Origin of the sequence: Cohnella cellulosilytica (genome assembly GCF_042431195.1) — a bacterium.
Classification (GTDB): Bacteria; Bacillota; Bacilli; order Paenibacillales; family Paenibacillaceae; genus Cohnella; species Cohnella cellulosilytica.
In genome coordinates, this window is the sequence record NZ_JBHMDN010000004.1 from 57,672 (window position 1) to 115,342 (window position 57,671).

Consider the following 57,671-nt stretch of genomic DNA (forward strand, 5'->3'; position numbering starts at 1 on the left):
CCCCTTGACGGCTCCGCTAAAAGGAGTCTCCAGCCTGTCGAAGCCAACGATCGTCACCGAGGCGTCCTTCTCCGTCAACTGGCGGATCACTTCCAATTGCCTGGCATCCCCGCCCGCAAGCACGACTTGAACTCCCGTAAGTATCGCAGCCTCCCCCTCTCGGCATTGTTCGCATGACACATCGTATGCATGCGCCTATCCGAGGGTGCGGCCAATTTGCTCCCCTCTCAATTGCTCGCGGAAGTCCCGCGTTCCGTCTCCTTCCTCTCCCGTCACCCTATGACCGCTATCCCCTCCGCTCAGTCGCCGACTCCGCAGCAAAACCGCCGCCGCTTCTGCGGCCCCGATTGCTGCTCCTTTTTCTCCCTATGACCATTATCCCTTTCCCTCAGCCCACTCTCGCTCTCAGTTCCTGTCCGGGCCCGTCGACCGCACCGTTTCTGCCTCTCTAATTCCCTTATGGCCATTATCCCGTCGACTCAGAAATTTCGCTCCTTGCTCCCTTATATCGCCTTCTTTTTACATCCGCCTGCCCCGCTTCTACTCCTTCATTCCATCGTTCCGATTCCCCTGCATTCCATCGCTCCGATTCCCCCTGCATTCCATCGTTCCGATTCCCATACATTCCATCGCTTCAATTCCATGCATTCCATCGCTCCGATTCCCCTGCATTTCTTCTGCTTTTATCCCATTCACTCAGAGAATCGTCCCCTCAATCCCATTCACCATTATTTAGAAAAAAAGCTTTAAATACGAACATTTGTTTGGTATAATAAAAGTAGAAAATAACCTTGGAGGTCGCCCATGGATCAAGCCGAATTCCGCACGTTCTGCCTCTCCGGTTCCAATGAACAAGCCTGTATTCAGCTGTTTCAGCGTGCCCGATGGCCCGACGGATTCCGCTGCCCGCGATGCGGCGGATCGGACGCTTGCGCCATTCGTACCCGCAGACTGCCTCTTTACGAATGCAGATCCTGCGGAGTTCAGACTTCGCTTACAGCCGGCACGATTTTGGAAGGCAGCCGCACTCCGGTCAGGTTATGGCTGCTGGCCATGTCTCTTCATGCTGCGCCCAACGGAATCAGCGCGGTTCGCCTCTCATCCATTATTGGCACCACCTACAAAACCGCCTGGCTCATATGTCACAAAATCCGCCACGCGATGTCCCAAGGCGACCAGAAAGAACTGCTAACCGGTCTGGTACGGATCAATTTCGCTCAGTACGGCCGCCCTTACAATCCGACGGTTTTTCGCCATCCCCAGGAGCAGCCCTTGCTTATTGGCGCAACGATGAACGCCCAAGGAGATTTCACCTATATTAAAATCAAGCAAGCTGTCGAAGAATGCTCCTTCCCGCACCTGACCTGTCCCTTGAACAAACACCCGTTTCTAGAAAAACACGTCTCGCCGAACGCTGTCGAAGTCATTGCCGTCACCTTAAAATACAGCAAAGACAGAAACATCCGCCTCATCCAGCTCTGCCAGAAAGCCTCCAACTGGATTAACTATACATTTAACGGCATCGGCCCTAAGCATCTTCAAGCCTATATGGATCAATTTTGTTTTCAGTACAATCAAGCTGCCCAAGAGCACTCTCCATTCGACACCCTGCTGAAACTGTCATCATCGGCTCCCGCAATGACCTATCCCGAACTTATACGCAAACCGAACATTCAGCCCGAACTCCGCGTTCAATACAGCACTTTGCTGCGGGAAGCCTGTTAACGCTGCCCTCATACACTCGAATCCACAGCTCTCTGCATAGGATACAGCCGACTATTTATTGCTACTCTCGATCATCCGAGCAAAACGATCAATCATTGTGTTCCGAAACAGCCAGCCAACCAATCCACACAGACCACGCACGCTCATTTTCCCCGTCCACTGAACCAAGGGGATAATGGCCATAGCTCAAGCAAGCCAAGAATCAACTCAACAAACAACCGCACGCGCTCTCGACCCGTCCAACTGAACTAAGGGGATAGTAGCCATACAACTCCGATCATTCCAATGTTCCAACAAAGCCGACCATCCAACGCTCTCGCATCCACCCAACTGAACCAAAGGGATAATGGCTATACTGCTGGCCTTCCAGGGTTCCAGCGCCGCCGTAAGCAGCCCGCCTCGCGTCTGTTCGCGACGATCAGCTGAGCAAAGGGGATAATGACCATAGGGGGAAAATGGGGCAGCAATCCGGCCATAGAAACGGCGGTTTTGCTGCGGAGTCGACGTCTGAGTGGAGGGGATAATGGCCATAGGGAGACGGAAGAGGAAGGAGATACAGCGAGAGGAGCCTCCAGGGGCCTGAACGACGGGGATAATGGCCCTATGTACAAAAAAGAGCCGAACCGGAACCGCCCGAAAAGGGACGGAGCCGATTGGGCTCGGTGAAGTGAAAACTTTCGCGCTCTGTGCCGGGTGACAGCTTTCGTACGATATGTACAGATCAGATCGCCGGGCGCGAAGCGCAACCCGCTGCATGCAGAAGTCGGAAAAAGTCGATCGCACGCGTGGGTCGTGGGTTACTTGCCTGTGTGGCCGAAGCCGCCTTCGCCTCGGGAGGTGTCGGATAGCTCCTCTACTTCCTCGAGAATGACTTGCGGCACGCGCTGGAAAACGATCTGGGCGATCCGTTCTCCACGCTCGATCGCAAACGGCTCCTGGCCGAGATTCACGAGCAGCACCTTGACTTCGCCGCGATAATCGGCGTCGATCGTGCCCGGGGAATTTAAGCATGTGATGCCGTGCTTATAAGCGAGACCGCTGCGAGGGCGGACCTGCGCCTCCAGCTCTCTGGGCATCGCCATCGCGAACCCGGTAGGAATTAACGCTCTCGCTCCCGGCTCCAATACGACGGCCTTGTCTACCGCGGCATGCACGTCGAAGCCTGCGGCCCATTCGGACATTTGGCGGGGCAGCGGAACATCCTCATTCCCCGGAAGTCTCTTCAACTGAATTGGATACAATGAATTCCCTCCCGATTCCGGACAATACTTTTTGATCGGCTCCAACCAACGCAACAGCGCAAGGCTGCGCCATCATGGAGACCATAATCTCATGCAAATCGGACATCTGCACCTGATCGATGCGTGCCAGCATCTCGTCCAACGTATAATGGCGTCCGAGCATCAGCTCGTTTTTCCCCAATCGATTCATGCGGCTGCTGGTGCTCTCCAGGCTCAAAATCAGGTTGCCCTTGAGCTGTTCTTTGCCCCGGTGCAGCTCTACCTCGCTCAGCCCGTTGGCCGCGATTTCGCCAAGAAGCTCCATCGTAATGTCGTACACTTCTTTCGTCTGCTTGGGGGCCGTTCCCGCGTATACGGTAAACAAACCGCTATCCGCATAAGAGGTGTGGTAGGAATAGACCGAATAGGCCAGACCTCTCTTTTCGCGCACTTCCTGGAACAAACGCGAGCTCATGCCGCCGCCGATCGTATTGTTGAGCAGAATCATCGCATATAAATTCGGCGCTTTGCTCGAATACCCCGGAAACGTTAAGCAGAGATGATTTTGCTCGGTTTTCTTGCGGTGAAACAGCGCGCCCGAATGAAAGGTCGGCACAACCAGCTCCGAATCCTGCCCGGCGATGTCAAACCGTCCGAAATGCCGCTCCAGAAGCTCCAGCACTTCCTCTCCGACGTTGCCGGCGAGGCTGATGACCGTATTGTCGATGCGGTATCTCATCTTCATGTACTCACGCAAATGATCCGGTCCCATCGGATTGAGGCTCTCCGCCGTTCCCAGTATGGAATAGGCAAGCGGATGATCGCGATAGGCGGCGCGCGATGCCAGATCGTGCACCGTATCGTCCGGCGTATCCTCGTACATGGAAATTTCTTCGAGGATGACGTTCTTTTCCTTGACCAGCTCTTCCTCGGCCATCTGCGATTCGAAAAACATATCCGATAAAATATCGACTGCGATCGGCAAATGCTGATCGAGCACCTTGGCGTAATAGCACGTATACTCCTTGGAAGTAAAAGCGTTCACGTTGCCGCCAATGCCGTCGAAGCGGTCGGCGATATCTTTAGCGCTGTGGCGATTCGTTCCTTTGAACAGCATGTGTTCGATGAAATGGGATATGCCGTTCGTGTCCGAATCTTCGTAGCGGGAACCGGTCTTGACCCAAATTCCGAACGAAACCGAACGATAGGTCGGAATCGTCTCGATCATGACGCGCAGCCCGTTCTTCAGCGTATACTTGTTCATCCGACTTCCCCCCTTTGCTTCTCGATAAATGAACAGTGATACCACTATAACAAATTCCGACAATCGTCACAACCGATCCTCGAGCCTCTCGGTCGAAAGCGTCTGCGATACGGTTCCGGGGACGTAGCCTTTCGCTTTGATCGCGCGAATCATCCCTTTAAGCGCTCCGGCCGTAGTCGAGGTCGGGTGCATCAGAATTAAAGTGCCCGGTTCAACCTTCCCCTTCACCTTGGCGACAACCGAGCCCGGATCGGGTTTCTTCCAATCGATCGTATCCAGTGTCCACAGCACCGTTCGCAGCCCGTATTCCGAAGCTACCTTAATCGTCTGGTCATTGAAATATCCGGAAGGCGGGGCAAACCATACATTGTTGATGCCCAGCTTTTTAAGCAGCTGCTCCGTCCTGCCGATTTCCCGCCTTTGCCGCGCGGCCCCCATCTTGCTCATATCGGGATGGGAATACGCATGATTCGACGCCTCGTGTCCTTGACGAATAATCGCGCCGGCCGTATCCATGTTTTTGGACAGCCAGGTGCCATCGAAGAAAAACGTCGCATGGACGCCCTCCTCCTTCAAAATGCGAAGAATGCCGGGCAAATACTCGTCCCCCCACGCCACGTTGATCATTAATCCGACGGCCGGCTTGGCCGCATTTCCTCTGTAAATCGGATTCACGGGCAAGTCCTGAAGCGATACTTCCGGCGTCACCGTCCGGTAAACCCAAGGAAAACCGTCTCCCGAATTCGGGGAGGAGCCGATCAGCTTCGCCTTCAGATAAGTCGCCCGAACGTCCACCACCCGTCCGTCGTATCCGGGAATCGCCTTCCACACCCGGTCGATGACCGCGTTGATCGGCTGTTGGCTTCGTTTGGGCGCCTCCGATTGAATCCAGCTCAGCAGCTTGTCTTCCCGCTTATCGTCCGTCAGCGCCGCCATCGACGCCGCCTGCAGCTTTACGGTTTGAACGAACGGCCTGATCGGCCCGTACGTTCCGGCTAACAGCACCGCGGCCAAGCCTGCCGCCATTGCCGCCAGCAGCCCCGCCGGGATCTTTCTCGCCATGTTCCGCTCACCCCGTCTTGTCCGATTCCCTGCCTTCATCCTATGCCCGGGAAACGGTCTTTATGAGTGAGCATCCCATATTAAAGTCCGATTTATGCAAACAAAAAGAGACCTTCGCATAGGAGTCTCTTTTGTCCATCTTATGTCGTTGGAACTTCCGGTTATACCGATACTTGCTCGGAATTCAGCAAAGCTTTGCGCGACAGATTAATTCGGCCCATGTTGTCGATCTCGGTTACTTTAACTTCGATCTGGTCGCCGATGTTGACGACGTCCTCAACCTTCGCCACGCGTTCGTTGGCGAGCTGGCTGATGTGGATCAGGCCGTCCTTGTTCGGCAAAATCTCAACGAAGCAGCCGAACTTCTCGATACGCTTGACCGTACCGGTATACACTTCCCCGACCACGACTTCCTTGACGATGCCCTCGATAATGGCGCGGGCGCGCTGGTTCGCCGCTTCGTCCGCCGAAGCGATGTACACGGTGCCGTCCTGCTCGATATCGATTTTGACGCCGGTGTCTTCGATGATCTTGTTGATGATTTTACCGCCGGAACCGATGACGTCGCGAATTTTGTCCGGATTGATTTTGAGCGACAAAATTTTCGGAGCGTATTTGCTCAATTCCTTGCGCGGCTCGGTGATCGTCTCGAGCATCTTGCCCAGGATGAACATACGGCCTTCCTTGGCTTGCGCCAGCGCTTCGGTCAGAATTCCGCGGTCGATGCCGTCGATTTTAATATCCATCTGAATCGCCGTAATGCCCACCGACGTCCCGGCCACCTTGAAGTCCATATCGCCGAGATGGTCTTCCATGCCTTGGATATCCGTCAGAATCGACGTATGCTCGCCGTCCTTGACCAATCCCATCGCCACGCCGGCAACCGGGGCTTTGATCGGAACGCCCGCGTCCATCATCGCCAGCGTGCTGGCGCAAATGCTTGCCTGGGAGGTCGAGCCGTTGGATTCCAACACCTCCGACACGAGACGAATCGTGTACGGGAATTCCGCTTCCGAAGGAAGCACCTTGAGCAGGGCGCGTTCGCCCAGCGCTCCGTGGCCGATTTCGCGGCGTCCGGGCGGACGAAGCGGACGAGCTTCCCCGACGGAGAACGGCGGGAAGTTGTAGTGATGCATGAACCGCTTCGATTCTTGCGGGCTGATGCCGTCAAGAATTTGCACTTCTCCGAGCGGTCCGAGCGTGCATATGCTCAGCGCTTGCGTCTGTCCGCGTGTAAACAGGCCGGACCCGTGCGTGCGCGGCAGAATCGCGATGTCCGACGAGATCGGACGAATTTCCGACAATCCGCGGCCATCCGGACGCACTTTGTCGTGCGTGATCAAACGACGGACTTCGTTCTTGACGATGTCGTACAGCACTTCCTTCACGTCGTCGAGCTTCTCCGGCGTATCGGCATACGCGGCGGTAAAATGTTCGACCGTTTCGGCGTTGATCGCGTCGATCGCTTCTTGGCGCGCATGCTTCTCGGCGATGCGCACGGCTTCGACCAGTCGATCCTGCGCGTACGATTTGACGGCTGTCTCGACTTCGGAATCGACGCTGTGCAGCTTCACTTCCATCTTCGGCTGGCCGGCAATCGCCACAAGACGATCGATCGTATCGACGATCTTCCTGATCTCGTCGTGACCGAACATGATCGCTTCGAGCATATCCGTCTCGGACACCTCGTTCGCTTCCGCTTCCACCATCATGATCGCGTCGCGCGTACCCGCCACGACGACGTACATGTCGCTGATCACTTCCTGCTCCTGCGTCGGGTTCACGACGAATTGCCCGTCGATTCTGCCGACGATCACGCCTCCGACCGGTCCGCTGAACGGCACGTTGGAGATCGAGAGCGCCGCGGAAGTTCCGATCATCGCCGCGATTTCCGGAGAACAATCCTGATCCACGCTCAGTACGAGGTTCACGATCTGAACGTCGTTGCGGAATCCTTCCGGGAACAACGGACGAATCGGACGGTCCGTCAGACGGCTGGCCAGTATCGCTTTCTCGCTCGGGCGTCCTTCCCGCTTGATGAAGCCTCCGGGAATTTTGCCTACCGCGTACAACCGCTCTTCGTAGTTAACGGTCAGCGGGAAAAAATCAAGATCCTTCGGCTCGCTCGAAGCCGTAACGGTAGACAGTACTACCGTCTCACCATAGCGCACGACGACCGCGCCGCTCGCTTGCTTCGCCAATCTTCCGGTTTCCAGAGAAAACGGACGACCGCCAAGCTGCATATCCACGCTTTGTTCCAATCGATTTCCCTCCTCTAAGTGCGAGCTTGAGCTCGTCACCCCTTGCAACTTTATGTACTTTCGACACTGTTTCCATTATTTCCTGCCAAGCCGCAACTTAGGCATGCTCTTTTATCGTTTTCCCGGTCATAATAGGGAAAAAGCAACCTGAGCGCCTGCGAGGGCGATAAGCCCGTACGACGTGGCCAGGTTGCTTTCATGCGAATACGAATTAACGGCGCAGGCCCAATTTAGCAATCAGGGCGCTGTAGCGGCTAACGTCCTTCTCTTTCAAATACGCCAACAGCTTACGACGTTGACCAACCATCTTGAGCAGACCGCGACGGGAGTGATGATCTTTCTTGTGCTCCCTGAAGTGTGTCGTCAGATTGTTGATGTTCTGCGTAAGGATAGCGATCTGAACCTCCGGAGAGCCGGTGTCCGTTGCGTGCAGCTTATGCTCTTCGATCAATTCTTGTTTGCGTTCTTGCGTCAATGCCATCCTTGTTCACCTCCTTCTTCGAAATCGCCGTTAGCCGAGCTTGCGCCGGTGAGAGCGCTTCGCCAAGCTAAGGTTCGTATGTGCCGCTAGACAGGCGTCCAGCCTGACGATACGTCAGCCCAACGATAGGCGATTAGCCTCTTGCGACAACGTTATATAGTATAGCATAACTTGCGGGATAAGCACAATGGATTAATTCCGGGCTTGCACCGAGAAAATCTCGCGGGCGCGCGCGGCGTCGGAAGCAATCTGTGCGACCAACTGATCGATCGACTCGAATTTCTTCTCGGCGCGCAGAAAAGTATGGAACCGCAGCGCGAGCTGGCGGTCGTACAAATCCCCGTCGAAGTCGAACAGATGCGCCTCCAGCTTCAGCGCTCCGCCCGGCGCGTCAAACGTAGGCCGATAGCCGACGTTCAGCACCCCGTTATGGCGTCTCTCGACCGCCCCCGCCTCGGATAACACCTCGATCTCGATCGCGTATACGCCCGAGCGCGGGATGACGTACGGCTGAGCGAGCTGCAGATTGGCCGTCGGATAGCCGAGCAGACGTCCTCTCGCATCCCCGTGAACGACGAGTCCTTTCAATTGATAGGGTCTGCCGATCAACTGGGACGCCGCAAAGCAATCTCCTTCTTCCAGCAGCTCGCGAATCCGCGTGCTGCTGACCTTGCCGTCGTCCAGATAGACGGGAGGAACGACTTGGACTTGCAGAGCTCCGCCTCCGTACAGCTTCAACGCTTCGGCGTCGCCCTGGCCGCGATGGCCGAACGAGAAATCGAAGCCGACGGTCGTCGCTTTGACGCCGAGCGGAACGATAAGCGACTTCACGAACCGTTCGGCGGTCACTTGGGAAAATTCGAGGTCGAAGCGGATAATATAAGCGGCTTCCACGCCCAGCTCGGCGAACAGCAGCAGCTTGTCTTCCAGCGGGGTCAGCACGCCTTCGTACTGCGACCCGTGGCCGAGGACGACTCGCGGATGCGGGTCGAACGTCATCACCGCCGGAACCAGCCCTTGTTCTCTCGCCGCCGCGACGGCTTGACGGATCACTTCCTGGTGCCCCAGATGAACGCCGTCGAAGAAGCCGATCGCAAGCGAGATCCCGCTTTTGCCGGCGCCTTCCGGCAAACCGTCCGTCACATTCGCAACTGATAAATTAAACCGTTCCACCTGATGCCCTCCTGCTTAATCGGACTGACTGTCGTATGGCTCGTTTTCCGGAGGATGAAACACTTTGACGGGACGGACCCATTCCGCCGTGTCGTCCGCGGAGAACAAGCCGAGAAAAACGCCGTCCGATCGGTAGAGCTTCCACAACCCTTGGCGATCGGGAGCGGGACGCAATTTTGCGGCGCGAATCGCCTTGCCTTGAAGCACGCGCTTCGCTTCGTCATCGGCGGCGACAGCCGCGGGGAAATCGGCCAGCAGCTCGTCCGCCGCCAGCAGCTTGCCGCCCAGCTTCCCCTTCTCGAGCAGCTCGGGAATTTCCTCCAGCGTTACGCACTGCTCCCGCCGAATGCCCGCGCTCTCCAGCCGCACGAGCTCCGCCATCACAGCCGGTACGCCCAGCTTCCGTCCGATATCCACGCACAATGTGCGAATATAAGTGCCTTTGGAGCAGGCAACCGTGAACGTCAGCTCAGGCTCGTCAACGCCGGCCGTCACCTCGTCGACGTCCAAGCGATGAATCGTCACCCGCCGGGACTTGCGCTCGACGGTGACCCCCTGCCTGGCCAGCTCGTACAGGCGCTTGCCGTCAACCTTGACCGCCGACATCATCGGCGGAACCTGATCGATCTCGCCGACGAAGCTCAGCGCGGCTTCCCGGATCATCGTTTCCGTCAGGAACGAAGCGTCCTTCCGCTCGATCACCTCGCCGCTAAGATCTTCGCTGTCCGTCGCAAGTCCGAATTTCAGCTTGGCCCGGTACGTCTTCGGCGCTTCCTGCAAATATTCGACCAACCGGGTCGCGCGGCCGACGCACAGCGGCAGAACCCCGGTCACGGCCGGGTCCAGCGTCCCCGTATGGCCGATCCGGCGTTCGCGGAGCAGCCGTCTGGCCTTCGCCACGACGTCGTGCGACGTCCAGCCGGCGGGCTTCCATACGGCCAGCACGCCTTCCCAATTCCGCTTGCCGTCCGTCATAACGCGTCCAACGCTTTCCGCACCTCTTCGATCGTCTGCCGGATCGCTTCCGGCAGACGATCCGTGAACCGGCATCCCGCGGCGCGGATATGGCCGCCCCCGCCGAAACGCTGGGCCACCTCCGCCACGTTCACCTTGCCCGCCGATCTCATGCTGACTTTGACCGATTGCTGGCCGTTTTGCTTAAAGAGCAAGCCGACCTCGACGCCTTCGATATTGCGCGGATAGTTGACCAGCCCTTCCAGGTCCTCGTTCGTCGCGCCCGTTTCCTCGAGATCCTCCGAGGTGACCCAGAGCCAGGCGATCCGTTGATCCTCGCTGAGCTCAAGCCTGGACAAGCCGCGCTGCAAAATCCGCAGCTGTCCGGCCGTCATCCGTTCCAGCAGATGCTCGGCCAGCTCCGGACCGTTCACGCCGGCCTCCAGAAGTCGGGAGGCCATCGCCATGACAAGCGGAGACGTGCTCGAATAGCGGAAACCGCCCGTATCCGTAAGCAAACCGGTGTAGATCGCGGTCGCGACATCCGCGTCCGGCGCCAAGCCCAGCTCGTCCAGCAGCTCGAACAAAATTTCGGCCGTCGCGGCCGCGTGAAACTTCATCAGGTTCACGCGGCCAAAGCCGTTGTTGGTCGGATGATGGTCGATGTTGAGCAGCTCCGCGTCCGGCGCAAACCATTGCTCGGCGCGGCCGATCCGCCCGTAATCGGCGCAATCGACGCAGATGACGCTGCGATATCGCTTCGCCGGAGCGGAGTCCTCCCGACCGGCTTCGTCCATCGTGCGAATGTCCGAGCTTTTCCACAAAAACCCGAGCCGGGAAGGCACGGGACCTTCGTTCAGCATCGTGTATCGCTTGCCCAGCTTCTCCAATGCCCAGGCTACGGTCACCGTCGAACTAATCGCATCGCCGTCGGGCTGCACGTGAGAAACGATCAGGAAGTCGTCCCTGCCGCGGATAAAAGCGGCCGCTTCCTTTAATTGTTCGGTCCACATGCCGTTTCCTCCCCGCGAAATTTAAGGCTCCAAAGCTTGTTGATTGATTTGCTGCAGCAAATCCTCGATGTGGCTGCCATACGCGATGGAACTGTCGAAGCGGAATTCGATCGCCGGCGTATGGCGAAGCTTCACCCGACGACCCAATTCCGAGCGCAGGAAACCGTTCGCGCGGCCCAGCGCCTTAAGCGTCTCTTCCTTCTGCTCTTCGCTGCCGAGAATGCTCAAATAAACTCGGGCAAGGGAGAGATCGTTGGTCAGATCCACTCCCGTTACCGTTATAAAACCGATCCGCGGGTCCTTCAGTTCCGTCTGAATGACGTTGCTGATTTCTTTTTTGATTTGTTCTCCGACCCGTCCGACTCGAAATTTAGCCATTCAGATCCCACCTTCGCGTACTGCTGGGATTAGCGCTCGACCGTCTCCATGACGAAGGCTTCGATAATGTCGCCTTGTTGAAGATCGTTGTACTTGTCGAGCGTAATTCCGCATTCATAGCCTTCCGATACTTCCTTCGCGTCATCCTTAAACCGCTTGAGCGAATCGATCTTGCCCGTGTAGACGACGATGCCGCCGCGCGTCAGGCGAGCTTCCGCGTTCCGGACGATTTTGCCGTCGGTGATCATACAGCCGGCGATCGTGCCGATTCTCGTTACCTTGAACGTCTCGCGAACTTCCGCGTGGCCGATGACCTTCTCCTTGAATACCGGATCGAGCATGCCCTTCATCGCGTGCTCGATCTCTTCGATCACCTTGTAGATGATCGAGTGCAGACGAACGTCGACCTTCTCCTGCTCGGCGATCGATTGCGCGCGCGGCTCCGGACGTACGTTAAAGCCGATCACGATCGCGGAGGAAGCCGAGGCCAAAATAATGTCGGATTCCGTGATCGCGCCTACGCCGCTGTAAATCGTGCGGACGCGAACGCCTTCGATCTCGATTTTCTCCAGCGAGCCCTTGAGCGCCTCCAGCGAGCCTTGAACGTCCGCTTTGAGGATGACGTTCAGCTCCTTGATGTCGCCTTCCTTGATCTTGCTGAACAGATCTTCGAGCGTAACCGCCTGGTTCGCCTTCATCTGCGATTGACGCGTCTTGATCGAACGCTTGTCGGAAATTTCCCGCGCCTTGCGCTCGTCTTCGAACACCATGAACGGATCGCCCGCTTGCGGCACTTCCGTCAGACCGGTAATTTCCACCGGCGTCGACGGTCCCGCTTCCTTGATCCGGCGGCCGCGGTCGTTCGTCATCGCGCGAATCCGTCCGAAGCAGTCGCCCGCTACGAACGCGTCGCCGACCTTCAACGTACCGTTCTGCACGAGGATACGGGCAACCGGCCCCTTGCCCTTGTCGAGCTCGGCTTCCATAACGGTGCCGCGCGCCCGTTTGTCCGGGTTGGCCTTATAGTCGTTGACCTCGGCGACGAGCAGGATCATCTCCAGCAAGCCGTCCAGGTTCAGCCGCTGCTTGGCGGATACTTCGACGAAGATCGTGTCTCCGCCCCACTCTTCCTGGACGAGGCCGTGCTCGGTCAGCTCTTGCTTCACTTTATCCGCGTTCGCTCCCGGCTTGTCGATCTTGTTGACCGCCACGATAATCGGCACGTTGGCCGCTTTCGCATGGGCGATCGCTTCGACCGTCTGCGGCATGACGCCGTCATCCGCCGCGACGACGAGAATCGTAATATCGGTAACCTGCGCTCCGCGGGCACGCATCGTCGTGAACGCTTCGTGACCCGGGGTATCGAGGAACGTAATCTTTTTGCCGTTGATTTCAACCTGGTAAGCGCCGATATGCTGCGTGATGCCGCCGGCTTCTCCGCTGGCCACCTTCGTCTCGCGAATCGCGTCGAGCAGCGTCGTTTTACCGTGGTCGACGTGACCCATGATCGTGACGACCGGCGGACGCGCAACGAGATCGTCCGGATTGTCGTTCTCTTCGATCGTCTCGAACTGCGTATCCTCGACGACGATTTTCACTTCGACTTCGACGCCGTATTCGGAGATGACGAGCAGGACGGTGTCGAGATCCAGATCCTGGTTGATCGTGGCCATAACGCCCATCAGCAGCAGCTTCTTGATCACTTCGGAAGCGTCTTTGTGCAGCAACTTCGCCAATTCGCCAACCGTCATATTGCCGCGAACGATAACCTTCTTCGGCGTATTGTCGATTTTCTCGCGCGGAGGCTGGTTGCTCTTGCGGGCGTTCTTGCCGCCCCTGCCCTTGCCGCCTCTGAAGTTCGATCTGCCGTCGTCAAACCGGTTGTTCTCTTTGCGCTTGAAGTCGCTTTCCCCCGGACGGCCCTTGCCGTCGCGTCCTGCCGGACGTCCGCTTTCGCCCGGGCGGCCGCCTCTGGCTCCCGCCGCAGCTCCCGGAGCCGGGCTGCGCCCCGCGCCGAAGCCTTGGCCCGGACGGCTTGCCGCAGCGCCGCCTTGACCTCCGCCCTGCGGACGATTGCCGGCGTATCCGCCGCCACCCTGGCCTCCGCCTTGCGGACGATTGCCGCCGTATCCGCCGCCTTGGCCTCCGCCTTGCGGACGGTTGCCGCCGTATCCGCCGCCTTGGCCTCCGCCTTGCGGACGGTTGCCGCCGTATCCGCCGCCCTGGCCTCCGCCTTGCGGACGATTGCCGGCGTATCCTCCGCCGCCCTGGCCTCCGCCTTGCGGACGATTGCCGGCGTATCCGCCGCCACCCTGGCCTCCGCCTTGCGGACGGTTGCCGCCGTATCCGCCGCCACCCTGGCCTCCGCCTTGCGGACGGTTGCCGCCGTATCCGCCGCCTTGCGGACGGTTGCCGTCGCGATTGCCGCCGTATCCGCCGCCTTGGCCTCCGCCTTGCGGACGGTTGCCGTCACGGTTGCCGTACCCGCCCTGGCCTCCGCCTTGCGGACGATTGCCGTCGCGGTTGCTATAACCGCCCTGGCCTCCGCCCTGCGGGCGGCTGCCGTCGCGGTTGCCGCCTTCGCGCTGCCCTTGCGGACGCGGTGCCGCTTGCGGCTGCTGCTCGGAAGCGCCGGCAGACGGCGCAGGCGCGGAAGACACGCTTGCCGCCGGAGCGGATGGCGCGGACGCCTGGCTCGGCTGCGCCTGCTGCGCAGGAGCCGCCTGGCGCGCCTGCTGCTGGCCGCCCGAAGAAGCGCCCTGCCCGCCCGCTTGCGGACGGCGCTCGCGCTCCGGCGCGGGAGCCGCCGGCTTGGCGGAAGCTTGGGCCATTTTCGCGGCCGCGTTCGCTTTAATATCGCGGAAGAACTTCTCCACCGCGTTCGTCATGCCGTCTTCCATCACGCTCATGTGATTGTTGACCGGCATGTTCATCCTTTTGAGAATCGTAATGACTTCCTTGCTGCTCATGTTGAGCTGCTTGGCGTATTCGTAAACCCTTAGTTTATCCTTGTTGTCCGTTTGATCTTGCTTACTCAATATTCTCCACCTCCGAGTGTTGATTCCAACCGGCCGACAGCATGTCGGCGAATCCCCGATCCGTTACCGCGAACAGAACGCGCTCGGGCTTTCCGACTGCCGATCCCAGTTCGAATCGCGTAAAGCCGACTAACATGGGCACACCGTAACTGTTGCATTTATCTGTAATTTTCTTTCTCGTATTATCCGAAGCGTCACCGGCCAGCAGCACAAGCTTAGCTTCACCCGATCGGATCGCTTTGAGCACGATCTCTTCCCCGCTGATCAGCTTGCCCGCCCTTGTCGCCAGACCCAGTCGGGACAACGCTTTATTCGCCGTCTTCATCGTCCGCCAGCTCCTTGTTCGCCTGGAACTCCTCTTCCGCCTGAATGAATTCGGCTTCCAGACGGTCGTAGATGTCCGCGCCTACCGGCGTTTTCAACGCGCGCTCGAACGCTTTCGACTTCTTCGCCAGCTTGAAGCAGGCGACCTTGCCGCACAGATACGCGCCGCGGCCCGGCTTTTTGCCGGTCAGGTCGATATGAATCTCCCCTTCGGGAGAACGCACGATCCGAATCAGCTCTTTCTTCGGCATCATTTCCTGGCAGGCGACGCATTTGCGCTGCGGAATTTTCCTTGGTCTCACGGCGATCCTCCTCAGTCGATGGATACGCTGTCCTGATGCATCGTAGCTCCGGCGGATTTCGGCCGACCGTACTCCTGCTCCGCCTGCGTCTCGCTCTTGATGTCGATTTTCCAGCCGGTCAGCTTCGCAGCCAAACGAGCGTTCTGGCCCTTAATGCCGATCGCGAGGGAAAGCTGGTAATCCGGCACGATGACGCGCGCCATTTTCTCCGCTTCGAACACGATGACCTCCAGCACCTTGGACGGGCTGAGCGCGTTCGCCACATACTCGTCGATCGCTTCGGACCAGCGGACGATGTCGATTTTCTCGCCCTTCAGCTCGGTGACGATCGACTGCACGCGGGTGCCGCGCTGTCCGACGCAGGAGCCGACGGGATCGACCTCCTCGTTGCGGGAGTATACGGCGATCTTCGAACGGAAGCCCGCCTCTCTCGCGACCGAGCGGATCTCCACCGTGCCGTCGAAAATTTCGGGAACCTCGAGCTCGAACAGCCGTTTCAGAAGTCCGGGATGAGTGCGCGACAGAATGATCTGGGGCCCCTTGCTCGTATTTTCGACTTTCGTAATGAAAGATTTGACGCGGTCGCCCTGCTTGAACTTGTCGGTCGGCATCAGCTCGGTCAGAGGCAGCGCCGCTTCGACCTTGCCGAGATCGACGTACAGGTTGCGCAAGTCCATCCGCTGCACGATTCCCGTGACGATGTCCTGCTCCTTGTCTACGAACGCGTGGTAGATCAACCCCCGCTCCGCTTCGCGAATGCGCTGCGTGACGACCTGCTTCGCCGTCTGCGCCGCGATGCGCCCGAAATCGCGGGGCGTCACTTCGATCTCCGCGATATCGTCGATCTGATAATGCGGGTTGATCGCTCTGGCCGCTTCCAGCGAAATTTCCAGGCGAGGATCCAGCACCTCTTCGACGATCGTCTTGCGCGCATACACTTTAATCAAGCCCGTCGCCCGGTTGATATCTACGCGAACGTTCTGAGCCGTGTTAAAGTTGCGTTTGTAGCTGGAGATAAGTGCCGCTTCGATAGCTTCGATCAGGACGTCCTTGCTGATGCCCTTCTCGCGCTCGATTTCGGACAGCGCCTCGATAAACTCCATGCTCATGGCTACCCCATTCCTCCTCAATATACGCGGCCGCCGCGATTTTGGCCGCAGCCCGCGTCCTCGTTAATAGATTAGAAAACGATGGCCAGCCTTGCGGAAGCCACTTTATCGTAAGGGATCGGCTGCTTGCGGCGTCCGACCGTCACGACCAGCGTCGCGCCGTCGAAGGCCTCCAGCCGTCCTTCAAACTCCTTGGCTCCGTCGACTTTCTCGTAGGTCGTCACGAATACGTGCTTGCCGACCGCCTTGGCGACGTCCTGAGCCTTCTTGAGCGGACGTTCCGCGCCGGGCGAGCTGACCTCCAGGAAATACGCGTCTTGGATCGGGTCCAGCTCATCCAGCTTAACGCTGATGAATTCGGAGAAACGGCCGCAATCGTCGATGTCGATGCCGCCTTCCTTATCCACGTAAATACGCAAAAACCAGTTGATGCCCTCTTTCACGTATTCCACGTCCACCAGTTCCAACCCGTTTTCCTCCAAATAAGAGGCTGCGCAGTCTTCCACGATGGATTTGATTTGCGGTGAATTCAAAAAGGTATACCTCCCGATGTTCCAAATGGATGGCCGCAGCCTCCCGCGATGACTTCGCAGCCCTAAAGACCCGCAGACAAAACGGAAAGAGTGGGTTTCCCCACTCTTCTGCAGACAGTGTTATCCACATGATTACCAAAATTAATATAACATAACCTTACAGCCGCTGGCAACTACAACTTTCCTGACATGGCGCTTCGTCCCTAGAACAGCATGAGCTGGTTCGATTCCGGAAGCCCCCGGAACGCCCCTAGCCCCGCCAGCACCTCGACGATCGTCTTGCTCGCCCGCGACCGCTGCTGGAAGTCCTCGATGGACAGGAAATCTCCCTCTTCGCGTGAGGCGGCGATGTTGCGCGCCGCGTTCTCGCCGACGCCCGGAATGGCGCCGAACGGCGGGATCAGACTGTCTCCGTCGACGATGAAGCGGGTCGCTTCGGAGCGGTACAAGTCGACGGTTTTGAACTTGAAGCCCCGCGCCGTCATCTCCAGTCCCATCTCGAGAATCGAGATCATGTTCTTTTCCTTCGTCGTCGCCTGGAAGCCTTTCTCCTCGATTTCGAGCAGCATTTTCAAAATCGCGTCGTAGCCTTGGCAGAACAGCTCGACGTCGAAGTCGCCCGCGCGCACCGTAAAGTACGTCGCATAATATTCGATCGGATAATACAATTTGAAGAAGGCCGTTCTTACCGCGGAAATAACGTACGCGGCGGCGTGAGCTTTCGGGAACATGTACTCGATGCGCAGGCACGAGTCGATGTACCATTGCGGCACCTTGCAGCGCTTCATCTCCTCGATCCATTCCGGAGTCAGCCCCTTGCCCTTCCGCACGCTTTCCGTAATTTTGAACGCGAGCGACGCGTCCATGCCCGCCTTATAGATGAGAAACAGCATAATATCGTCGCGACAGCCGATTACCGTCTTGATCGTGCACGTATTGTTCTTGATCAGCTCCTGCGCGTTGCCGAGCCATACGCCCGTTCCGTGCGACAGCCCCGAAATCTGCAGCAGGTCGGCGAACGAGGACGGCCTCGTCTCCTCGAGCATCTGGCGCACGAAGCGCGTGCCCATCTCCGGCACCCCGAACGTCGCCACCGGAGAACGGATCTGCTGCGGCGAGACGCCGAGCGCTTCGACGGAATGAAACAGGCTCATGACTTTCGGATCGTTCATCGGGATCGTCGTCGGATCGATGCCGGTCAAGTCCTGCAGCATCCGCATCATCGTCGGATCGTCGTGTCCCAGAATATCGAGCTTGAGCAGGTTGGCGTCGAAGGCGTGATAATCGAAGTGGGTCGTTTTCCACTCCGCGCTCGTATCGTCGGCCGGATACTGCACCGGCGTAATGTCTTCCACTTCCATATAATCCGGAACGACGACGATGCCGCCCGGGTGCTGGCCGGTGCTTCGCTTGACGCCCGTGCAGCCGGCCGCGAGCCGGCCCACCTCGGCGCCGCGCCACGACTTGCCGTGCTCCTCCTCGTACTTCTTCGTGAAGCCGTACGCGGTTTTCTCCGCGACGGTGCCGATCGTCCCCGCGCGGAACACGCTCTTCTCGCCGAACATCACCTTCGTGTAGTTATGCGCGTTCGGCTGGTATTCGCCCGAGAAGTTCAAGTCGATATCGGGAACCTTGTCTCCCTTGAACCCAAGGAACGTCTCGAACGGAATGTCCTGCCCTTCTCCGCGCACCATCGTGCCGCAATTCGGGCACGTCTTGTCCGGCAAGTCGAAGCCGCTCGGCACGCTGCCGTCAAGAAACCATTCGCTGTGCTTGCATTCCGGATTGCGGCACAGATAATGCGCCGGAAGCGGGTTAACCTCGGAAATGCCGAGGAACGTCGCGACGATCGACGAGCCGACCGATCCCCGCGAGCCGACCAGATAACCGTCTTCGTTCGACTTTTTGACCAGCCGCGCCGAAATCAGATAGTTGGCCGAGAACCCGTATTTGATAATCGGCACCAGCTCCTTCTCGAGCCGGGCCGTCACCACCTCCGGCAGCTCTTCGCCGTACATCTCGCGCGCCGTCGCGTAGCAGGTGTTGCGGATTTCGTCGTCCGCGCCTTCAATAATCGGCGTGAACAGCTCGTCCGGGAACAGCTTGATTTCCTCGAAGCGGTCGGCCAGCTCGGACGTATTCGTGACGACGACCTCATAGGCCTTGTCGTTGCCCAGAAACCGGAACTCCTCCAGCATTTCCGTCGTCGTGCGGAAATGCGCGTCCGGCTTGCGCTGGTCCTTGAGCGGGCTGAACCCGGTAATACCGTGAATCGTAATGTCGCGGAAAATTTTGTCCCGCGGCTGCAAGTAGTGGACGTTGCCCGTCGCGATCACCGGCTTCGTCAGCTTCTCGCCGAGGCGGACGATTCGCCGCAGCGCCTCCTCCAGCGACGCTCTGCTGGAGACCAATCCCTTCTCCAGCAGATGCAGGTAGAAGTCCAGCGGCTGAATTTCCAGCACATCGTAGAAGGCCGCGACCTCTTCGGCCTCTTCGATCGATTTGTTCAGCACCGTCTCGAACAGCTCGCCTTTCTCGCAGCCCGAGACGATGAGCAGCCCTTCGCGATATTCGATCAGCTTGCTCTTCGGAATGCACGCCACTCTATGGAAGTATTCGGTATGCGACATTGAAATGAGTTTGTACAAGTTCTTTTTGCCGACCGCGTTCAGCGCGTAGATGCCGCAGTGGAACGGACGGGTCGTTTTCCAGCCGTTTTCGTTAAGGCCGTTGAGCACGTGAAGCTCGTTCACTCCGCGGGTATGCAAATCCTTCAGCAGGCCGTTCAAAATGCCGCCCAGCGCGATCGTATCGTCGATCGCCCGGTGATGGTTTTCGAGCGACACTTTATACAGCGAGGCCAGCGTGTTGAGCCGGTGATTTTTCATCGTCGGATGCAAATACCGCGCCAGCTCGAGCGTATCCAGCGCCGGGTTGTCCATCGGCGGCAGCCCGAACTGCTTGCAGGAATGCTGGATAAAGCCGATATCGAAGCGGGCGTTGTGCGCCACGAGAATCGCGTCCCCGGCAAAATCGATAAACTCCTTCAGCTTCGGCTCCAGCTCCGGCGCTCCCCTGACCATCTCGTCGGTAATATTCGTCAGCTGCTGAATGTTGTAGGGGATCGGCTCGTGCGGATTGATGAACGTCTCGAACCGTCCGATCTCCTGTCCGTCCTTCATCTTGACGCCGGCCAGCTCGATAATTTTGTTGTCGGTGACCGACAAGCCGGTCGTCTCGATATCGAACACGACGTATTCCGCGTCCGCCAGCGTCTGCTCTCTTGGCTGCAGCACCATGCCGACCGAATCGTTGACGACGTTCGCTTCGACGCCGTACATCACCTTGATGCCGTGCTTCTTGCCCGCCTTCGCGGCGTCCGGGTAGCATTGCACGTTGCCGTGGTCGGTAACCGCGATCGCCTTGTGGCCCCATTTGGCCGCCGTCTTGATGTAGACGTCGACCGGCGTCACCGCGTCCATCGTGCTCATCGTCGTGTGCAGATGGAATTCGACGCGCTTCTCCTCGGCCGTATCCTTCGGTTCCTGCGGCGGGGGGACTTCGCGAATATCGTTGGGGAACATGACCAGCTCCGGCGGATTAAGGAAGCGGTCGTATTCGATTTTCCCCCGCATCTTCACCCACTTGCCGTTGGCCAGCAGGTTCAGCATTTTAATATCTTCCTTGTTTTTGCCGAAAATCTTGATCGACAGCGAGTCTGTAAAATCGGTAATCGAGCAGGTGAACAGCGTGCTGCCCGTCCGCAGCTCCTTCGTCTCCAGCCCGAAGATGACGCCTTGCACGGTCACCTTCTTCTCTTCCTCGCGAATTTCCTGGATCGGCACCGGCGGCTCCTTGATCTCGTAGCCGTGCTGCAGCACCTGCGGCGCTTCGCCCTCCTCGACCGCGGGCGCTTCCTCGCGCGCGCTTGCCATAATCTGCTCGATCGCGGCGCGGTTCTCCTCCTCGATCTTCTGCGTAAACTCCGTGTACGTATCGGGACTCGACTCTCCGACCGTCATTTTTACGCGGAACGTGCGCAGAAACCGTCTCTCGAAAAACTTGGCCGCATAGACGTCGATTTCCTTTTTCCGGGCCAGCCCGAGGTTCGTCTCGTTCAGCAGCGCGATCGTCAGGACGTCGCCGTCCATGCCCACGTCCGCCTTGGCGAGCCAGCCGTTAATGGAGGCGACCTCCCTCTGCATCCGCTCCACGAACGCCTGCCAATACTCCTTGACGATGCTGTCGGTGTCGACCTCCGAGCCGTACTTCACAATCATGTCGATGTCCGCAATATGTCCGAGCTTCGCCTTGACCCTCTCAAGCAATCCTATGTAAATGACTCTGGGAAGCAATACGTCCTTGCAAACCGTAATCGCCCATCGTTTGCGGGACCGGCTGATTTCCACTTTCTCGATATGCCCGTCCCGAAAATGCTGCCCCAGCCATTCGGTCGGGAGCTCCGCCTGCTGCAGCAGCACTTCGAATCGTTTGCGCCTATCATCCGTCGGCTGCATCCCACGTTCCTCTCCTTACCTGTCGCTTGAAATATAAAAGCTTCCGAGAAAAAGGCCGACGCGGGAAACCCGCGCCCGGACACCGTCTTCCATCAGAAGCTGACGTTGCGCTTTCTATTTATTTTACTCGAAGGCTACCAAACGGGCAACCCGTATCCTGTCGAAAAATACGGCAAACGAACCGTATCGACTTCAAATATAACGGGGCATCTATCTCCTTACGCAGCTGTTGCGGTCATGAAATCGGAATCGGTTAACCCGTGGCAGGGTAATTTCATGACCGCAAGAGGCTGGCGCTTCGCTCTCCAGGAGATAGATGCCCCTCTTCTTCTATCGATACTTTCGTTGGCTGCAATAGTTGCCGATCAGTACGCCCGGGCGAACACGACCGTATGCTTGGCGGGCTCGCCGCATACGAGGCATTTGCTCTTCCGCTCGGCGGGCTCGAACGGAATGTTCCGGCTGGTGGCGCCGGTCTCTTCCTTCACCTGCTGCTCGCAGGCGTCGGAGCCGCACCAGCCGGCCAGCGCGAAGCCGCGCTTCTCTTCCATCGCCGTCTTGTACTCGTCCAGCGTGTCGACGGAGAAGAAGTTCTCCTGCTGGAAAGAAAGAGCGCGCTCGTACATGTCGGCGTGGATCTGCTCCAGCAGCGCCTCGACCTCGGCGACCAGGTTGTCCAGCGAAACGGACTTCTTCTCCCCGGTAACGCGGGAGACGAGCACGCATTGGCCGTTCTCCAGATCGCGGGGACCGAGCTCCAGCCGGATCGGAATGCCGCGCATCTCGTATTCGTTAAACTTCCAGCCCGGCGAGACGTCGGCGCGGTCGTCCACGCGCACGCGAATGCCCGCGGCCTTCAGCTGCGCGTACAGCTCGTCCGTCTTGCCGATGACGACTTCGCGCGTCTTCGGCGGGCCGATCGGAATCATGACGACCTGCGTCGGCGCGACCTTCGGCGGCATCACGAGGCCGCGGTCGTCGCCGTGCACCATGATCAGCGCGCCGATCAGCCGCGTGCTGACGCCCCAGGACGTCGTATGGCAGTATTGCTGCGTGTTCTCGCGGTCCAAATATTTGATGTCGAAGGCAACGGCAAATTTCGTGCCGAGGTAGTGGGACGTTCCCGCCTGCACGGCGCGTCCGTCCTTCATCATCGCTTCGATCGAGAACGTGTCCACCGCTCCGGCGAACCGCTCCGACGGCGTCTTCTGTCCTTTAATGACCGGAATAGCCAGAACGTTTTCGACGAAATCGGTGTACACGTCGAGCATCTGCATCGTCTCTCTGCGCGCGTCCGCTTCGTCCTCGTGCGCCGTATGGCCTTCCTGCCACAGAAACTCGCTTGTCCGCAGGAACGGCAGCGTTCTTTTCTCCCAGCGCACGACGTTGGCCCACTGGTTGATCAGCAGCGGCAGGTCGCGGTACGAATTGATCCACTTCGCGTACATATGGCCGAACATCGTCTCCGACGTCGGACGGATCGCCAGCTTCTCCTCGAGCTGCTCGCCGCCCGCCTCGGTCACGAAGGGCAGCTCCGGGTTAAAGCCCTCGACGTGCTCCTTCTCCTTCGTGAAGAAGCTTTCCGGAATGAACAGCGGGAAGTAGGCGTTGCGATGGCCCGTATCCTTGAACCGTCTGTCCAGCTCGCGCTGCATGTTCTCCCACAGCTCGTAGCCGTCCGGGCGAAATACGATGCAGCCGCGCACCGGGGAGTAATCCATCAGCTCGGCTTTCTTGATAACATCGATGTACCAGCGGGAGAAATCTTCGCCTTGCGGCGTAATCTCCGTTACGAATCCTTTATCCTTCGACATGACGCTCCTCCAACTCCAGCATACGGCTTAATTTCTAACCAAACCAACAATATCGTTGTACGTGACGACGATCATCAGCAGCATCAGCATCGCGAAGCCGACGAGATGCACCATGCTCTCCCGGTTCGGATCGACCGGCTTGCCGCGGATCGCCTCCAGTCCGAGGAAGAGCAGCCGGCTTCCATCCAGCGCCGGAATCGGCAGCAGGTTAAAGATGCCCAGATACAAGCTAAGGATGCCCGCCCACAGCGTCAGCTGCGCCACGCCCTGCTGCGCGATCTCCACCGTCACCTGCGTCGTCTTGACCGGACCTCCGACGTCGTCCAGATTAAAGTCGCGAATGAGCTTCTGGAATCCTTCGAAAATTCGCTTCGTCATCTCCACCATCGTCTCGCCGGAGAAACGAATCGTCTCGAGCGCGCCCGGCGCGCGCATTTCCCCGATCGGATAGATGCCGATCTTGCCGGTCTCCGGATCGGGCGTCACCTTGATCGGCAGCTCCACGCCGTCCCGGTCGACGACGACCTGGAGCGCCTTGCCCGCGGAAGCGCTGATCTTCTCCACCATCGCGTTCAGATCGCCGCCGATCGGCTCCCCGTTGATCGACTTTACCCAGTCGCCCTTCTCGATGCCGGATTGATCGGCCGGCGTTCCCGACACCACGTCCGAGATAAACACCTTCGAGGAGTTCTCGACCGGCACGCCCTGCAGCACCAGATACAGCGCGAACAGCGCGAAGGCGAGCACGAAATTCATGACCGGACCGGCGAATATCGAGAGCGCGCGCTGCCCGACGGTCTTATGGCCGAATTGGCGATCGAGCGGCGCGATCTGCGTTTCCCGGCCTTTGGCGATAATCTCCGCTTGCGGATGCACGGAATAGCGCTCGACTTCGCCGTCGATATCGAGAGCGACGAACAAATCCTTCTCCAGATCGAGCGCCTTCACCTCTCCGCGCATGACGTTCGAACGTTCGTCCAGGCGATCCAGGTAAATCCGCGTCACCTTGTCGTCCTTGACGCGCAGCGCGACCGTCTGGCCGGGCTGCACCTCGACGATCTCCGGATCCTCGCCCGCCATGCGGACAAAGCCGCCGATCGGCAGCAGGCGCAGCGTATAGCGCGTCTCGCCCCTCTTGATCGAGAACAGCTTGGGCCCGAACCCGATCGCGAACTCGCGCACCAGAATGCCCGCCCTGCGGGCGAAATAGTAGTGCCCCCATTCATGCAAAGAGACAAGCAAGAAAAACATCAATATCGTCAGCAGCGCTACCTGTAAATTACCCATCTGTCCAACCCCTTTGCAATTCGAAGGCAACCGGGCAGGTCATCTTCCCGACTCGGCTGATCTTAGATTAACATTATTGTCCGAGCCGTTACAAGCCGGGCCCGGGGGGATCAGCGGGCCGCCTCCGCCTCGCGCCGCGCCCAGGCGTCCGCCTCGAGAATCGCTTCCAGGCTCGGGGCCGGAACCGGCGCGTGTCTGGCAAGCGCCCGCTCGATCGTATCCTCGATCGCGAGGAAGGAAATCTCGCCCTTCAGAAACCGCGCGACAGCGACTTCGTTCGCCGCGTTGAACACGGTCGTGGCGGTGCCGCCCGCGCGTCCCGCCTCGTAAGCCAGACGCAGGCACGGATAGCGCTCGAAGCTCATCTGCTTGAAATGCAGCGTCCCCTGCTTCAGCAAATCCAGCGGGGAAGCCGGGGAATCGACGCGCTCGGGATACGTAAGCGCGTATTGGATCGGCACCCGCATGTCCGGATTGCCGAGCTGCGCCATGACGCTCGTATCGACGAATTCGACCATCGAGTGCACGATGCTCTCCGGGTGCAGCACGACGTCGATCCGATCGTACGGCAGATCGAACAGCCAGTGCGCTTCGATCACTTCCAGCCCCTTGTTCGCCATCGTCGCCGAGTCGATCGTCACCTTGGCGCCCATGCTCCAGTTCGGGTGCTTCAGCGCGTCCTCCACCGTCACGTTCTTAAGCTGCTCCCGGCCGAGATCGCGGAAGCTTCCGCCGGAAGCGGTCAGCATCAGCCGCTTGACCGCCTTCGCCGGCTCCCCGTTTAAGCATTGGAAGATCGCCGAATGCTCGCTGTCGACCGGTAAAATGGAGACGCCCTTCTCCTTGGCCCGGCTCATGACGAGATGCCCCGCCGTGACGAGCGTTTCCTTGTTGGCCAGCCCGATATCGGCCCCCGCCTCGATCGCCGCCAGCGTCGAAGTGAGGCCCAGGCTGCCGACGAGCGCGCAGACGACGTAATTCGCTCCCGATTCGCCGGCGATCTGCCGCAGGCCCCGCTCGCCGTGCACAACCCGCACGTCCGCGGGAAGCTCGCTTCTGACGCGCGCGGCCGCGTCCTCGCTGCCGACGGACACCCATTGCGGCTTAAACCGCCGCGCTTGCTCCAGCAGCAGGTCGACGTTGGCTCCCGCCGCCAGGCCGACGATCTCATAGTCGTCCGGACGGCGCGAGACGACGTCCAGCGTCTGGGTGCCGATCGACCCCGTGCTGCCGAGAACGGCTATTTTTTTCATAGTCAACCTCCGCTGTCCACTCTATATTTATGTAGGCGATCGCCAGATTATCCTGCCAGCAGTCCGAGCAAATGAAGCAGAGGGAACACGATCAGCCAGCTGTCCGTTCTGTCCAGCACGCCGCCGTGCCCCGGCAGCAATTGCCCGGAATCCTTGACGCCGCGGAACCGCTTGTACGCGGACTGCACCAGATCGCCCAACTGACCGGCGACCGCCGCCGTCAGTCCGATCAGCGCCGCCCGGCCGTAACCGAGCCATTCCGGCTGCGCGTAGGCGAAGATCAGGCCGGCCAGCACCGCGATCGCCAGGCCGCCAAGCGCCCCTTCGATCGTCTTGTTCGGGCTGATCGACGGCCACAGCTTCGTCCGGCCGATCGCTTTGCCGACGAAATAAGCGCCGGCGTCCGACGCCCAGATGCAGGCGAACGCAAGCGCCGACCAGAAAATGCCGTGCTCGAGCTCCCGCGTCGCCGCCATATAATGAAAGCCCAAGCCCACGTATACCGCTCCGAGGAACAGCACGCTTGCATTTTCCAGATGAATGCGATTTTTGCTGAACACCGTCGCGGCCAGCAGCACGAACATCAGCAGCCAGGCGACCGTCTCCAGCGACGGAAGCTCCCCCTCGAAAGGAAGCTTCGGCAGAGCGATCAGCAGCACCGCGACGAAGCCCAGCAGCACGTCGGGACGCGTCCAGGCTTGTCCGTTCAGCCTCGCGAACTCCCAATATCCGATAAGTGCCATCATCAGCAGGAGGCCGGTATAATACCATCCTCCCGCGACAAGCAAGCCGATGAAGACCGCTCCGGCGACGACGCCGGTTACGATTCTCTGACCCATCCCTTTACAGCCCTCCGTAGCGGCGCGCGCGCCGCTGATATTCTCTGATCGCTTCGTACAGATGGCGTTCGCCGAATTCCGGCCAGAATACGTCGGTGAACCAGAATTCGCTGTAAGCCGCCTGCCACAGCATAAAGTTGCTGAGCCGCAGCTCCCCGCTCGTTCGAATCAGAAGGTCCGGGTCCGGCAGGCCGCCGCTCAGCAGCAGCCGCGAGAAATCGGCCTCCTGCAGCGCCTCCGGATCGAGCCTCCCGGCGGCGGCCTGCCGGGCGATTTCCTTGACCGCTTCCAGCATTTCGTGCCTGCTCCCGTAATTCAGGGCGAAGTTCAGAATGAGACCGGTATTGTGCGACGTTTGCCGCACCGCTTCCTCTACGGCGGCCACCGTATGGGCCGGGAGCTGCTCCCGGTCGCCCATCATCCGGACCTGAACGTTGTTCTCGATCAATTCCTCCAGCTCGATCGCCAGAAATTCCTGCGGCAGCTTCAGCAGGAAGTCGACCTCCGCCTTCGGCCTTTTCCAGTTTTCCGTGGAGAAGGCGTAGAGCGTCAGCACTTCGACGCCGACGCGATCGGCGGCTTTCGTGATGCGCTTCACGGCTTTCATTCCGTTATGGTGACCGGCGATGCGGGGCAGCCCTCTCGTCTTCGCCCAGCGGCCGTTCCCGTCCATAATGATCGCCACGTGCCTCGGAATGTTGTCGCCGGTCGGCAGCTCGTTTTCTTCCGCCCGCGCGCGTCCCGGCTCGTCTGCCGATAACGCTCCGACGCGCAGCTTGCGGAACCATTTTCCGAACAAACCCATCTTTGCTTCCCCCTAGTAGCGGCAACGCTCACCCTGGAACCCGTCAAAAGAGAATAAACCCCACCTTGCGGAGGGGTCGTACGCTTACCCTTTAGACTTCCATGATCTCTTTTTCTTTGGCGGCCAAAATTTTGTCGACCTCGGCGACGAACCGGTCCGTCAGCTTCTGCACATCGTCCTGATGACGGCGCGACTCGTCCTCGGAAATCTCGCCCTTTTCCTTCTTCTTGATCTCGTCGTTCGCGTCGCGGCGGATGTTGCGGATCGCCACCTTCGCCTCCTCGCCGAACTTCTTCGTCGATTTGGCCAGCTCGGTGCGGCGCTCCTCCGTCAGCGGCGGAATGTTCAGCCGGATAATCGAGCCGTCGTTGGCCGGCGTCAGGCCCAGATCCGATTTCTGGATCGCCTTCTCGATGGCGGACAGCGCCGTTTTGTCCCACGGGGTAATGATAAGCGTCCGGGTGTCCGGCGTGTTGATCGCGCCCAACTGGTTGATCGGCGTCGGCGTGCCGTAATATTCGGCTTGCACCCGGTCCAGCATCGCGGCCGACGCGCGGCCCGCTCTCAGCGTTTGCAGATCGCGCTTCAGCGCGCCCAACGCTTTCTCCATGCGTTCTTCGGCGTCTTTTTTAATCGCTTGCGGCATTAGTCCATGCTCCCCTTTACGATTGTGCCGATTTTCTCGCCCATGACGGCACGTTTAATATTGCCTTGCTCCGTAATTGCGAATACAAGAAGCGGAATATTGTTGTCCATGCATAACGAGGATGCGGTCGAATCCATCACGCCAAGGTTTTTGTTGAGCACGTCCATGTAGGTGAGCTGCTCGTACTTCTCCGCGTCCGGGTCTTTGAACGGATCGGCGCTGTACACGCCGTCGACCTTGTTCTTGGCCATCAGAATGACTTCGGCTTCGATCTCGGCCGCCCGAAGCGCCGCGGTCGTATCCGTCGAGAAGAACGGATTGCCCGTTCCCGCCGCGAAAATGACGACGCGCCCCTTCTCCAGGTGACGAATCGCGCGTCTGCGAATGTACGGCTCGGCGATCTGCTGCATCGCGATCGACGTCTGCACCCGGCTCGGCACGTCCATCTGCTCCAGCGCGTCCTGCAGCGCCAGCGAGTTCATGACCGTGGCGAGCATGCCCATGTAGTCCGCCGTCGCGCGGTCGATCCCTTTCTGGCTGCCGGCGATGCCGCGCCAGATGTTGCCGCCGCCGCAGACGATCGCCACTTCGACGCCCAGCTCGATCACTTCCTTGATCTGCTCCGCGATCGACAGAATCGTCGACGCGTCGATGCCGTAACCGTTGTTGCCGGACAGCGATTCGCCGCTCACCTTTAATACCACGCGTTTATAAAAGGGACGTTCCAACGTTTTGTACCTCCAGCATGCATATTTAAAAAAGAGGGAACACGCCGTGTTCCCGGATCGGTAATCTTATTGATTGACTTGCGCCATAACCTCTTCTGCGAAGTTTTCCGTTTTCTTCTCCATGCCTTCGCCCAGCTCGAAGCGAGCGAATCTGCGGATGGAAATTTTCTCGCCGATGGCGGCGATTTTCTCGTTGAGCAGCGTCGTGATCGTCTTGTCCTGATCCTTGACGAACACTTGCTCCAGCAGGCAGTTTTCTTCGTAATATTTGTTCATGCGGCCTTCGACCATCTTGTCGACGATTTTCTCCGGCTTGCCTTCGTTCAGCGCCTGGTTGCGAAGAATTTCCTTCTCTTTGTCGAGCTCGGCTTGGGATACCTCTTCGCGAGCCAGGAATTTCGGGTTGGCCGCCGCGATTTGCATCGCGATGTCCTTCACGAACGTACGGAATTGATCCGTCTTCGCGACGAAGTCGGTTTCGCAGTTGACTTCAACCAGGACGCCGATCCGTCCGCCGGCGTGAATGTAAGATTCAACGACGCCTTCGGTCGCAATGCGGTCGCCTTTCTTGGCGGCTGCCGCAAGGCCCTTCTCGCGGAGCAGCTCGGAAGCTCTCGTCAAATCTCCGCCCGCTTCCTCCAGCGCCTTCTTACAATCCAACATGCCCGCTCCTGTTCTTTCGCGAAGCGTTTTAACGTCTGCTGCACTAATTGCCATGGGGACTCCTCCTAGTATATAGGCCCCGCAGCGCCGGCTGGCGCCGTCGAAGCCGGTCGTTTTGGAAAAAAAGGGCGGTGAGAAGTTTCCCTTCTGACCACCCTTCGATCGTGACTCTATGTTCGAACCGGATTTTTCTGAGGATTAAGCCGTCGTCTCTTCGCCTTGGCGGGATTCGACGATCGCGTCGGCCATCTTGGCCGTCAGCAGCTTAACCGCGCGGATCGCGTCATCGTTACCTGGGATAACGTAGTCGATCTCGTCCGGATCGCAGTTCGTGTCGACGATGCCGACGATCGGGATGCCCAGCTTGCGTGCTTCGGCAACCGCGATGCGCTCTTTGCGAGGGTCGATGATGAACAGAGCGTCCGGCAGTCTGCGCATGTTCTTGATGCCGCCGAGGAACTTCTCGAGACGATCCTTCTCCTTGCGAAGGATGATGACTTCTTTCTTGGGCAGCACGTCGAACGTGCCGTCCTGTTCCCATTTGTCGAGCTGGTGCAGACGGTCCGTACGCTTCTGGATCGTCGAGAAGTTAGTCAGCGTACCGCCCAACCAACGTTGGTTGATGTAGTATTGACCGCTGCGCTCCGCTTCTTCCTTAACGGAATCCTGAGCTTGCTTCTTCGTTCCGACGAACAGCATCGTTCCGCCGTTCTCTGCGAGCTGACGCACGAAGTTGTACGCCTCGTCGACTTTCTTAACCGTCTTCTGCAAATCGATAATGTAAATGCCGTTACGTTCAGTAAAGATGTACTTATCCATTTTCGGGTTCCAACGACGCGTCTGGTGACCGAAATGCACGCCTGCTTCAAGCAGCTGCTTCATGGAAATGACTGCCATCTTCCTGCACCTCCTAGTGGTTTTTGGTGAATCTCCGCCGCCCTTCGCGTTTCCCGCCGAAACTTGACCGAATCATCCGAACAAGCACCGCCGACGGAATTGAAAGGCGTGTGTTTTTTACACCGAGAAATAATATACCATATCGGCAACCTTCGCGCAATGGCCCAACGCTTCGTAATCAAAATCGTGATCAAAATCGAACTTTATCGGACTTTTTGAACGACCGCTCAAATGAAAGTTCAAAAAGTTCGATTTTCAGCACCGAGGCTGGTCGTTCGCCTGACGGCGAACTGCTCGCCCATGCATCCCGGAAGGTTGGACGAAGACCGGTGATGAGGAGCGGAATGTAGGAAAACCTACATGAGCACCGGAAGAACCGGCTGAGTTCAAGATTCGATGTCGAATCCGCTTCCCGATCTACTTCGTGATCAAAATCGGACTTTTTGAACGACCGCTCACTTTTTGCGTACAAGCTCGTCCATAATTTCCTGATAGGTCGGCCTCCCCTTGAACACGGCCGTTCCGACCTTCATCTTCTTGGCCACCGGACGGGTCTCCTCGATGAATTCCTTCACGTCGTCGATCACGCCGAGCTTCTGGAGCTCCCGCCCGACTTCCGTCAGGCTCATTCCGTAGCTGATATAGAGGGATACCTGCTCCTGCCCGGTCTCCGGAGACGATGCGGCGTTCCCCTGCTCCGCTGGCGGCGTCCCGGACTCCGCCGGAGCGGCCTCCGCGCCGTCCGGGTCGGCGGAAGCTCCCGAACCGCCAGCGGCGCCGTCCGGCCCTTCAATGGAAGCTTCGGGACTTTCCGCGCCCTCCGAATTCCCGGCCAACTGATCTTCCGCGACCGCCGCCCGAACGCGTTCGTCGAGCTGCTCTTGCGTGAGCAGCAGCAGCCCGGCCCTCTTCGCCTCGTCGGCCAGCCGCTCCGCCTCCATCGGCTCCTCCGTCAGAGGCGCGCCCTGCTTCTCGGCGAACGTGATCATCTGCAGCATAATCGCGCCGACGATCAGTCCGATTCCGAAGCCCATCAACCAGCTCCGATGTTTACGCATGCCGCTCCTCCCGTCTGGCCAGCTGCAGGATGAGCTGCACTTCGCCCTTGTTCATGCCCGTCGCCTTGGCGATCTGCTCGACGGATTTGCCTTTCTCGTGCATCGCGAGCAGATCCGCGTATCTGTCGCGGATCGCGGGCGATATGCGTTCGGGCTCCGAATCGGGCGACGGTTCCGCCGACGGCCTGTCCGCTACGTCAGCCGCGCTTGGCGACGGCTCCCGCCCCGGAGGCGTTCCCGCCTCCGCGGCCGGCGACAGAGCGGCACCAGTGTCGCGATAGACATCCGCAGAGCTGCTTGTATGGCTTGTCTGAGCGAAAAAAGTCGCGGGAAAAGACGAATCCGGGGAGGGGGAAACCGCTGGCGTTGCGGGGGAGCGGGGGGTCTCCGATAACAGCTTCATCTGCTGTTCCAGCTCGACGATTCTGCGTCCGAGCAGCTCGGTCGTGCCGTCGTGCTCGCGCTTGAACTTGGCGACCGCGTCCAGAAGCTCGCGATTTTCCGCCTCGAGATCCTCCAGCAATCGGCCATATGCTTCCTCGCTGACGAACTCCTGCTCGGAGCCGCCATGGCCGGATTTCGGCATCATCCATGCCAATCCGGCTATCGCGGCTCCGAGCGCAACAATGTAAAACCACGGTTCCACCCTGAATTCTCCTCTCTTGCTGACCGATCCTGCCGAAGCTTAACCCAGAAAATCAATATGCTTGCCCTTGTACGGATGCTCAGGAGCTTTGTGCTCTTCTCCATGCTGCTCTTCCGCGGACGCATGCTGTCCCGCTTGCCCCCGCTTGCCCCGCTCGCGGGGATCGCGCTCCGAGATCGTCCCGCCTTCCGCCGATTCCGCCTTCGCGCTTCTCGTCGCGTTCTGCTCCGCCGTCTTCATCGCCTGCTGGCCGAGCAGGCTTTGCTCCGTAGCCGATCGCTGCTGCTGATGATGCTGCAGCGGCGTCATCTCCACGGAACGAGGCATAGATACCTGCATATCGATCGGTTTGTAGCTCACGCCGCATCACCTCGTCTTTGGGATCAATAGAACGGAACCATCGCGATGTCTCCGTCCGAAAAGCGGAAAGTGACTCTTTGCGAAGCGTCCTTCACAAATCTCGTATACCGTCCGATGACGATTTTCGTGCCGCCCCACAGCGTATGAACCGCGTCCACGCGCGCCGTCGTCGCGTCCTCCAGCGTCCTTTCGATCTCCAGCACGCGATCCTTCGCCGCCTGAAGCTCCTCGGTCGTCTGCCGCTTCGTCGCCGTCAGCTTGACCCGCAGCGCCAGCTTGTCCCCGCTCAACTGCCCGATCGCGGCCATCTGGTCCAGCATCGACAGCGCTTTCTCCGTCTTGTCCAGGCTGTCGGCATACTGGCGCATCGTCGCCCGCAATTCGCCGAGCTCCTGGCGAAGCTCCGGCCGCACGCCGACCTCCACGACCGTCGCCGTCGACATCGAATTGCCGATCATTCTCGCCGTCACCCGTTCTCCCGCCTGGATTGTTCCGCCTACGATCAAGCCTTTGGCGCCCAGGCATTTGACCGACTTGCCCGCGCGAACGTTCGAGTGCATAATGCTCTGGGGCACCAGCACGTCCTCCCCGGCGATGACGTTCCCTTCCTGGATAAACGAGCAGCGCACGCTGCGGCCGGCCTTCACGTAGCCTTTGTTTGATCCGATAATGCCGCCGGTCACTTCGATCGAGCCCTCGGATTCCACCTCGGCGCCCTCAATGCCGCCCGTGACGCGAATGTCGCCCGACGCTTTGACGCGAAAACCGGTCAAAATATTGCCGCGGACGACAACGGTGCCGACAAAGTCGATGTTGCCGATATTGTAATCGACGTCTCCGTTCACCTCGTATACCGGAAAAACGTTCAGCTTGTCCTTGTCGGTCTTCGTGACCAGTCCGTCGATGGCCGCGTACATCGCGACTTTCTCGGGATTGACAACGACATTTTTTCCGATCTTGAAGTGAACTTCCTTCCCTTCCTTCGGCGCGATCTCTTCCCCCGTGACGGCTTTGCCCGGCGTGCCCGGCTCCGCGGGAATTCTCTCGGCGATGATTTGCCCCGCCTTCACGTTGGCCAGCTTCGTCACCTGCTTGTAATCGACGCTGCCGTCCTCCCGTTCCACGGGACCTTGATTCTCCGCCTCTTCCTCGCCGTACAGCGACCTGATATAACCGTCCTTGCCCGGCTTTGGCGGCGTTCCGATGGCAACGACGTTCTGCGCGAAGTAGAAGTCCTGCGGACGCTGCGAGATCAAATAGATCGCGTCCGACTGCAGTCCGAACTTGACGCCTTGCGACGCCAGGTATTGCTCCAATTCGCGCGCGGTAAACTTCGGATCGCCCTCCACCCGCTTGAATACCAGATAGGCATTCATCTTGTCTTCGGAAATCGTCACTTGAAGACCGCTTTCCAGGGAGAAGCTTCCATTGTCAGGCATCTTCCAAGCCCCCTTTATCCGTTTTGAAGCAGCTGCTCCTTCTGCTTCGCGAGCGCTCCGCGGAGCCTCAAAATCGCTTTGGAATGCAGTTGGGAGATTCTCGAAGGAGACAGACACATCACTTCCGCAATCTCGCTTAACGACAGGTCCTCGTAGTAGAACAGCGAGACTACGGTGCGTTCCTTCTCCGTCAACTTCTCGATCCCGTATTTCAGGGAGTCCTTCAAATACGTCTCGTGAACTTTGGACTCCGGACTGACGGCCTTATCGTCGACGAGCAGCGACAATCGGGTCTCGGACTCCTCCTCGCGGATCGGATCCTCCAGGGAGAATACGGCCGCGACGGCAACCTCCTGAAGCATTTGCTGGAACTCTCTGCCGCTAATATTCAAATAGTCGCATATTTCGTCGTCCGAAGCAGACCGCAAATACTTCTGCTCGAGCACCGCATAGGCGTCCTCGATTTTTTTCGCTTTGTCACGAACCGAACGGGGCACCCAATCTCCCTGACGCAGTCCGTCGATAATGGCCCCCCGGATTCTCCATGACGCGTACGTCTCGAATTGCAGGCCCCGCCGATAATCGAACTTTTCGATCGCGTCGATCAGTCCCATCGCCCCGTTGCTTGCCAGATCGTCCTTGGTCACGTTTTTCGGCAATCCCACAGCCATCCGACTGGAGACGTAATCTACGAGCGGCAAATAGTGTTCGATCAGCCGTTTTCTCGCTTCCGGGTCCTCGTCGTCTTTCCATCGCTGCCATAAATCCTGATGGGACAACCGGGAACGTGTTTGATCGACCATTGTAGCCTCACCATCCTTATTCGTCCGTCAGGCGCCGTATCGCCTGAGCCACTTCCTCCGGATTCGGATTATCGAGCGACACTACCCGCTTGGGCTGCAAAGGCTGAAAGTCTTTGAACTGCTCGTCTTTTGTCGTTTCCGGGTTTCCGTCGGACCATTGCTCCTTCAGCATTTCCGACAAGGCTTCGCCTTCGTCCGGAGTGGTCAGATCGAGCACGCTGCCCCGATCCGGCGAGAGCTCGCCCCCGCTTGCGGCCAGCTTGCCGGGAGAAAGCAATTGCCCGAGCACGAAGCTCGCGGCAAAGGCCAACGCGACAAAGGCCAGAAAAGCGTAGAAGCTCCTGAGCAATGTCGTTCCCAGCGGATTGTTCGACAGGGAGATCACGCAAGTGAGCAGCGCTCCGAAAACTCCGAATCCGATTGTAAAACGCCAGGAACCGTTCATCTCAAATCTCCTTTACTCCGTGCTGTACGCTGCGAATGAGAAAAACCCCGGAATGGCTGTACAACTCCACCGTTCGGCCGTAGCTGCCCCCGGTGTCCTCGGCGACGATGCGGATCGAGAATCGATCCAGCACCTGCTTCGTCGCTTCCACGTTGCGCGGTCCGATTCGCATCGTATCCGTCCCGCCCATGAAGGCGAACATCTGCGCGCCTCCGGCCATCTTGGCGACAAGGCGATGGATCGCCGCGCCCCGGCTTGCCAATCTTCTCACCAGCTCCGGAACGGCCGTGTCCGCGTACTTGGCGATATTCAACTGGCCTTCGCCGCGGGCGATATCGGAGGACGGCAGCATAATGTGCGCCATTCCGCCGATGCGCAAATCGGGATCGAACAACGTCAGGCCGACGCACGAGCCCAACCCCGTCGTCTTGAGCACCGCTCCCCCGTCCGCGACGTTCAGATCCGCCATTCCGACTTTAATGAGAGTCACCTCGGGCATCATCAGATCGGCACTCCCAACGCACGGAAGAGCTTGTCGAACGACTCAGGATCCGGAATAAGGAAGAAATGCCCTTCGGCCTCCTGCTGCCCTTCCAGAAAAGTCGTATCGATGAGCAAGGCGTCGTCGCCCATCGTGCCGAATTGAAGCAGCCCGTAGCTTAGAATCGCGCCCGCCATGTCCACCGCCAGCGAAGGCACCGTAGGCGACATCCGCAGGCCGGTGAAGTCCGCCAGCGAGGACAGATACGAGCCGGCGAGAATGTTGCCGATCTCGTTCAGCGCCGACAGCTCCAGCTCGCTGTAATCGTCGTTCTCCGCCGCGCCGAAGCCGAGCAGGCCCTGCAAAATCCGTCTCGCCGGCTCCCGGTTGAGAATGAAAAACATATTGCCGGGAGCGTCCCCTTCGACGCGAAGGAAAATCGCGATCACGACCGCCTCGGAGCCGCCGACCCGCTCGGCAATCTCCTCGAACGGCAGCAGATTCACCGTCGGCACCGCCATGTCCACCGGCTTGTTAAGCAGCGTGGACAACGCGGTCGCCGCGTTGCCCGCGCCGATGTTGCCGACTTCCCGAAGCACGTCCAGCTTGAAATCCGCGTTGTTCCTGAACAGGTTCACGGCCTATTCTCCGAACTGTTCCAATTGAATGATTTCGCTGCGGTTCAGCACCTCGGACAGATTCAGCAGAATGAGCAGGCGGTCTTCCCCGATCTTGGCCACCCCGCTCAAATATTTCGCCTTCACGCCTCCGACCACTTCCGGCGGGTTCTCGATCGCGTCGCTCATGACGTCCAGCACGTCGTTCGCGGAATCGACGATAAACCCGACCTCCAGCTCGTTCGCCGCGACGATAATAATGCGGGAGTTTTCCGTATACTCCGACTCGGCCAGGCCGAAGCGGCCGCGCAGGTCGATGACCGGAATGACGACGCCTCTAAGATTGACGACTCCCTTCACGAACGCCGGCGTTTTCGGCACCCGTGTGATCGGCAGCATCCGCTCGATCGTGCGCACCTTGTCGACCTCGATTCCGTACTCTTCCTCCGCCAGCGTGAAGACGATCACTTTTAATTCCTCTGCCATGAATGATTCCTCCCTTAGAGTCCGGAACTTATTTAATAATCGCGTTAGGATCCACGATCAGGGCGACTTGCCCGTCGCCGAGAATCGTCGCGCCCGAGACGACGCCTCTTACGCCCGTCAAATATTTGCCGAGCGGCTTCAGCACGATCTCGCTCTGGCCGATGAATTCGTCGACGAGAACGGCCGCCAGCTTGTCCCCCTTGCGGATGACGAGCATTTCGGTTTCGCTCTCTTCGTCGTCCCGATAGTCCGGCGAATCGATAATCTGGGCCAGCGAAATGACGGGGATGATCGACTGGCGATAATCGATCATGCGGTTGCCGTGCAGCGTGCGAATGTCCGTCCGCTTGATCGCTCCCGTCTCCACGATCGAAGACAGCGGGAAGGCGTATTTCTCCGAGCCCTGCTTGATCAGCATCGCCGCGATAATCGACAGCGTCAGCGGCAGCTGGATCGAGAACTTCGTTCCTTGCCCCGGGTTCGACGTCACGGTCACGTTGCCGCCGAGGGAAGTAATCTTCGATTTGACGACGTCGAGGCCGACGCCCCGGCCGGAAATGTCCGACACCTTGTCCGCCGTGCTGAAGCCGGGGGCGAACAGCAGCATGTTCGTCTCATCGTCGCTGAGCGTCTTCGCCTCCTCCGGCGTGACGACGCCCCTCTTGATGGCCGTCTCGAGCACCTTCGGACGATTGATGCCTTTGCCGTCGTCCTCGATCTCGATAAACACGTGGTTGCCGCTGTGGAACGCGCGCAGCATAACGGTGCCGGTCTCCGGCTTCCCCTGGGCGAGGCGTTCCGACGTCGATTCGACGCCGTGGTCGACCGAGTTGCGGATCAGGTGCACGAGCGGGTCGCCGATCTCGTCGATGACGGTGCGGTCGAGCTCGGTCTCGGCGCCGACGATGTTCAGATCCACTTTCTTGTCGAGAGATTTGGCCAAGTCCCGAACCATCCGCGGGAACCGGTTAAATACACTCTCCACGGGAACCATGCGCAGCTTGAGCACGATGTTCTGCAGATCGGCGCTGACCCGCGCCATATGCTCTACCGTCTCCGTCAGGTCGTTGCGGCGAATCTCGAAGGCGAGCTGCTCCAGACGCACGCGGTCGATGAGCATTTCGCTGAACAGGTTCATCAGCGTGTCCAGCCGTTCGATATCGACCCGGATCGTGCGGGGTGCGGCGCTGCCCGAAGCGGCGGCAGCCGCGGGACGGGACGCGCTCTTCTCGGGGGCGGACGCTTGCGGGGACGGAGCGGCCGTCGGGACAGCCGGAGCCTCCGAAGCGGCGGCGGTTTCCTTCGCCGCCGCGCTCTTCGCGGGAGCGCGCAGGTTGTCTTCCATCTCCTGCAGCGAAGCTTTGTCCACCTCGTTTAAGGTAACGGACTCGATCTCCGACACTCTCGAGAGCTGCTCCTGCAGCGTCTGCTGCGGCGTCTGGGTAATATAGTAGACGGAGAAGCCGCGGTCGAATTGCTCCTGCTCGATCTCCTGAACGGACGGGTAGGATTTGACGACCTCCCCGTTCCTCTCGAGAACGTCGAACACCATGTAAGCTCTGGCCGCCTTCAACAGGCAATCCTCGCGAACCTTCACTTCGATATAATAGGCCTTATGCCCGCTCTCGATCGATTGCGCGAGCACGGACATCTGGTACTGGTCGAGCACGAGCGACGCGGACATGGCCGGCGCGGCTTGGGCCGCGGCGGGCGCCGACGCCCCGGGGGCTCCGCTGTCTCCCTTGACGATGCCCTTCAAGCGTTCGACCAGCTCGCCGACGTCTCCCTTGCCGGTTCCCCCGCCGATAATGTCCTGAACCATCGCTTCCAGCGCGTCCAGACACTTGAACAGCGTGTCGAAAATATGTCCGTTCATGCTGAGCTTCTCGTTGCGTACGAGGTCCAGCACGTTTTCCATTTCGTGAGTAAGCGAAGCGAGATCCTCGAATCCCATCGTCGCCGACATCCCTTTCAAAGTATGCGCGGAACGGAATATCACCTGCACGATGCCGATATCTTCCGGCTGCTGTTCCAGCCGAAGCATATTTTCGTTCAGCGCTTGCAAGTGATCGTTGGACTCGTCGATAAACATGGACATGTACTGATTCATTTCCATGGCCGGACACCTCCTTGTTGGCTGAGCTTTCAGCGCGTTAGGTTTTGCGCGATTTCATTTCCTGCACGAGAACCGCGGCGATGCCTTGCAGCGGCACCTGGCGCGTCGCCGCTCCGAGCTCGACCGCCGAGCGGGGCATGCCGTAGACGACGCAAGTTTGCTCGGCTTCGGCGATCGTCGTCTGGGCGCCGTCGTCGAGCAGCGCCTTCATCCCCTTCGCTCCGTCGCTGCCCATGCCGGTCATCAGCACCGCGTAACGCTTTAACTGCCGATGGCCGATCAGGGATTCGTACAGCACGTCGACGGACGGCATATGGCCGCTGCGCGGTCCTTCGTTCGATAGCTTGATCCGGTATTTGCCGGAAGCGTCCTTCGCCAGCGACATATGCTTGCCGCCCGGGGCGATATAGGCGGTGGCGGTCTCGAGCTGCTCCCCGTCCGTCGCCTCGCGCACATGGATGCTGCAGAACGAATCCAGCCGCTGCGCAAGCGAATGCGTGAACTTGGGCGGCATGTGCTGGACGACGAGGATCGGCGCCGGGAAATCCGCGGGGATGCCGGTCAGCACTTCGTGCAGCGCCCGCGGGCCTCCCGTGGACGTGCCGATCGCGACGATCTGCGTGAACGAGGTCGTCGGCTTCGGCTCGCCGGGCGGCTTCGCCTGGGGCGTAATGCCCGGCGGAGGCGCGACCGGCCTGCGCACGGGCGGCTTCGCTTCCTTCTTGACGGTCAGCGCTCCGCCGTCCGCCGCTCTGGCCGGCTTCGGAAGCTTGCGCAAGTTATCCGGAGCCGGCCCTTGAAGCCGCGGCGGCTTGCCGGTGTCCGGCGCGGCAATCTTCGCGGACGGCCCGGTCTTGCCGGCGGGCTGTTCCCGCCGCATAAGCTTCTGCGGCTTCCCGGCCTCCGGAGGCGGCTCGGCCGGAGGCTGCTCCGCGCCTGGCGGAGGATTCGCGGCCGCGGCGGTCATTCGCGCCGCTTCCTTCGCCTCCTGGATCGCCCGTCCGATCGGCGAAGGCGCGGCCGCTTCGATCCCCCCGGCTTCTTCGGCCTCTTCGGCCGTCTGCTCCACGACCGCCGGCAGCATGCGCAGAGGCCCCTTGTCGATCGTCTCCGCGACGATGCGCAGCTTCTCCAGCAGCTGCTCGCCCACCTGCCGGATGTCCAGCTTCACGGCGCCGTCCGGCTTGCGGATAAAATCGATCGCGCCGTATTGGAGCGCCCGGATCGTATCCCGCGTGCCGTTGTCCGTCACCGCGGAGAGCATAAGGACCGGCGTCGGCCTCTTCGCCATAATTTTGCGCAGCGCCTGGAGACCGTTCATGCGCGGCATCTCCAGGTCCATCGTAATGATGTCGGGCTGAAGCTCCATCGCGAGCTTAACGGCCTCTTCTCCGTCGCAAGCGGTGGCTAACACGTGAAAAGCGGAGTCTGCGTCGATGACGTCGCTGAACACTTTGCGCATAAAAGGGGAATCGTCCACGATGAGCACTTTTAACTCGGTCATAGGGGCATCCTCCTCGTTAATCTAGATGTAGTCGGCCTTCACTTTCGCATGCTCGCCGGCTTGCGGCCGATCAGCTCCACAGCCTCTTGATCCTCTGCATGAACCCCGGCAGCCCCCGGGAAGACGCTTGCGATTGCGATCGCTCCTCCATCAGGAAGCGGGAGGCGATCCGGTCGATGCCGCGCATCGCCTCGCAGTTCGGGAAAGCGACGGACAGCGGAGTCTGCCGTCTGACCGCTTTCGAGACGCTGGCATCGTCGGCAATGTATCCGAGCACCGGGATGTCGATGCCGATATACTTGCTCGCCACCTGTCGGATGTTATCGGCCGTCTGCGCGCCTTCGCGGTCGTCCGAGACCCGGTTGACGACGAGCCGGAACGGAACCTGATGCCCCATCGAATTCACCATTTTGATCAGCGCGTACGCATCCGTAATCGACGTCGGCTCCGGCGTCGTCACAACGATCGTCTCTTCGGACGCGGCGATAAACCGCGTCGTCTCCTTGGACAATCCGGCCCCCGTATCGAACAAAATAAAGTCGACGTGGCCGTGAAGCTTAGCGATCTGTTCGGCGAAATATTCCAGCTCGTGCTCCGCAAGGCGCACCAGATCCTGAAAACCCGAGCCGCCGGCGATAAACTGCAGGCCGCCCGGACCGACCTGGATAATCTCCCAGATCGACTTCTCGCCTTTAAGCAGATGGATGAGATTGTACTTGGCCGGCGTCCCCATCAGCACGTCGATGTTCGCAAAGCTGATGTCCGCATCGAAGAGCAGTACGCTGTAGCCCCGATTTTGCAGCGCGATTCCGAAGTTCAGGCTGAAATTGGATTTGCCCACCCCTCCTTTGCCGCTGGTAACCGTTACGACCTTGGTCGTCCTCGCCGACCCCAGGTCCTTCGAATGGACCAAATGCCGAAGCGCCTGCGCCTGGTCAATCATCGCCCGGATCCCCCAGCAGCTTGCGGACCAGCTCGTCCGGATCGAACGGCCGGATGTCGTCCGGCACCGTCTGCCCGCAGGTGTAATAAGAAATGCGGAAATCGAATTCCTTGACGAGATTGACGACGGAGCCGTACGATTCCGTCTCGTCGAATTTCGTGAGCAGCAGCTGGCGGACGCCGTACTTCGCGAACTGCGCGGCTACCGCCTTCATATCCGCATACTTGCTCGTCAGGCTGAGCACGAGAATCGTCTCCGCCCCCTCCACCGGAGAGAGGAGGCTGTTCACCTCGGATACGTACAGCTCGTTGCGGTAATTGCGGCCCGCGGTGTCCATGAACAGCAGATCGCGGTCGCCCAGCTTATGATAAGCCCGAGTTAATTCCCCGGGCGAAAACACCACTTCCAGCGGCACGTTCAAAATGTCCGCATACGTTCTCAGCTGGTCCACGGCGGCGATCCGGTACGTGTCCGCCGTAATGAATCCGACGCTGCGCCGCCGGCTGAACGCCTGATCGGCCGCCAGCTTGGCGATCGTCGTCGTCTTGCCGACGCCCGTCGGGCCGACGAAATGAACGATGCGCGTCTCCGGGGCGACGCCGTCTCCCCTGGCCTCGTTCAGCCAGCCGAGCAGCACGCCGCGCGCGGCTTCGTAGGCGCTGCGCCCGCTCTCCGCGCCATCCCTCAGACTGGCGGCGGCCGCTTCCGCGAACTGCTCGACGTAGGCGGGCTCCATGCCCTGCTCGGCCAGCCGCTTGCTCCACTTCAGCACGGACTCCGGGATCGCGCGGGACGGCGGCTGCGCCGTCGGCGTCCGGGTCATCCTCGCCATCATCTCGCGGAGAGAGCGCAGCTCCTGAAGCACGACGGACGTCTCGTCCCGGAGCTCGCTTTCGCGGGACGTCTCCGTCTGCGGCTCGACGGCCGCAAGCGCGTCCGAGCGCAGCCGGTCCGCGATTCCCGTTCGCAGCCGGTCCAGCGGATCGTCGCCCGTCGGGCGCTGCCGCTCGGCCGCTTCCGGCGGCTCGACGCGCGGCAGCGGGTCGGCCGGAGGGCGCTGCTCGATTCGCGGGAGCGGATCGGCCGGGGCCGGAGCCTCCTTCGCGGCGGCGGGAAGCGGGCTATCCGCCGGCTGCCGGCCGCTGTCCGAGAACGGCGGCTTCGTGTACCTCTCCCGCACGGCGTTCGAAGGAATCGGAGCCGCCGCAGACCCGCTGCCGGGCGTCGCTGACGGAGCCTCCTTCGCCCGCGCCGCCGGCGCTTTTTCCAGCAAGCCGGCGAGCGCCGCCGTCCGCGGCGGAGCTTTGCGCGCCGTCTCGTCGACGGCCGCGATCACTTCCATCCGTTTTTGGCGGAACATACCAAGAAATCCGCCTACGCGGATTTCTTTCGTATTCAAAATAACGGCGTCGGAGCCGAGCTCTGCGCGAATCATCTGCACCGCTTCGGGCACGTCGTCGACTATGTATCGTTTGACCTTCATGCGCTCACCACCCCAACGCTCTGCACTTCAATGCTAGGCTCCAATTCGCTGTACGAGATAACGGGAATATCCTGCAGGCTTCTCTCCAACAGCTGGCGCAAATACATCCGGATCGTCGGAGAAGTCAGAATGATCGGCTGCTGGCCCGCCTGGACCAGACGATTGACCTGCTCCGTCAGCCGCTGATAGATCGCCTGGGAGGACGCCGGATCGAGGGCCAGGTAGCTGCCCTGGTCGGACTGCTGCACCGCTTCCGCGATCTTCTTCTCGACGGCCGGGCTGACCGTAATGACCTTGAGCGGCTCAGAAGGCGTCGCGTACTGCTGGGTAATCTGCCTGGACAAGCTCTGTCTGGCGTATTCCGTCAGCACCTCCGGGTCCTTCGTATACTTGCCGTAATCGGCCAGCGTTTCGAAGATCGTGACAAGATCCCGGATCGAGATTTTCTCCTTCAGCAGCTTGGACAGCACCTTCTGCACGTCCCCGACGCCGAGAATCGACGGGATGAGCTCTTCGACGAGCGCCGGATACGTCTCCTTGACGCTGTCGACGAGCGCTTTCGTCTCCTGGCGGCCGATCAGCTCGTGCGCGTACTTCTTGATCACTTCCGTCAGATGGGTCGCCACGACCGACGGCGGATCGACGACCGTATAGCCGGCCATTTCCGCCCGTTCCTTCGTCGCTTCGTCGATCCAAAGGGCCGGCAAACCGAACGCGGGCTCCTGGGTCTCAATACCCGTAACGGAATCGTCATCGAACCCGGGACTCATGGCCAAATAGTGATGTATGAGTAATTCGCCACGGGCAACCGTATTTCCTTTCATTTTTATGACATATTCGTTCGGTTTTAGTTGAATATTGTCGCGAATTCGGATGACGGGGACAATAAGTCCCATTTCGAGCGCGCATTGGCGCCGAATCATGATGATTCTGTCGAGCAAATCGCCGCCCTGCTGCGTATCCGCCAGCGGGATCAGGCCGTAGCCGAACTCGAATTCGATCGGATCGACCTGCAGCAGGCTGATGACGCTCTCGGGACTTCGGACCTCCTCGATCTCCTTCTCCTCGACGAGCATTTCCGCCTCCTGCTGCTCGCGGTTCAGATTCATCTGAAGCCGGTAGCCGGCAATCGCCAGAATCGCGGCGTACGGCAGCGTGCTGATGAGCGGAATCGGAGTGGCGAGCCCGAGCAGCGCCACCGTTCCCGCGACGATGTACAGCAATCGCGGATAACGAAGCAGCTGCTTGCTCATATCGTCGGCCATATTGCCGTCGGAGGCCGCCCGCGTAACGATGATGCCGGCCGCCGTACTGATCAGCAGCGCCGGAATCTGGCTGACGAGACCGTCGCCGATCGACAGAACGGAGTATGTCTCCAGCGCCGTCATCACGTCCATGCCGTGAATCGCCATGCCGACGACGAAACCCGCGATCAGGTTGATCAGAACGATGATGATCGAAGCGATCGCGTCCCCTTTGACGAATTTGCTCGCACCGTCCATCGCGCCGTAGAAATCCGCTTCCTTCTCGATCTTCTCGCGGCGTTCGCGCGCCTGGTGCTCGTTGATGAGCCCGGCGTTCAAATCCGCGTCGATGCTCATCTGCTTGCCGGGCATCGCGTCGAGCGTAAATCTGGCGCCGACTTCGGCCACCCGCTCGGAGCCTTTCGTGATGACGATGAACTGCACGACGACCAGAATGAGGAACACGACAAAGCCGACGGCCAGCTGTCCCCCGGCCACGAAGCGGCCGAACGTCTCGACGACGTGGCCCGCGTCCGCCTTGGACAAAATCAGCCTTGTCGTGGAGACGTTAAGCGCCAGCCGGAACACGGTCGTAATGAGCAGCAACGTCGGGAAAATGGAGAAGTGCAGCGCATCCTGGGTGTTCATCGCGATCAACAGAATCATGATGGCGATCGATATGTTGATGATGAGCAGGACGTCCAGCAGCCCTTTGGGAATCGGAACGACCATCATCAGGACGATGCCGATGACGCCGATCAATATGCTCAGGTCTCTTACTTTCATGACGCCACCCCGTTCCAATATAGAGGCCGCGCAACGCATCCTCTAATCTCGCTTCGCCTTACCTCCGGCCTTTGAGCCGGTATACGTATGCCAGCACTTCCGCGACCGCCTGGAACAGATCCGCGGGAACGCTTTGTCCCACATCCGTTCTCTCGTACAGCGCGCGGGCGAGCGGCTTGTTTTCCATCGTTATGACTTCGTTTTGCTTGGCGATTTCCCGGATTCTCAAAGCCAGATAATCCTGGCCCTTGGCCACCACCGTCGGGGCGTCCATCTTCGCCGCGTCGTATTTCAGCGCGACCGCGAAGTGAGTCGGGTTCGTAATGACGACATCCGCGCCCGGCACCTCCTGCATCATCCGCATGAGCGCCATTCTGCGCTGGCGTTCCCTGATCTTGCCTTTGATCAGCGGATCGCCTTCCACGTTTTTGTATTCGTCCTTGATGTCCTGCTTGCTCATTCGCAGGTTTTTCTCGTACTCGTAACGCTGGTACATAAAGTCGCCGATCGCCAAAATGAACAGGAGCACCGCGATAAACAGACCGAGGCGAACCGTCAGGCTCGTGACGAAAGAAAAGATGTCCTGCACGGGCAGATGAGCCAGATCGAGCAGCCGCTTCTTCTCCGACCACAACACCGTAAACACGATGAGCGCGACGCACAGCAGCTTCAGTCCGCTCTTTAGAAACTCGACCACCGAACGCAATCCGAACAGGTTTTTGAAGCCGTTGATCGGATTCAGCTTGCTGAACTTCGCCTTGAGCGGCTCGGTCGTAAACAACCAGCCAATCTGCACGTAGTTGGCGGCGAAGGCGATCACGACGACGATGACGAACACCGGCGCCATCAGCACAAGCATCTGGATCGCGTAATGATTGAACAAGGCCAGCACGTTGCTGTCGGTCACCTGCATGTTCAGCCGATACAGGAACGCATCCCCGATCAGCGCCATCAGCTGCCGCTCCAGGAACGGTCCGAGCATGACCAGGAAGCTGATGCAGGCGAGCAGAATCAGCGTACTCGGAATTTCCGCGCTTTTGGCGACCTGCCCTTTTTTCCGGCTTTCCTGACGCTTCTTGGGCGTCGCCTTCTCCGTCTTCTCGCCGGCGAACAGCTGCAAATCCATCCTCAGGCGATTGCGGGGCATGACACCACCTCCTGAATTGCGCGCCATCGAGGCTAAGCTAAGCTTTCAAAATCGTAAACAAATGCTCAAGCGCCTGGAACATCCGGTCGAAAATAATCTGGAACAACGAGCCGAAGCCGGGAATCAGCAGAATGAGCAGCGCCAGGCCGATCAAAATTTTCAGCGGCAGACCGATGACGAAGACGTTGTACTGCGGAGCCGCGCGGGCCAGCAAAGCCAGTCCGAAGTCGGTCAGAAACATCGCCACGACGATCGGCGCGGAAATCTGCAGCGCCAGCAGAAACGTATCCGCGAACGTCCGGGTCAGAAACTCCGTAACGCTGCCGCCGTAATACGTCTGAAACAGATTGTTGTCCATCGGCAGCCACTTGTAGCTGTCCATTATGGCCGCAAGCAAGTAATGATGGCCGTTGATGGAGAGAAACACGAGAATCAGCAGCATAAACTTCATGTTGCCGAGAATCGGAGCGGATATGCCGGTCATCGGGTCCACGATGTTGGCCATCGCCAAACCCATCTGCATATCCATGAGCCCCCCCGCCGTCTGGACGATTGTAAAAAACATGTACGCCATAAAACCGAGCAGCAGGCCCGCGAACACTTCGCGCATAACGGCCAAAATATAAGTCGCGTCCGCCGTCACCTTCGTATCGAACCCGACGTTCAGGAAGACGATCAGGGAGAGGAAGAAGCCCAATCCGATCTTGACCGTTGCCGGGAAATTGCGGGACGAGAAAAACGGTGCGACTACAAAAAAAGCTGTAATTCGACAAAAAACAAGCAGAAAGGCAGGGAAGACCTGCATGAGGATGTTCATATCAAGTCACCCGATATACTTTTCCAAATTTCCTAGCAGCCGCGCCGTGAAGTCGACCATAACATTCAAGATCCACGGTCCGAAAATCAACAGGGCGAGGAAAACGGCGATAATCTTGGGGACGAAAGCAAGCGTCTGCTCCTGAATCTGCGTCGTCGCCTGGAAGATGCTGACGCTGAGACCGACGACAAGCGCGATGATCAGCATCGGCGCGCTTACTTTCAATACGGTAAACAGCGCCTGGCCGGCAAGGCCGATAATAAACTCGGATGTCATGGACTCCCCCCTCGCATTCCGTGCTCCGACTATGGACTAAAGCTGGTCAACAACGACTTCACGACAAGATACCAGCCGTCGACAAGCACGAAGAGCAGAATCTTGAAAGGCAACGAGATCATAACCGGCGGAAGCATCATCATCCCCATCGCCATCAGCGTGCTGGCGACAACCATATCGATTACGAGAAACGGAATAAAAATCATAAAGCCCATCTGGAACGCCGTTTTTAATTCGCTAATGGCGTAAGCCGGAACGAGAACGGTAATCGGGATGTCTTGGAAGGTGGCCGGCTTTTCGGTTTTCGTGTACTTCATGAACAGGAGCAAATCCTTCTCCCGCGTATGCTTGTACATGAACTCCTTCATCGGCACGGAAGCTTGCTCCAAGGCGTCCGTCTGGCTGATCTCCCCGGCCAAGTACGGCTTAAGCGCCGTTTCGTTCACTTGCGAGAACGTCGGTGCCATGACGAACAGCGTCATGAACAGCGCCAGTCCGATCAATACCTGGTTCGGCGGCATCTGCTGCGTGCCCAGCGAGGTGCGAACGAAGCCGAGCACGATGACGATTCTTGTGAAGCTCGTCATCAGCACGAGGATGGCCGGAGCCAGGCTCAGCACGGTAATCAACAGCAGCAGGGACAATGCGGACGCGCCGACCGGCTCGGAGCCGTCGCCCAGCGTCACCCCGATAATGGGGTCGGCGTAGACCGACGCCTGGGACCCGAACAGCAAAGCTTGCAACGTCAGGAAACTATATAAGATTTTTTTTCTCATCGCTCATCTGTCCGATCTTCAGAACGGTTATCCTCCAGCAGTTGCTCCGCCTGCTGCCTTCTTTCGGACAGCTGGCGAAGCCGGGTTTCCAACGACTTCTCGAAGCTGGAGTCGGAGCCGACGGGCCGCGAGGAGAGGTCCTCGCTCCGCGAGCCGCCGCGCTCGGTCCATTTGCGAAGCCATTCCGGCAGCGCCGGCCCCGTATGGGCCATTCCGGCTTCGTGCTCGGCCAGCAAGGCATCGACGATTTCCGGGTCGGTGATCGATTCCAGCAGCGTAATGTCGTCTCCGATCCCGAGCACGTAAATGCGCCCGTTCCACTCCACGATCTGCATCGACTTATTCGTGCCGAGCGGGAATCCCCCGAGCGAGCGCAGCGAGCGGTTCATCCCCCAGCCGCGATTGCGTTTCGCCAGGAATCGCAGCACGAACACGATCAAGCCGATAATCAGTCCGAGGACAACGAGCACCCGGATCAAATCCCAAACCGAGCCCAACGACGACGTATCCGGCAATTCATCGGCAAGCCCGTATATTCGCATCACTGTTTTAAAGCTCCCGACTTCGGCTTAGCCGAGCGTTTTTTTGATCGCTTCGATGACGCGGTCCGCCTGGAACGGCTTGACGATAAAATCCTTCGCGCCGGCTTGAATCGCGTCGATGACCATCGCTTGCTGCCCCATGGCCGAGCACATAATCACCTTCGCGTTGGAATCGAGCTTGCGGATCTCCTTAAGCGCCGCGATACCGTCCATCTCGGGCATCGTAATATCCATCGTGATCAGGTCCGGGTTCAAATCTTTGTACTTCTCGATCGCTTGCGCGCCGTCCTGGGCCTCGCCTACGACCTCGTACCCGTTTTTCGTTAAAATATCGCGGATCATCATGCGCATGAATGCTGCGTCGTCAACGATGAGAATGCGGTTTGCCATTTCTGTTTCCTCCCGATTAGCTTATTGGATTTTTTGGACGCGGTCCCATTGACTGACGATATCGGTAACGCGCACTCCGAAGTTTTCGTCGATGACAACGACCTCGCCTTTGGCGATCAATTTGTTGTTAACCAAGATGTCGACGGGTTCGCCGGCCAGCTTGTCCAGCTCGATAATCGAGCCTTGGGACAGTTCCAAAATATCCTTAATCTGCTTCTTCGTGCGCCCCAGCTCAACCGTTACCTTCAGCGGGATGTCGAGCAGCAGATTAAGATTCGTTTCGTCCGCCTGCGTATATCCGGGCCCCTGGAAGTTGGCGAATTGAACCGGGTTGACGTTCACGTTCCGGTTCATGCCGCCCCCTCCTCCAAGCGTCTGCGGATAACCCGGCTGCGGCGCTCCGTAACCCGGCGGCACGGCGGCCATCGGCGGCGCCTGATGCGTCGGCGGAGGCGTCTGCGCCGGGGGCGCCGCGTATTGCGGCTGAGCGGGCGGCGCCGGTTGGGCCGCGGGCTGAGGAGCCGGCGCGGCCGCGGGCTGCGGCGCGGGCTCGGAAACGCCGCCCATCAAGGAGCTGACGAGTTCCTTGGCGAACGGCACCGTAAGCAGCTGCATAATCGAAGAATCGATCAGATCGCCGATTTTCAACCGGAAGGAAATTTTGACGAAAACGTCCTCCTGCGGCAAATTGGCGGTGCCCGAATTGTTCTTCACGTCCATAATGTCGATGCCCGGAGGAGAAATGTTGACCATCCGGTTAAAGATCGTCGACATCGACGTCGCGGACGAGCCCATCATCTGGTTCATCGCTTCCTGAACGGCGCTGATATGGATTTCATTCAGCTCCCCCGTCGTCACGTTGCCCTCGCCGCCCAGCATCAAATCGGCGATCACCTGCGCGTCGTGGGATTTGATGACCAAGGAGTTGATGCCTTCGATGCCTTCGAAGCCTTCGACGTAGCTGACGTGAACGGCGACGTGCGGCTTTGGAAATTCCGCCTCGAACTGGTCCCTGGCGATTGCGGACACGGTAGGCGTCGTGATGTCGACCTTCTTGCCGAGCAAGGTCGAGAGCGCCGTCGCCGCGCTTCCGAACGTAATGTTGCCGATCTCGCCAAGGGCGTCCTGCTCGAGCGGAGTCAGATAATCGTCGATCGAATCGCCGCCGGTCGCTTGCGAAGCGTCCGGCGCCGGAGCGTCGTCTCCCCCGCCGGACGACTGGTTCAGCAGGGCGTCGATTTCCTCCTGGGATAAGTAATCTTTACTCGTCATTGATTTCATCTACTCCTTCGCTGACGATCTCTTGAATCTGAATCGCCATTTTGTCTCGCAGCGTACCCGGACTCGCGATAAACTTCACGTTATCCCCGACCTTGATTTCCAGACCGTCCGTCGTCTGCCGCTTCAAGGAAATGACGTCCCCGACCGCCAAGTTCAGAAACTCCTGCACGGAAATATACGAAGAGCCGAGCTCGGCGATAATCGGCAGCATCGCTTTCTGCACCCGCTGCTCGAGAATATGCTGCTCCTCGGGCGCCCGCGTCTTCTTCTGCGACACGAACCAGTGGTGAACCGACAGCCTGGGCATAATCGGCTCGATGACGACATGCGGGATACACAGGTTGATCATCCCCGTCGTCTCCCCGATTTTCGTGCTGAGCGAGATCAGAGCGATCGTCTCGTTGGGAGACACGATCTGCATAAACTGCGGGTTCGTCTCCAGCGCTTCGAGGCGCGGCTGCGTGTCGATAATCGTTCTCCACGCTTCCTGAAGGCTGTCGAGCGCGCGGCTGAATATCTTCTCCATAATGATCGTTTCAATTTCCGTCAAGCTGCCGATCTTGCTCGGAGCGCTGCCGCCGCCCCCCAGCAGCCTGTCCAGCATCGCGAAAGCGACGTTGGGATGTACCTCCAGAACCATGCGGCCTTCGAGCGGCTCCGCCTCGAAGATGTTCAGAATCGTCATCTTGGGGATGGAGCGGATGAATTCGTCGTAAGGCAGCTGCTCGACTTGAACGACGCTGATCTGGACGAACGTTCGAAGCTGAGCCGAGAAATAAGTCGTTAAATATCTTGCAAAGTTCTCGTGAATCCGCGTCAAGCTGCGAATGTGGTCCTTGGAGAAACGGGTTGCGCGCTTGAAATCGTAAGCGCGAACCTTTTTCTGCGTATCCTCTTTTTTGAGTTCTTCCGCATCCATCTCGCCGGACGACAGCGCCGCGAGCAGCGCGTCTATCTCATTCTGCGACAGTACATCTACCAAATCTCTCACCCCTTTCTCGAGCCTCGGCCGAACTGGCGCTCGAACCGCCGGTCTCCCTGTCGTTCCGGACTTCTTCTATATATTAGATAGGAGTCATAATAAATCCTTTGATTCCGACTTTAAGCAGCTTGCCTTCGGTCATGACGCCGTTGATCGAGTTGATCAGCCCCGCGGCCAGCTGGTCCTTTCCTTTCGTCCCGCTCATCTCCTCCGGAGTCATTACCCAGAGCGCGCGATTGACGATCGGCTTGATTTCGTTTTCCTTGATCTTGTCGAATTCGTCCTTCGCCTTCTCGGTGTCGAACTGGAACGAGAGGCTGACTTTGACCACGTAATCCGTGTCCGCAAGATTGGTGCTGATATCAATTAATTCGGATGTGACCTTTACCATTTCATCCGCAGATATGGGCTCCAGCTGCACGTTCTCGGCCACTTCCTTCGCGGCTTGATCGGGATCCTTCTTCTTGTCCCCGAACAGATTGTTCCAGAAGTAGAACGTGACAACGACAATCAACGTAATCGCCAATAATAGCGAAACGAGCCATGGCAACAATTTTCTCATGACGTAGCTCCCTCCGATTGCGGGTCCGCGGGACTGGTAACCGCCGCCAACACGCCGATACTGCGCAAGTAATGCCGGATCGCCCGGATTACATCCGAAGAATTTTCGATCACTATAAACTTTCTTCCTGTCGTAAGCGTAATGATCGTATCCGGCGTCTCTTCCACCGTCTCGACCAGCAAAGCGTTGAGATGCAGCTTCGTGCCGTTCAGGCGCGTCACTTGAATCATAACTGGGCCTCCCCCAGACTGTCGGGGGAAGAGCCTCGGCCCTTCCCCGACAGGAGATCAATTACCGTTTCAGGTTTACGACTTCTTGCAGAATTTCGTCGGACGTCGTAATGATTCTCGAGTTCGATTGGAAGCCGCGCTGCGCGACGATCATTTCCGTGAACTCGTTCGTCAAGTCGACGTTGGACATTTCCAGCTGGCCGGAGATGATTGAGCCGGAGCCAGCTTCCGCGTCGGCAGCCAGTCCGACGACCAGTTCCCCATCGAGATTGGCGTTCGGCGTCATCCGGTACAGATTGCCTCCGACTTTCTCGAGTCCGCCCGGATTCGCAACCATGGCCACTCCGATGAAAGTCCCCGTCGGCGTTGCCAATCCGTCCGCTCCGATCGCAATGATCTCGCCGGTCTGCGAGATCGAGAACGCAGTCACTTCGGCGTCCAATTGAATCGGACCGCCGTCTTCCGCCGACATGACGAACATGCCGTCGGCATTAACGAGCTGCCTGTTGGCGTCGAGATCGAAGTTGCCGGCACGGGTCAAATATTGCGTCTCTCCCCCGTCCGGGCTGACGACGAAAAATCCGTCGCCGTCGATGCGCAGGTCGGTCGGCTTGCTTGTCGTCATCGCGCTGCCCGGCGTGTGCAGCGTGTCAATCGCGGCGATCGTGACGCCCAGACCGACTTGCTTGGCGTTGATGCCGCCTTGCTCGCCCTCTACCGATGCGGTCACGCCCGACATCGATTGGCTCAGAATGTCCTTGAACATGACGCGGCCCGCTTTGAAGCCGACCGTGTTTACGTTGGCGATGTTGTTGCCGATTACGTCAAGCTTCGTCTGAAAACCTCTCATTCCGGATACGCCGGAATACATAGAACGCAACATGTAATGCCTACCTCCATTAAGGTGGATTTAGCCGCTTCAATCGGTCGGCGGCTTTGGGCTCCCTTTGCAGGACCGGCCCGATGGTTCATTAGCTGACGACAACGGCGCTGTCGATTTGCGTGAAAATATGCTCTTTCATCGAAGGGCCGTCCATTGCGGTAACGACGGTCCGGTTCGGCACGCTGACGATCATGGCGATGTCCTGGAACAATACCAGGGAATCTTTGGCCCCCTTGGCCGCTGCCTGATCGACGGCGCTCGCGATTCGTTCGAGCTGCTCCGGCTGCAAGCGAATGCCTCGCTGCTGCAAGCGCTGTTCGGCGTGATGGCTGAACTTCAGCTGCTGCTGCTGATCGAGCAGTTCCTTAAAAGATACGCCTTCGGAGCGAACCTCCCTGTTGCGATCCGCAGGCCGCTGGCCTTGAATCGGCCCCGTGCGCCCCGGTGTCAAATGCAGGGCGAGCATCGGGTTATTCATCTCCCGTCACCTCCGGCTCGGGCTGTTCCCCGCCGGCTTCAGGCTGCTCTCCGCCGTTCTCGGGCTCCCCGGAAGGTTCGGAGATGGAAATCACTTTGTCGATCGGGACCGCAAGATCGCCGACCTGCGCGTACTGCACGCCGCCCGTCCAGAGGATCGAGCTTACCGTGCCTCTCTGCACGACGCCTTCTTTGCCTGCTTCGACATTGTCCGCGTACCATTCGATCTGCTTGCCGATGAGCCCCGTCGCCATGCCCGCCGATTGCTTCAGCGCGGTAATTTCCTTGGTCATGTTCATCATCTGCTCCAAGGAGGAGAACTGCGCCATCTGGGCGATAAACTCCTTGTCCTGCATCGGCTGCATCGGATCCTGATAGCGAAGCTGCGTCACCAGAATTTGCAGAAATTCGTCCTTGCCTAACTCCTTGACCGGTTCTCTGGCCGCCGCTTGGACGTTCTGGGCGGAATAATACGGCCAAATATTTTTCGTGCCGACACTGTCAGCCACATCGCTCACCTCCTCATGCTGCGACGTTAAGCCGTTACGTTGATCGAGCTGCCGTAACCGGCCTCCTTAAGCGAAGAATTGCGTTCCAGTTCGGCCGCGAATACGGCGGATTCCTCGTTGCCGTCGTCCCCGCCTCGCCCGCCGGAGCCTCCGTCTTTGCCGGAGTTCGAATTGCGGTGCTCCTGATGCTGGAACGCCGCTTCGCCGGAAGCGGAAGACTGTTGAACGACCTCAAGCCGTTCTACCTGCAGCCCTTGACCGTGCAGGGAAGCTCTGAGCTGCGCCATCTGATTTTCCAGCAGCTCCTTGGCCGCCGGATTGTCCGCGACGAACTGCGCGGTCAGCACGCCGTTGTTCATCACGATGCGGATGTCCACCTGCCCGAGATGCTGCGGGGTCAGCGTAAGCTTGGCTTCGGAGATGCCGTTGCCTTGCGTCAGTTGGAACTGCTTGACCAGGTACCTGCCCATCTGTTCGGCGAATTGCTGAACGGGAACCGGGTTCGGCACCGGTACCGGAGCTTTGGCCGCCGCGGTTTCGGCGGTCGTCAAGCGATCGTTTTGCTGCAGCGTCCAGATCGGCCTCGTGTCCGAAGCTTCCGTCCGCTCCGCCGTTTCGACCGTCGCCGCAGCCGTCCGGGCGCCTGTCTGCGCGTTGTCGTCGGTGTCTGCCGCCATTTGGAAGCGCCATACCGGATCGCGCAGCGCCTGCGCAGGCTTCCGCGCTTCTTGAGCCGCGCCGGCCTGGGACGAGGCCTCCTTGACGACAGCCGCTTCGGCTGCCGGAACGCCATCCGCCTTGCCCGCCGCTTTGGCGCGTTCGGTTTCTCCCGTCTTCGCTTCGTTCTTCGCCGCGGATGCTGCCGCGATCGCCGTCAAAGTGTCCAATGCCGCTTTGACTTGAGCGCCGATGGCAGGCATCTGCTCCTGCGCGTCCTTCCCGGCTGCGACGGCGTCGGCCAATTGCTTCGCGACATCGCGCAGCGCCTGGACGATCGGCTTGGACAGCGGCGTATTCAGCGCAACGTCGACCGTCTGTCCGGCGTCGGAAGTTGCCGTAAGCGCCGTATCCGCCGAAGGTTGGGCCGTGCGAAGCTGCTCGAGCAAGCTTTGCAGCATCACGAGCATCGCCGCCAGCTGCTCCTGTGTTTCGGGAGCCGGCTCGCCGTCCGCTTGATCCAACTGATCCAGTTGATCGATCAGGCTCGACAGCATCGCAAGCAAATCCTGCGCTTCTCCGCCTTCCTCCAGCGCCGCGACGGCCCCGAGCAATCCGGACAAGCCGACGGGAAGAGACAATCCGCCGCCGTTCGTCTGCGCCGGAGATCCGCCTCCGTCGATCGCCTGCACGAGCGCGCCCGCGAATCCGCTGCCGCCTTCCGCCGTTCCCTGGGAACCGCCCGCGGCCGTCGCCAACGCTTTGGCCGCCGTGGAAGGCGCGGTTGAAATCATCATGTTCATCTTGTTTTCACCTCCTTTCCCAATTTCCGAAATATCGGATTTCCCAATGTCGAAGCGTTACGGATTAGCCGGCATCAGCTTGCCGACCAGGTTCGCGGCCGCCTTCTTGTCCAAGGCGGACAATTCGTTCAACACCTTGGCGCGAGCATCGTTGTCCAAGGCGTCCAGAATGCGCAGCGCCTTGCTCTGGGCAGACGTCGACATCTGCAGCAGCAGCTCGGCCGCCTTCTTCGGCTCCATGCTGGAGAAGGTGCGGTTCAGCTCCGCCGTATCCAGCGCCGCGGACGTATCCGCCGGACTGTTCTCGAGCTCCTTGATCCGCGACTGCAGCGCCGCGATCTCGCGGTCGTCGACTGTGTCCGCGTCCTTCAGCTTGACGGTCACGTCGGCCGCTCTCTTCGGGGTCATGCGCTCCAGCACGCGCCCGCGTTCGGTATCCGACATTGCGCCCAGCACGAGAGCCGATTCCTCCAGCGTCATGCTTTCCAGAATCGGGGCCGCTTTGCTTGGAGTCATCTTTCCGTACATGGTCGCCAGATCCTTGATCCGGGAGGCGTAAGCTTCGCCCGTTATCGTGCGTTCCTCGCCCGCCTTCGTCAGATCGTCCAGCTGCAGTTGGAGTTCGTCGAGCTTTTTCTTCTGCTCGTCGTTAAGCGCCGTCGCCTGCTTCAGCGCCGTCTCCCGTTCGGCGAGCAGCGCGTTAAGCTCGTCGAGCTTCGCCTTGGCGTTGTTCACCGACAGGGATTCGTCCGTCTGCGTTCCCGGCGCCTGCGGGCTCTCCGGGTTCGGCAGAATCGAGCGAACGACCGGTATTTTGTTGCCGATCTCCAGCGCCGCGTTGCGCCAGTCCGCATTAAACATCAGCAGCAGCACGCCCAGCAGGACCGCAGTAAATAAAATCGGGGTAACAAAAAAGAGAAACCGCTCGAAGCCGCTGTAACTGCTCTTTTCCACATCTGCGCTCGCCACGAATTTCCCTCCTTTCTCCCGCGATCCGGCCGAGGGTCTCCGTTACCTGCGCGAGGAGGCCGCCCTTACGATCGCGATTTCGTCCAGTTCGTTTTGTTCCTTGGCCAGCCGGTCTTGCCTGAACCGCTCCAACGCGCGATCCCGCGCGTTCAGCCACACTTTCTCGTCCACCATCTTGTCCGTCAGTTGGCCCTGGCGCTTGCGCACCTGGTCTTCGGCGGAAAGAACGCCTTCGTGCTGCCTGCGGATTCTATCGTCCACGACTTGTATGTATCTTTCGGTCGCCAGCAGCTCGGTGAGAGGCGTCGGCCGCTTGGCGGTCGACAGCAGGTCCTCTTCGAGGCCGCGGCGCTCTTCGTGCAGCTTGCGCAGCCGTTCTTCCTCGGTTCTGAGCTTGCCGAGCGAAGCGGCGTATTCCCATTCGGCCATCGATTTCTCGCTGCCCTTCAGGTCCACGATCTTCTGCAAAGGATATCGGAATGCCATAGTCGCTTATCCTCATCTCCTGTAAAAATCGATTACGAGCCGCTCCTGCGCCTCCTGCAGCGTCACTTTCTCGTTCGTTCTCTGCTGCGTGTACGTCCGGATCAGATCGTAGTACTGAATGGCCTTGTCGATCTCGGCGTTGGAGCCGCGCTGGTAGGCCCCGATATTAATGAGGTCTTCGGAATCCCGGTAGACGGCCAGCAGCTTCTTGAGCTGCTCCGCGGCCCCCTGCTGCTCGTCGCTGACGATGTCCTTCATGACCCGGCTGACGCTCGACAGCACGTCGATGGCCGGGAAATGTCCTTTGTTCGCCAGATTGCGATGCAGCACGATATGCCCGTCCAGAATGCCGCGCACGGCGTCGGCGATCGGTTCGTTCATGTCGTCCCCGTCCACGAGGACGGTATAGAAAGCGGTAATCGAGCCGGTCGGTCCCGTTCCCGCGCGTTCCAGCAATTTGGGCAGCGCCGCGAATACGGACGGCGTATACCCTCTCGTTGCCGGCGGCTCCCCGATGGCCAGGCCGACTTCCCGCAGCGCCATCGCGTACCGGGTAACCGAGTCCATCATGAGCATCACGTTCATCCCGCGGTCGCGAAAATATTCGGCGATCGTCGTGGCGATCAGCGCGCCCTTCATCCGGATCAACGCCGGCTGGTCGGACGTCGCAACGATAACGACGGAACGGGCCAACCCTTCCGGCCCAAGGTCCTTCTCGACGAACTCCAGCACCTCGCGTCCGCGTTCGCCGATCAGCGCAATGACGTTGACGTCGGCGGACGTGTTCCTGGCGATCATGCCCAGCAGCGTGCTCTTCCCGACGCCCGAGCCGGCGAAGATGCCGATCCGCTGGCCTTGGCCGACGGTGAGCAGCCCGTCGATCGCCCGCACGCCGACGCCCAGAGGCGTTGTCACCCGCGGTCGATTAAGCGGATTGCCCGGGACGTTGTTCGTCGAATAGTGCGGCATGCGCACCGACAAGCGCGTTCCGTCGAGCGGCCTGCCCAGCCCGTCCAGCACTTTGCCGAGCAGCTCGGAGCCGACCTGCACCGTCAGCGGGTTGCCCGTCGCGACGACGTCGCAGCCCGGGCCGACCGAATGCAGCTCGCCGAGCGGCATGAGCAGCACCCGGTTGTCGCGGAAGCCGACGACCTCGGCGAGCACCGGCTTGCCGCCCTTCATCGGAT

The 57,671-nt window shown here is 59.3% G+C and carries 57 protein-coding genes (2 of these 57 cut by a window edge); 1 reads left to right on the forward strand and 56 read right to left on the reverse strand.

The features are described 5' to 3' along the window. Positions 1–144 carry the 5' end (the start) of a dipicolinate synthase subunit DpsA gene (gene dpsA, locus ACFFT4_RS01050; protein ID WP_378044534.1) on the reverse strand. It extends 756 nt beyond the left edge of the window, so 144 of the gene's 900 nt are visible here — the first part of the coding sequence; it begins with the start codon at positions 142–144; its stop codon lies beyond the left edge, outside the window. A gap of 660 nt (positions 145–804) precedes the next feature. Between dpsA and ACFFT4_RS01055 the strand changes: the two genes are divergently transcribed. Next, the gene (locus ACFFT4_RS01055; protein WP_378044353.1) at positions 805–1,725 is read left to right on the forward strand and encodes a transposase; all 921 of its coding nucleotides are present in this window, start codon (positions 805–807) and stop codon (positions 1,723–1,725) included. A gap of 797 nt (positions 1,726–2,522) precedes the next feature. On the opposite strand, the gene dut is transcribed toward ACFFT4_RS01055, so the two are convergent. From dut to fliI, 55 genes are all read right to left on the reverse strand, one after another. Next, positions 2,523–2,966, reverse strand: coding sequence for a dUTP diphosphatase (gene dut / locus ACFFT4_RS01060; RefSeq protein WP_378044355.1), 444 nt, complete (start codon positions 2,964–2,966; stop codon positions 2,523–2,525). Beyond that, positions 2,929–4,209: a M16 family metallopeptidase gene (locus tag ACFFT4_RS01065; protein WP_378044356.1), complete on the reverse strand. Its 1,281-nt coding sequence runs from the start codon at positions 4,207–4,209 to the stop codon at positions 2,929–2,931. Before ACFFT4_RS01065 ends, dut begins: the two co-directional genes overlap by 38 nt. Before the next feature lie 66 nt (positions 4,210–4,275). Next, the gene (locus ACFFT4_RS01070) at positions 4,276–5,271 is read right to left on the reverse strand and encodes a polysaccharide deacetylase family protein (protein ID WP_378044357.1); all 996 of its coding nucleotides are present in this window, start codon (positions 5,269–5,271) and stop codon (positions 4,276–4,278) included. Positions 5,272–5,432: 161 nt separating this feature from the next. After that, complete coding sequence (pnp, locus tag ACFFT4_RS01075) at positions 5,433–7,532, reverse strand: polyribonucleotide nucleotidyltransferase (protein ID WP_378044358.1); 2,100 nt, start codon at positions 7,530–7,532, stop codon at positions 5,433–5,435. 211 nt (positions 7,533–7,743) lie between these two features. Continuing rightward, entirely contained in the window at positions 7,744–8,013 is a 270-nt protein-coding gene (gene rpsO / locus ACFFT4_RS01080; protein ID WP_378044360.1) for a 30S ribosomal protein S15, read from the reverse strand. Positions 8,014–8,205: 192 nt separating this feature from the next. Then, positions 8,206–9,186, reverse strand: a complete 981-nt coding sequence (locus ACFFT4_RS01085) for a bifunctional riboflavin kinase/FAD synthetase (protein ID WP_378044361.1) — start codon at positions 9,184–9,186, stop codon at positions 8,206–8,208. Positions 9,187–9,201: 15 nt separating this feature from the next. After that, positions 9,202–10,161 carry a tRNA pseudouridine(55) synthase TruB gene (truB, locus tag ACFFT4_RS01090; protein WP_378044362.1) on the reverse strand — a complete coding sequence of 320 codons (960 nt, stop codon included), beginning with the start codon at positions 10,159–10,161 and terminating at the stop codon, positions 9,202–9,204. Continuing rightward, positions 10,158–11,153, reverse strand: a complete 996-nt coding sequence (locus tag ACFFT4_RS01095) for a DHH family phosphoesterase (RefSeq protein ID WP_378044363.1) — start codon at positions 11,151–11,153, stop codon at positions 10,158–10,160. The genes truB and ACFFT4_RS01095 overlap by 4 nt, the downstream gene beginning before the upstream one ends. Positions 11,154–11,174: 21 nt before the next feature. Beyond that, a complete protein-coding gene (gene rbfA / locus ACFFT4_RS01100; RefSeq protein ID WP_378044365.1) occupies positions 11,175–11,531 on the reverse strand; it encodes a 30S ribosome-binding factor RbfA in 357 nt (118 codons plus the stop codon). A 29-nt stretch (positions 11,532–11,560) separates the two neighbouring features. Continuing rightward, positions 11,561–14,569 carry a translation initiation factor IF-2 gene (gene infB, locus ACFFT4_RS01105; protein ID WP_378044366.1) on the reverse strand — a complete coding sequence of 1,003 codons (3,009 nt, stop codon included), beginning with the start codon at positions 14,567–14,569 and terminating at the stop codon, positions 11,561–11,563. Then, the gene (locus tag ACFFT4_RS01110) at positions 14,562–14,894 is read right to left on the reverse strand and encodes a YlxQ family RNA-binding protein (protein WP_378044368.1); all 333 of its coding nucleotides are present in this window, start codon (positions 14,892–14,894) and stop codon (positions 14,562–14,564) included. Before ACFFT4_RS01110 ends, infB begins: the two co-directional genes overlap by 8 nt. Then, positions 14,878–15,195, reverse strand: coding sequence for an RNase P modulator RnpM (gene rnpM, locus ACFFT4_RS01115; RefSeq protein WP_378044370.1), 318 nt, complete (start codon positions 15,193–15,195; stop codon positions 14,878–14,880). The genes ACFFT4_RS01110 and rnpM overlap by 17 nt, the downstream gene beginning before the upstream one ends. A gap of 11 nt (positions 15,196–15,206) precedes the next feature. After that, positions 15,207–16,304 carry a transcription termination factor NusA gene (gene nusA / locus ACFFT4_RS01120; RefSeq protein ID WP_378044372.1) on the reverse strand — a complete coding sequence of 366 codons (1,098 nt, stop codon included), beginning with the start codon at positions 16,302–16,304 and terminating at the stop codon, positions 15,207–15,209. A 71-nt stretch (positions 16,305–16,375) separates the two neighbouring features. Continuing rightward, on the reverse strand, positions 16,376–16,837 hold the full coding sequence (rimP, locus tag ACFFT4_RS01125) for a ribosome maturation factor RimP (protein WP_378044373.1): 462 nt from the start codon (positions 16,835–16,837) through the stop codon (positions 16,376–16,378). Positions 16,838–17,040: 203 nt separating this feature from the next. Then, on the reverse strand, positions 17,041–21,354 hold the full coding sequence (locus tag ACFFT4_RS01130; RefSeq protein ID WP_378044375.1) for a PolC-type DNA polymerase III: 4,314 nt from the start codon (positions 21,352–21,354) through the stop codon (positions 17,041–17,043). Positions 21,355–21,719: 365 nt separating this feature from the next. Continuing rightward, on the reverse strand, positions 21,720–23,168 hold the full coding sequence (gene proS, locus ACFFT4_RS01135) for a proline--tRNA ligase (RefSeq protein ID WP_378044377.1): 1,449 nt from the start codon (positions 23,166–23,168) through the stop codon (positions 21,720–21,722). A gap of 27 nt (positions 23,169–23,195) precedes the next feature. Further along, complete coding sequence (rseP, locus tag ACFFT4_RS01140; RefSeq protein ID WP_378044379.1) at positions 23,196–24,455, reverse strand: RIP metalloprotease RseP; 1,260 nt, start codon at positions 24,453–24,455, stop codon at positions 23,196–23,198. A gap of 110 nt (positions 24,456–24,565) precedes the next feature. Then, complete coding sequence (locus tag ACFFT4_RS01145; RefSeq protein ID WP_378044380.1) at positions 24,566–25,708, reverse strand: 1-deoxy-D-xylulose-5-phosphate reductoisomerase; 1,143 nt, start codon at positions 25,706–25,708, stop codon at positions 24,566–24,568. A 47-nt stretch (positions 25,709–25,755) separates the two neighbouring features. Then, a complete protein-coding gene (locus ACFFT4_RS01150) occupies positions 25,756–26,547 on the reverse strand; it encodes a phosphatidate cytidylyltransferase (protein WP_378044381.1) in 792 nt (263 codons plus the stop codon). A 4-nt stretch (positions 26,548–26,551) separates the two neighbouring features. Then, positions 26,552–27,352 carry an undecaprenyl pyrophosphate synthase gene (uppS, locus tag ACFFT4_RS01155; protein ID WP_378044382.1) on the reverse strand — a complete coding sequence of 267 codons (801 nt, stop codon included), beginning with the start codon at positions 27,350–27,352 and terminating at the stop codon, positions 26,552–26,554. Between the two features lie 91 nt (positions 27,353–27,443). Then, complete coding sequence (gene frr / locus ACFFT4_RS01160) at positions 27,444–27,998, reverse strand: ribosome recycling factor (protein WP_378044384.1); 555 nt, start codon at positions 27,996–27,998, stop codon at positions 27,444–27,446. After that, the gene (gene pyrH, locus ACFFT4_RS01165; RefSeq protein ID WP_378044386.1) at positions 27,998–28,726 is read right to left on the reverse strand and encodes a UMP kinase; all 729 of its coding nucleotides are present in this window, start codon (positions 28,724–28,726) and stop codon (positions 27,998–28,000) included. The genes frr and pyrH overlap by 1 nt, the downstream gene beginning before the upstream one ends. A 66-nt stretch (positions 28,727–28,792) precedes the next feature. Next, a complete protein-coding gene (gene tsf / locus ACFFT4_RS01170; protein WP_378044387.1) occupies positions 28,793–29,443 on the reverse strand; it encodes a translation elongation factor Ts in 651 nt (216 codons plus the stop codon). A gap of 144 nt (positions 29,444–29,587) precedes the next feature. Then, positions 29,588–30,286, reverse strand: coding sequence for a 30S ribosomal protein S2 (rpsB, locus tag ACFFT4_RS01175; RefSeq protein ID WP_378044389.1), 699 nt, complete (start codon positions 30,284–30,286; stop codon positions 29,588–29,590). 455 nt (positions 30,287–30,741) lie between these two features. After that, positions 30,742–31,344 (reverse strand): hypothetical protein, encoded by a 603-nt coding sequence (locus tag ACFFT4_RS01180; protein ID WP_378044390.1) that lies wholly within the window; start codon positions 31,342–31,344, stop codon positions 30,742–30,744. Beyond that, positions 31,337–31,990 carry a hypothetical protein gene (locus ACFFT4_RS01185; protein WP_378044392.1) on the reverse strand — a complete coding sequence of 218 codons (654 nt, stop codon included), beginning with the start codon at positions 31,988–31,990 and terminating at the stop codon, positions 31,337–31,339. Before ACFFT4_RS01185 ends, ACFFT4_RS01180 begins: the two co-directional genes overlap by 8 nt. A gap of 39 nt (positions 31,991–32,029) precedes the next feature. Then, positions 32,030–32,350, reverse strand: a complete 321-nt coding sequence (locus ACFFT4_RS01190) for a hypothetical protein (protein WP_378044394.1) — start codon at positions 32,348–32,350, stop codon at positions 32,030–32,032. Positions 32,351–32,373: 23 nt separating this feature from the next. Continuing rightward, complete coding sequence (locus tag ACFFT4_RS01195; protein WP_378044395.1) at positions 32,374–33,789, reverse strand: flagellar assembly protein A; 1,416 nt, start codon at positions 33,787–33,789, stop codon at positions 32,374–32,376. 14 nt (positions 33,790–33,803) lie between these two features. Next, on the reverse strand, positions 33,804–34,592 hold the full coding sequence (locus ACFFT4_RS01200; protein ID WP_378044396.1) for a FliA/WhiG family RNA polymerase sigma factor: 789 nt from the start codon (positions 34,590–34,592) through the stop codon (positions 33,804–33,806). 16 nt (positions 34,593–34,608) lie between these two features. After that, entirely contained in the window at positions 34,609–35,037 is a 429-nt protein-coding gene (locus ACFFT4_RS01205) for a hypothetical protein (protein ID WP_378044397.1), read from the reverse strand. A 1-nt stretch (position 35,038) separates the two neighbouring features. Continuing rightward, the gene (locus ACFFT4_RS01210; RefSeq protein WP_378044399.1) at positions 35,039–35,539 is read right to left on the reverse strand and encodes a chemotaxis protein CheD; all 501 of its coding nucleotides are present in this window, start codon (positions 35,537–35,539) and stop codon (positions 35,039–35,041) included. Further along, positions 35,539–36,156, reverse strand: coding sequence for a chemotaxis protein CheC (locus ACFFT4_RS01215; protein WP_378044401.1), 618 nt, complete (start codon positions 36,154–36,156; stop codon positions 35,539–35,541). Before ACFFT4_RS01215 ends, ACFFT4_RS01210 begins: the two co-directional genes overlap by 1 nt. A gap of 3 nt (positions 36,157–36,159) precedes the next feature. Beyond that, positions 36,160–36,621, reverse strand: a complete 462-nt coding sequence (locus tag ACFFT4_RS01220) for a chemotaxis protein CheW (protein WP_378044402.1) — start codon at positions 36,619–36,621, stop codon at positions 36,160–36,162. A 28-nt stretch (positions 36,622–36,649) separates the two neighbouring features. Further along, complete coding sequence (locus ACFFT4_RS01225) at positions 36,650–38,737, reverse strand: chemotaxis protein CheA (protein ID WP_378044404.1); 2,088 nt, start codon at positions 38,735–38,737, stop codon at positions 36,650–36,652. Positions 38,738–38,774: 37 nt separating this feature from the next. Further along, complete coding sequence (locus tag ACFFT4_RS01230; RefSeq protein ID WP_378044405.1) at positions 38,775–40,241, reverse strand: protein-glutamate methylesterase/protein-glutamine glutaminase; 1,467 nt, start codon at positions 40,239–40,241, stop codon at positions 38,775–38,777. A gap of 70 nt (positions 40,242–40,311) precedes the next feature. Beyond that, positions 40,312–41,184 carry a MinD/ParA family protein gene (locus ACFFT4_RS01235; RefSeq protein ID WP_378044406.1) on the reverse strand — a complete coding sequence of 291 codons (873 nt, stop codon included), beginning with the start codon at positions 41,182–41,184 and terminating at the stop codon, positions 40,312–40,314. Beyond that, a complete protein-coding gene (flhF, locus tag ACFFT4_RS01240; RefSeq protein WP_378044408.1) occupies positions 41,177–42,667 on the reverse strand; it encodes a flagellar biosynthesis GTPase FlhF in 1,491 nt (496 codons plus the stop codon). Before flhF ends, ACFFT4_RS01235 begins: the two co-directional genes overlap by 8 nt. Beyond that, complete coding sequence (gene flhA / locus ACFFT4_RS01245; RefSeq protein WP_378044410.1) at positions 42,664–44,697, reverse strand: flagellar biosynthesis protein FlhA; 2,034 nt, start codon at positions 44,695–44,697, stop codon at positions 42,664–42,666. The genes flhF and flhA overlap by 4 nt, the downstream gene beginning before the upstream one ends. Positions 44,698–44,755: 58 nt before the next feature. Then, complete coding sequence (flhB, locus tag ACFFT4_RS01250; RefSeq protein ID WP_378044412.1) at positions 44,756–45,844, reverse strand: flagellar biosynthesis protein FlhB; 1,089 nt, start codon at positions 45,842–45,844, stop codon at positions 44,756–44,758. 37 nt (positions 45,845–45,881) lie between these two features. Then, positions 45,882–46,661, reverse strand: a complete 780-nt coding sequence (fliR, locus tag ACFFT4_RS01255) for a flagellar biosynthetic protein FliR (protein ID WP_378044414.1) — start codon at positions 46,659–46,661, stop codon at positions 45,882–45,884. A 6-nt stretch (positions 46,662–46,667) separates the two neighbouring features. Next, positions 46,668–46,937 carry a flagellar biosynthesis protein FliQ gene (gene fliQ, locus ACFFT4_RS01260; protein WP_378044416.1) on the reverse strand — a complete coding sequence of 90 codons (270 nt, stop codon included), beginning with the start codon at positions 46,935–46,937 and terminating at the stop codon, positions 46,668–46,670. Positions 46,938–46,966: 29 nt separating this feature from the next. Next, positions 46,967–47,713: a flagellar type III secretion system pore protein FliP gene (fliP, locus tag ACFFT4_RS01265; RefSeq protein ID WP_378044418.1), complete on the reverse strand. Its 747-nt coding sequence runs from the start codon at positions 47,711–47,713 to the stop codon at positions 46,967–46,969. Then, positions 47,710–48,255 carry a flagellar biosynthetic protein FliO gene (locus ACFFT4_RS01270; RefSeq protein WP_378044536.1) on the reverse strand — a complete coding sequence of 182 codons (546 nt, stop codon included), beginning with the start codon at positions 48,253–48,255 and terminating at the stop codon, positions 47,710–47,712. Before ACFFT4_RS01270 ends, fliP begins: the two co-directional genes overlap by 4 nt. A gap of 27 nt (positions 48,256–48,282) precedes the next feature. Further along, complete coding sequence (locus ACFFT4_RS01275; RefSeq protein ID WP_094043389.1) at positions 48,283–48,645, reverse strand: response regulator; 363 nt, start codon at positions 48,643–48,645, stop codon at positions 48,283–48,285. Positions 48,646–48,666: 21 nt separating this feature from the next. Then, positions 48,667–49,917, reverse strand: coding sequence for a flagellar motor switch phosphatase FliY (gene fliY, locus ACFFT4_RS01280; protein ID WP_378044419.1), 1,251 nt, complete (start codon positions 49,915–49,917; stop codon positions 48,667–48,669). Further along, positions 49,907–50,908 (reverse strand): flagellar motor switch protein FliM, encoded by a 1,002-nt coding sequence (gene fliM / locus ACFFT4_RS01285; RefSeq protein WP_378044420.1) that lies wholly within the window; start codon positions 50,906–50,908, stop codon positions 49,907–49,909. The genes fliY and fliM overlap by 11 nt, the downstream gene beginning before the upstream one ends. Positions 50,909–50,990: 82 nt before the next feature. Further along, entirely contained in the window at positions 50,991–51,470 is a 480-nt protein-coding gene (locus ACFFT4_RS01290; protein ID WP_378044421.1) for a flagellar basal body-associated FliL family protein, read from the reverse strand. Further along, positions 51,467–51,700, reverse strand: a complete 234-nt coding sequence (locus ACFFT4_RS01295; RefSeq protein ID WP_378044422.1) for a flagellar FlbD family protein — start codon at positions 51,698–51,700, stop codon at positions 51,467–51,469. The genes ACFFT4_RS01290 and ACFFT4_RS01295 overlap by 4 nt, the downstream gene beginning before the upstream one ends. 61 nt (positions 51,701–51,761) lie before the next feature. Then, a complete protein-coding gene (gene flgG / locus ACFFT4_RS01300) occupies positions 51,762–52,583 on the reverse strand; it encodes a flagellar basal body rod protein FlgG (RefSeq protein WP_378044423.1) in 822 nt (273 codons plus the stop codon). 88 nt (positions 52,584–52,671) lie between these two features. Then, positions 52,672–53,061: a TIGR02530 family flagellar biosynthesis protein gene (locus ACFFT4_RS01305; protein WP_378044425.1), complete on the reverse strand. Its 390-nt coding sequence runs from the start codon at positions 53,059–53,061 to the stop codon at positions 52,672–52,674. Next, positions 53,054–53,569: a flagellar hook capping FlgD N-terminal domain-containing protein gene (locus ACFFT4_RS01310; protein ID WP_378044427.1), complete on the reverse strand. Its 516-nt coding sequence runs from the start codon at positions 53,567–53,569 to the stop codon at positions 53,054–53,056. Before ACFFT4_RS01310 ends, ACFFT4_RS01305 begins: the two co-directional genes overlap by 8 nt. Before the next feature lie 26 nt (positions 53,570–53,595). Beyond that, positions 53,596–55,029: a flagellar hook-length control protein FliK gene (locus tag ACFFT4_RS01315; protein WP_378044428.1), complete on the reverse strand. Its 1,434-nt coding sequence runs from the start codon at positions 55,027–55,029 to the stop codon at positions 53,596–53,598. 57 nt (positions 55,030–55,086) lie between these two features. Continuing rightward, complete coding sequence (locus tag ACFFT4_RS01320) at positions 55,087–55,998, reverse strand: MotE family protein (RefSeq protein WP_378044429.1); 912 nt, start codon at positions 55,996–55,998, stop codon at positions 55,087–55,089. Between the two features lie 42 nt (positions 55,999–56,040). After that, a complete protein-coding gene (gene fliJ / locus ACFFT4_RS01325) occupies positions 56,041–56,484 on the reverse strand; it encodes a flagellar export protein FliJ (RefSeq protein WP_378044430.1) in 444 nt (147 codons plus the stop codon). Between the two features lie 12 nt (positions 56,485–56,496). Next, a protein-coding gene (fliI, locus tag ACFFT4_RS01330; RefSeq protein ID WP_378044432.1) for a flagellar protein export ATPase FliI crosses the window boundary here: on the reverse strand, positions 56,497–57,671 show its 3' portion. It continues 145 nt past the right edge of the window; 1,175 of the gene's 1,320 nt are visible here — the last part of the coding sequence; its start codon lies off the right edge, out of view; its stop codon occupies positions 56,497–56,499.

Coding starts and splice junctions, on each gene's coding strand:
- ACFFT4_RS01055 (WP_378044353.1), top strand. CDS start 805: ATGGATCAAGCCGAATTCCGCACGTTCTGCCTCTCCGGTTCCAATGAA.
- ACFFT4_RS01065 (WP_378044356.1), bottom strand. CDS start 4,209: ATGAACAAGTATACGCTGAAGAACGGGCTGCGCGTCATGATCGAGACG.
- ACFFT4_RS01070 (WP_378044357.1), bottom strand. CDS start 5,271: ATGGCGAGAAAGATCCCGGCGGGGCTGCTGGCGGCAATGGCGGCAGGC.
- rpsO (WP_378044360.1), bottom strand. CDS start 8,013: ATGGCATTGACGCAAGAACGCAAACAAGAATTGATCGAAGAGCATAAG.
- truB (WP_378044362.1), bottom strand. CDS start 10,161: ATGACGGACGGCAAGCGGAATTGGGAAGGCGTGCTGGCCGTATGGAAG.
- ACFFT4_RS01095 (WP_378044363.1), bottom strand. CDS start 11,153: ATGTGGACCGAACAATTAAAGGAAGCGGCCGCTTTTATCCGCGGCAGG.
- rbfA (WP_378044365.1), bottom strand. CDS start 11,531: ATGGCTAAATTTCGAGTCGGACGGGTCGGAGAACAAATCAAAAAAGAA.
- ACFFT4_RS01110 (WP_378044368.1), bottom strand. CDS start 14,894: ATGAAGACGGCGAATAAAGCGTTGTCCCGACTGGGTCTGGCGACAAGG.
- nusA (WP_378044372.1), bottom strand. CDS start 16,304: ATGAGCATGGAGTTTATCGAGGCGCTGTCCGAAATCGAGCGCGAGAAG.
- ACFFT4_RS01130 (WP_378044375.1), bottom strand. CDS start 21,354: ATGCAGCCGACGGATGATAGGCGCAAACGATTCGAAGTGCTGCTGCAG.
- proS (WP_378044377.1), bottom strand. CDS start 23,168: ATGTCGAAGGATAAAGGATTCGTAACGGAGATTACGCCGCAAGGCGAA.
- rseP (WP_378044379.1), bottom strand. CDS start 24,455: ATGGGTAATTTACAGGTAGCGCTGCTGACGATATTGATGTTTTTCTTG.
- ACFFT4_RS01145 (WP_378044380.1), bottom strand. CDS start 25,708: ATGAAAAAAATAGCCGTTCTCGGCAGCACGGGGTCGATCGGCACCCAG.
- ACFFT4_RS01150 (WP_378044381.1), bottom strand. CDS start 26,547: ATGGGTCAGAGAATCGTAACCGGCGTCGTCGCCGGAGCGGTCTTCATC.
- uppS (WP_378044382.1), bottom strand. CDS start 27,352: ATGGGTTTGTTCGGAAAATGGTTCCGCAAGCTGCGCGTCGGAGCGTTA.
- frr (WP_378044384.1), bottom strand. CDS start 27,998: ATGCCGCAAGCGATTAAAAAAGACGCCGAAGAACGCATGGAGAAAGCG.
- tsf (WP_378044387.1), bottom strand. CDS start 29,443: ATGGCAATTAGTGCAGCAGACGTTAAAACGCTTCGCGAAAGAACAGGA.
- rpsB (WP_378044389.1), bottom strand. CDS start 30,286: ATGGCAGTCATTTCCATGAAGCAGCTGCTTGAAGCAGGCGTGCATTTC.
- ACFFT4_RS01180 (WP_378044390.1), bottom strand. CDS start 31,344: ATGCGTAAACATCGGAGCTGGTTGATGGGCTTCGGAATCGGACTGATC.
- ACFFT4_RS01195 (WP_378044395.1), bottom strand. CDS start 33,789: ATGCCTGACAATGGAAGCTTCTCCCTGGAAAGCGGTCTTCAAGTGACG.
- ACFFT4_RS01200 (WP_378044396.1), bottom strand. CDS start 34,592: ATGGTCGATCAAACACGTTCCCGGTTGTCCCATCAGGATTTATGGCAG.
- ACFFT4_RS01205 (WP_378044397.1), bottom strand. CDS start 35,037: ATGAACGGTTCCTGGCGTTTTACAATCGGATTCGGAGTTTTCGGAGCG.
- ACFFT4_RS01210 (WP_378044399.1), bottom strand. CDS start 35,539: ATGATGCCCGAGGTGACTCTCATTAAAGTCGGAATGGCGGATCTGAAC.
- ACFFT4_RS01220 (WP_378044402.1), bottom strand. CDS start 36,621: ATGGCAGAGGAATTAAAAGTGATCGTCTTCACGCTGGCGGAGGAAGAG.
- ACFFT4_RS01225 (WP_378044404.1), bottom strand. CDS start 38,737: ATGGAAATGAATCAGTACATGTCCATGTTTATCGACGAGTCCAACGAT.
- ACFFT4_RS01230 (WP_378044405.1), bottom strand. CDS start 40,241: ATGACCGAGTTAAAAGTGCTCATCGTGGACGATTCCCCTTTTATGCGC.
- ACFFT4_RS01235 (WP_378044406.1), bottom strand. CDS start 41,184: ATGATTGACCAGGCGCAGGCGCTTCGGCATTTGGTCCATTCGAAGGAC.
- flhF (WP_378044408.1), bottom strand. CDS start 42,667: ATGAAGGTCAAACGATACATAGTCGACGACGTGCCCGAAGCGGTGCAG.
- flhA (WP_378044410.1), bottom strand. CDS start 44,697: ATGAAAGTAAGAGACCTGAGCATATTGATCGGCGTCATCGGCATCGTC.
- flhB (WP_378044412.1), bottom strand. CDS start 45,844: ATGCCCCGCAATCGCCTGAGGATGGATTTGCAGCTGTTCGCCGGCGAG.
- fliR (WP_378044414.1), bottom strand. CDS start 46,661: ATGAACATCCTCATGCAGGTCTTCCCTGCCTTTCTGCTTGTTTTTTGT.
- fliQ (WP_378044416.1), bottom strand. CDS start 46,937: ATGACATCCGAGTTTATTATCGGCCTTGCCGGCCAGGCGCTGTTTACC.
- fliP (WP_378044418.1), bottom strand. CDS start 47,713: ATGAGAAAAAAAATCTTATATAGTTTCCTGACGTTGCAAGCTTTGCTG.
- ACFFT4_RS01270 (WP_378044536.1), bottom strand. CDS start 48,255: ATGCGAATATACGGGCTTGCCGATGAATTGCCGGATACGTCGTCGTTG.
- ACFFT4_RS01275 (WP_094043389.1), bottom strand. CDS start 48,645: ATGGCAAACCGCATTCTCATCGTTGACGACGCAGCATTCATGCGCATG.
- fliY (WP_378044419.1), bottom strand. CDS start 49,917: ATGACGAGTAAAGATTACTTATCCCAGGAGGAAATCGACGCCCTGCTG.
- ACFFT4_RS01290 (WP_378044421.1), bottom strand. CDS start 51,470: ATGAGAAAATTGTTGCCATGGCTCGTTTCGCTATTATTGGCGATTACG.
- ACFFT4_RS01295 (WP_378044422.1), bottom strand. CDS start 51,700: ATGATTCAAGTGACGCGCCTGAACGGCACGAAGCTGCATCTCAACGCT.
- flgG (WP_378044423.1), bottom strand. CDS start 52,583: ATGTTGCGTTCTATGTATTCCGGCGTATCCGGAATGAGAGGTTTTCAG.
- ACFFT4_RS01305 (WP_378044425.1), bottom strand. CDS start 53,061: ATGAATAACCCGATGCTCGCCCTGCATTTGACACCGGGGCGCACGGGG.
- ACFFT4_RS01315 (WP_378044428.1), bottom strand. CDS start 55,029: ATGAACATGATGATTTCAACCGCGCCTTCCACGGCGGCCAAAGCGTTG.
- fliJ (WP_378044430.1), bottom strand. CDS start 56,484: ATGGCATTCCGATATCCTTTGCAGAAGATCGTGGACCTGAAGGGCAGC.